This is a genomic window from Streptomyces sp. NPDC001914, assembly GCF_042891215.1.
Classification (GTDB): Bacteria; Actinomycetota; Actinomycetes; order Streptomycetales; family Streptomycetaceae; genus Streptomyces.
Genome location: NZ_JBIASW010000003.1, coordinates 484824 through 541393, shown reverse-complemented (window position 1 = coordinate 541393; position 56570 = coordinate 484824). Strand labels below are relative to the sequence as shown.

Below are 56570 nucleotides of genomic sequence, written 5' to 3'. Positions count from 1 at the left end.
GCGCTCGACACCACCGCCGGTCCCGCCCGCCTTCGCTGCGCACTGTGGTGGGACACCGAGCCCGGGTCGGACGTCCTGTTCCTGGAGGCCTCCGCCGACGGCGGCACGACCTGGGAGCCGGTCCCCTTCACGACCCGGCGGCGGTCCGAGGACCCGCAGGACCATCCGGCGGGCACGGCCACCGGCTGGTCGGGGCGCGCCTGGCACCGACTCACCGCCGACCTCCCGGACGCGGCGACGCTCACACTGCGCTGGCGATACACGACCGACCGCCTGTACGTCGGCCGCGGCGCATACGTCGACACGCTCCGGGTCGCGTCCGGTGACACCGTCCTCTTCGACGACTCACACCCCGCGGACACCGACCGGATCACGGCCGCGGGGTGGGCGCCGTCCGAGAACTGATACAGGAGCCGCAATCCACGTCAGACCATAAAGACCTCACCCAATTCGGGATTCCCTGGTCGAGATTGACTCATGCCTTCAGAAGGGTCCTTGACGGAAAGCGACTCGGGAGTGGCTTCTTGATCATCACGGTGATAGATTGCGGCGTCGACTTCAATTGAGATGGAGTGGAATTGAACATCCGACGAGCTATTTCAGCGTCCGTGGTCCCGATGGCGGCCGCGATCGCGATGGTCATCCCGACAGCGGGTTCCGCATCGGCGACCGCCAGCACCGGCTGCAATGCCAGCGGTCCTCATGACGGCTGCATTCGCCTGTTCTACAACAGCGACCGGGCGGGTTCGAGCACCTACTTCGACGCCAATGTCTCGGATCTGGCAGGCTACACGTTCCTCACCTCGGGAACCGGCAAGGGCGGCGCGGTGAAGAACAACGCCGCGAGCGCCCTGAACGACAGCCCCCACATTGTCACCATCTATTACAACAGCGGCTACGTCGGGGCCTGTGACACCCTGTCGGAATATGCAATATCGGACAAGCTGCACTACACGTACAACCAGGACGCCTCCTTCCGTTGGGACTACACCAGAAGCGACTGCTACGACTTCTGACGGAAAGCCCTGGCCGGCTTCGGCCAGGGCTTTTTTCTGCAAGGAGACACATGAAAAGAGCTCACGCTCTCATCGGTGCGGCGCTGTCGGCCATGCTGCTTGTCAGCGCATGCTCCGCGAGAGGGGAGGTCGCCACGAGTGATCCGCACGGCACTCCCGCATCCCGTGAGGCGAAGGCGGAGCAGCGTAGCGGGAACTTCGAGGATTTCACTCACGCCCTCCCTATCGCGCAATATGAATACACCGCCGCCCAGGAGCGTCTGATAGCGGGGGCGAAGGATGCCCTTACTCGCGACTGCATGCGGCGATTCGACCTCGACTATCGCCCGGCGGATGCCGCCACCCCGGAATCCTCGGCTTCATCCGATCGCCGTTACGGGATTTCCGACCTCCAGGAAGCGAAGAGATACGGCTATCATCTGGCTCCCTCCCGTCAGACCATACCTGTTCCATCCACCGACCCGTCCTACCCCGTCCTCTACGGTGCCATATCGACTTTTGACGGGAAAGACGTGCCGAAGGGAGGATGCCGCGCCGAGGCGGTCCGCACCTGGGAGAAGAAACGGCCCACCACCAAGGCGGCGGATGTTGCGCGCGAAATCGCGGTCACTGGATACCACGAGTCGTTGTCCGACCCGTCGGTTCTGAAAGTCACGAAGCAGTGGGCCTCCTGCATGAGTGCGGCGGGCTTCTCCTTCTCGTCACCTCTGGCAGCCCCGCAAGACTTCGACCTGGATACACCTGCCGTGTCGGAAAAAGAGCGAAAAGCCGCCGTGGCGGACGTTTCGTGCAAGATACGAACGAAGCTGCTGGAAACCTGGCTGAACGCCGAATCAAGCATTCAGCGAGCGGATATCAAGGCGAACAAGGGACGCCTGACCCAGCTTTCCGCGGAACATGCCGAAGTAGCGGAGTTCGCACGGTCGACCGGTTCGGCACTGCCGAAAACACCGGCGTCCAACGGCGGTTGACGCGCCACCGCGAACAGCGGGGCGAACCGACGCGGGGTCGGATCGGCCCGCCGACCGGGGACCGCGATTGCTGAGCTCGTCTCAGCGTTCCTGGGCCAGTGACTCCAGTACGGCCTTCGCCGCGTTGTGGCCCGGTACTCCGCTCACGCCGCCGCCGCGCACCGCGCCCGCGCCGCACAGCATCACGTTGGCGTGCCGGGTCTCCACGCCCCAACGGCCCGTGTCCTCCTGGGCGTAGGGGAAGGCGAGGTCGCGGTGGAAGATGTTGCCGCCCGGCAGCCGCAGGTCGCGCTCCAGGTCGAGCGGGGTCTTGGCCTCGATGCACGGCCGGCCGTCCGCGTCGGTGGCCAGGCAGTCGGCGAGCGGTTCGGCGAGGTGCGCGTCGAGCTGCGCCAGCGTCGACTTCAGCAACTCCTCGCGCACGGCGTCGTTGTCGCGCTCGAAGAGCCGGGCGGGCGTGTGCAGGCCGAAGAGCGTGAGCGTCTGATACCCCTGCTCCACCAGGTCCTTGCCGAGGATGCTGGGATCGGTGAGCGAGTGGCAGTAGATCTCCGAGGGCGGGGCGGTGGGCAGCTCACCGGCGGCGGCCTGCGCGTGGGCGGCCGCCAGTTGCTCGTACCCCTCCGCGATGTGGAAGGTCCCGGAGAACGCCTCGCGCGGGTCGACGGCGGTGTCCCGGAGCCTCGGGAGCCGCTTGAGCAGCATGTTCACCTTGAGCTGGGCGCCCTCCGCCGGGGTCGGCGGCTCGTCTCCCGTGAGGTGGGCGAGCTCCTGCGGCGAGGCGTTCACGAGGACGTGACGGGCGGCGACGACGCCCTCGCCGTCGGCCGTGCGGTAGGTGATCTCGGCGGACCGACCGTCGGTGTCGATCCGCAGCACCTCGTGGCCGGTCTCGATCACGGCACCGGCCGCGCGCGCCGCGCCGGTGATCGCGTCGGTGAGGGCGCCCATCCCGCCGACGGGCACGTCCCAGGCCCCGGTGCCGCCGCCGATCACGTGGTAGAGGAAGCAACGGTTCTGCCGCAGCGACGGGTCGTGCGCGTCGGCGAAGGTGCCGATGAGCGCGTCGGTGAGCACGACACCACGGACGAGGTCGTCGGCGAAGTACTCCTCCACGGCCGTGCCGACCGGCTCCTCGAACAGAATCCGCCACGCGTCCTCGTCGTCGACGCGCGCCCTCAGCTCCTCCCGCGTGGGCAGCGGTTCGGTGAGCGTGGGGAACACCCGCTGGGCGACACGGCCGGTCATCCCGTAGAAACGCTGCCACGCCTCGTACTCGCGCTCTGACCCGGTCAGTTTGGCGAACGCCTCGCGGGTGCGCCGCTCACCGCCGCCGACGAGCAGCCCGGTGGGCCGTCCGTCCCGCTCGACGGGCGTGTACGAGGAGACCGTCCGGCCCCGGACCCGGAAGTCGAGGCCGAGGTCCCGCACGATCTTCCGGGGCAGCAGACTCACCAGGTACGAGTAGCGCGACAGCCGCGCGTCGACCCCGGCGAACGGCCGGGTGGACACGGCGGCTCCCCCGGTGTTCCCCAGGCGCTCCAGCACCAGCACGGACCGCCCGGCCCGCGCCAGATAGGCGGCGGCGACCAGTCCGTTGTGGCCCCCGCCGACGATCACGGCGTCGTATTGCTCGTGTACAGGCATGCCTCTTGGTAGCACGTGATGATCTACGGCGGCCAGGGGTGCGCGGCAAGCGGCGGCACCGTCGCGGATTGGTCCGTCAGCGTCCCCGGCGGGTGTTGAGGCGGGCCGCCTGGCGGGTCAGATGGTCGCGTTCGGCCAGGTCGGGCGCCTTGCGGGCGGCCTCCGCGTACAGCCGTGCCGCCTTCGTCAGGTCGCCGTCGCGCTCGTGGAGGTACGCGGCCACCGCGGTGTGGCGGGGCAGCGAGTCGTCCAGCTCCGCGAGCGCGGCGAGGCCGGCGCGCGGTCCGTCGGCCTCACCGACGGCCACCGCGCGGTTGAGCCGGACGACGGGACTGTCGGTCAGCCGCGCGAGTTCGTCGTACCACTCGACGATCTGCGGCCAGTCGGTCTCCTCGGCGGTCGGGGCGTCGGCGTGGAGCGCGGCGATGGCGGCCTGGGCCTGGAACTCGCCGAGCCGGTCGCGGGCGAGGGCCGCCTGGAGGATGACGACCCCCTCGGCGATGACCGTCGTGTCCCACAGGCCCCGGTCCTGCTCGGCCAGCGGCACCAGGCTGCCGTCGGGTGCGGTCCGGGCGGCGCGCCGCGCGTGGTGGAGCAGCATGAGCGCGAGCAGGCCGGTCACCTCGGGGTGGTCGACCTGGACGGCGAGCTGCCGGGTGAGCCGGATGGCCTCGGCGACCAGGTCGACGTCACCGGAGTAGCCCTCGTTGAAGACCAGGTAGAGGACGCGCAGCACGGTGGCGACGTCGCCGTGCCGGTCGAGCCGCACACCGGACACGGTGCGCTTGGCCCGGCTGATGCGCTGTGCCATGGTCGCCTCGGGCACCAGGTAGGCCCGGGCGATCTGGCGGGTGGTGAGCCCGCCGACGGCGCGCAGGGTCAGCGCGACCGCGGACGAGGGCGTCAGCGACGGATGGGCGCACAGGAAGTAGAGCTGGAGCGTGTCGTCCACCCCGGGCGCGGGTCCCGCCGCCGGCTCCTCGTCGACCAGGTCCTCGCGCCGGCGGCGGGCGGCGTCCGCCCGGGTCGCGTCGAGGAACCGGCGCCAGGCCACGGTGACCAGCCAGCCCTTGGGGTCACGCGGCCGGTCGGTCGGCCAGACGCGGACGGCCTCGACGAGGGCGTCCTGGACGGCGTCCTCGGCCGCCGCGAAGTCGGCTCCGCGGCGGACGAGGACGGCGAGGACGCTCGGAGTGAGGCTCCGGAGCAGGGCCTCGTCCATGGGTGGGGTCACTCCGTGACGGTGGGGTGGGCGGTCAGGAACGGGCGCACCTCCAGCCACTCGTGGATCGGCTCGCCGCCCGCGCCGGGGGCCGCCGACAGTTCCCCGGCCAGCTCGACGGCGCGTTCGCGACTGTCGACGTCGATCACCATCCAGCCGGCAATGAGATCCTTGGTCTCGGCGAACGGGCCGTCGGTGACCGGCGGGCGGCCCTCGCCGTCGTACCGGACCCACTGGCCCTCGGGGGCGAGCGCCTGGCCGTCGACGAACTCGCCGGTCTTCTCCAGCCGGGCCGCGAAGTCGTTCATGTACTGGATGTGGGCCGTGATCTCCTCCGGCTTCCACTGGTCCATGGGTACGTCGTTGACCGCGGCCGGTGCGCCCCGGTAGTGCTTGAGCAGCAGGTACTTGGCCATGGTGATCTCCTCGGTACGGGTGCGACCCATTGTGGTCGCCTTCACTGCTGGGACGGAGCGGGCCACGGGTTCTCGACATCACCGGCCAAGATTTTTCCCTCTTGCGGAATCTCGTCGGGAAAATCGTGGAGAACCGCAGGTCGGGGGCCTTCCGACAGGCCGCCGCCGCGCCCGGCCCGCCCGGCCCGCCCGCCGCGCCCGGCCCGCCCGACCCGCCGGTCAGAGTCCCTGGGCCGCGCGCCGCTGCCGCAGGGCGGCCACCCTGCGGTACAGCTCCGCCGCCTCCCGTCCATGCCCCAGCTGCTCCAGGCAGTGCGCCTCGTCGGTGCGGCTCGCGAGGGTGTCGGGGTGGTCGGCCCCGAGCACCCGCTCGCGCGTGGACGCGACGCGCCGGTACTCGGTGAGGGCGTCCGCCCAGCGCCCGAGCCAGCCGAGTCCGACGGCGACCTCTCGGCGGCTGACGAGGGTGTCGGGGTGGTCGGCCCCGAGGGCACGCTCGCGGATGGCGCACACGTCACGGGACTCGGCCAGGGCCTCCTCCCAGCGGCCCAGGCGGCCGAGGTTCACGCCCAGCCCGTGCCGGGCGCGCAGGGTCTCGGGGTGGGTGGGGCCCTGTGCGCGGGCCCGGTCGCCGACGAGCGAGCGGTACAGCTCCAGCGCCTGGGCGCTGCGGCCGAGTCTGCCCAGGCAGATGCCCACCTCGTACCGGGCGGCGAGCGTGTCCGGATGGTCGGGTCCGAGCGCCCCCGTACGCGTCGCGGCCACCTCCTGATACGTGTGCAGCGCTTCGGGCCAGCGCCCCAACTGGCCCAGCACATAGGCGACTTCATAGCGGGTGACGAGGGTGTCCGGGTGTGCCGGGCCGAGCACCCGGGCGCGGGCCGCGGCGACTTCGGCCGCCATGCGGTACGAGTCCTCCAGGCGCCCGAGCCTGCTCAGGTTGAAGGCGAGGTTGTGGCCGCAGCGCAGGGTGTCCGGATGGTCGGGGCCCATCGCGCGCTGCCGCGCGGCGAGCACCGACGTGTAGGCCTGGTGTGCCTCGAAGTGGCGGCCCAACTGGCCGAGCACATAGGCCATTTCCTGGCGTGCGGCCAGGGTGTCGGGGTGGTCGACGCCGAGCACCCGCTCTCTGGCCTGGGCGACCCGCGCGTACTCGCCGAGCGCTTCGCCGGGGCGTCCGGTGCGGCTGAGGGTGAAGCCCACCTCGTACCGGCTGGCGAGCGTGTCGGGGTGGTCGGGCCCGAGCAGTCGCTCCCGCTCGGCGGCGACCGAGCGGTGGATCTCGCCCGCCTCGGTCCACCGTCCGAGCCGTCCGAGACTGAGAGCGGAGTTGTGCCGCCCCGCCAGTGCGGTGATCGCCGCCGCCGAGGCGGCGGATCGTTCGCCGCGACCGGGCAGGGGCGGGACGGCGGTCGAGGGACGGGCGGTCCACTCGCCGGTCAGACCGGCGGACGCGTCGGGCGGGGTGCCGCGCCATCCCGCACCGGTGGCCTTGTGGCCGGTGGTCATTCCCTCGGTCCAGGACGGCAGCCGGGGTTCGCGGGAGGGCGGCTGGACGGGCCGGGACGGGAACCGCGGTGCCGGTCCGTGCCCTTCGGACGGGCGGGGCGGGGCCGGGGCGACCACGGTCGGCACGTACAGCGGCGCGGTGCGTCCGGCGGATATGCGGCGGGCGAGTTCCCCGGCGTCCTGCGGGCGCTGTTCGGGCCGTTTGGCGAGCAGGTCGAGGATGATCCGCTCCAGGTACTCGGGGAGGTCGGCCCGGTGGCTGCGCGGCGGCTCGGGGGCGGTGTCGCGGTGGCCGACGAGGATGGCCCAGGCGTCGCCGTGGTCGAACGGCGGGGCTCCGGTGGTGATCTCGTAGAGCACGCACCCGAAGGAGTAGAGGTCGCTGCGCTGGTCGACCTCCGCGCCGCTGATCTGCTCGGGCGACATGTAGTGCGGGGTGCCCATCGCGACGCCGGTGCCGGTGAGCCGTGAGGTGAACCCGATGTCGTGGCCGAGGCGGGCGATGCCGAAGTCGCAGATCTTCACGGTGCCGTCCGTCAGCCGCATGATGTTCGCGGGCTTCAAGTCACGGTGCACGATGCTCTGTTGGTGGGTGTAGGCGAGCGCTGCGGTCACCTGGTCGGCGATGTCGACGACGTCGTCGACCGGGAGCGGACGAGGCCGGGTGTCCTCCAGGAGCTGGCCGAGGTTGTGCCCCTCCAGCAATTCCATCACCAGGTACAGCACCCCGTCGGACTCGCCGAAGTCGTGGACGACGGTCACTCCGCGGTGCTGAAGGGACGCGGCGACCCGCGCCTCGCGCCGGAACCGCTCGCGCAGGACACGGGCGAAGGACGGATCGTGGTGCGGGCCGAGCGGCTTGAGGCACTTGACGGCCACCTGGCGGCCCAGGGATTCGTCCCGCGCCCGCCACACCTCGCCCATGCCGCCGCGCCCGATCGGATCGAGGAGCCGGTACCGGCCCTGGATCAGCCTGCTCTCCGCCATCTCCTGTGATCGCCCCCGTCACACTCGGCCCCGAACCGCCCCCACGGCCTGGTCCAGTATGACGAGCTGTCAGCCGACTTTGTACGGTGTCGAAGGCGAGCCGGGGCTGAGCCGGGGCCGAGCCGTGACACGGCCGGGAGATTGTCTCCGGGCGGGAGTCGCCGCGCGGCCGTGCCGGGGCACAGCGCGCCGTGGTGCCCATGACACCCGGCGACGGATCGTGGCGCCGGGCGTCCTGTGCGGCCCCGCCGCACGCCGCGTGGGCGCACGACGACAGAACAGGGCGCGCGAGCCTGGCGCGCACACCCATCGACGGCGTGCGCACCGACGAGCCGGAGCTGAGCCGGGTCGGACTGCTCGGCCAGCCGGTCTGCTCGGCCAGCCGGTCTGCTCAGCCGCGCAGGGCCGACAGGAAGATGCCGGGCAGCCCGGACACGCCGCGCCTCGCGGTGTAGGCGGTGAGCCGGCGCATCGTCGTGCGTCCCGTGCGGTTGGTGACGAAGTACGGAGGGCGGGGCGAGAGGGACGGCGCCCCGGTGAGAAGGCCGCGCGGCGCGGGCGCGAAGGGCGCCCGCAGCACGGTCTTCTCCACGTCCTCCAGCATGAAGGCGTTGTGGACGAAGCCGGTGCCGCTGCCGATGTCCTGCCGCGTGTGCCCCGGGTACGCGCCCCACGGCGTGTACCCGAGCAGAAAGCCGAACGCCGACCAGCAGTTGACGCCGAGTGTGCCGTAACGCAGGGCGGAGACGGCCTCGTTCACGGCGGCCGGGTGCGCGCGCTCGGTGCGGGGGTGGACCAGCAGGGTCGCGCCGAGCGTTCCGGGGAGCCGGGTGTCGGCGAACTCCGTCGCCGCGCGCAGGAATCGGGGCGCGTCCTCGCCCGGCAGCCGGACGACGCCCAGGGCACTGGCGAACACCTCGTCGGTGAGCATCGGATCGTCCGGATCGGTGATGTCGGGCACGAGGAGACGGCAGGCTCCGTCGCCGAGCGCCTCGGCCTCCCGGTGGGCCCGGGTCACCGCGTCCAGACGGTCGGCCGCGCCGGGGTAGTAGTCGCGGCGGGGCGGCAGATCGCGCAGCAGCCGGCGGATCTCGGCGAGCAGCCGTTCGGTGCCGTCCCAGTCGCGCGGCACGATGAGGATCTGGGTGGCGACGCAGTTGTGGCCGGAGTTGTTCATCTTGCTGGTCACGATGTGTTCGGCCTGATAGCGGAAGTCGGCCGCGCTCCAGGGCCCCGGTGTGACGATGCAGGGACTCACACCGCCCAGTTCGCTCGTGAGGGGTTTGCCGATCCGGGGCGCGTTCTCGCGGCGGCGCTCGTCGGCCAGTTCGTCCGTGGCCCAGACGATGGCGTCGTGGGTGCGTTCACTGCCGGTGACGTGGATGGAGTCGACGTGGTCGTGGGCGGTGAGGTACGCGCCCGCCTCCGCTCCCCCGTCGGCGAAGCGGACCCAGCCGCGGTCCACGAACTCCTCGAAGACCTCTTCGAAGTGGGGGCGGAGGTAGGCGTTGACCGGGTTCATCTTGGCCAGGACGACCTGCCCCTCCGCGTACAGCTTGTGCAGGACGTCGAGCGGGGTGATGGCCGCTACGTTCCCGGCGCCGAGCACGAGTCCGACGGCCGGGCGGGACGCGACTCCCCGGTACGCCCCGGCGGCCCGGTCGCGTACCTGTTCCGGCGTGGTTCCCGGCCGGATCCACACCTGTGCCGAGAAGCCGTTGAGCAGGAGACGGTCGGTGGCGGTGGCCGGGAACACGTCGACCACGGTCCGGCCGTCCCGGTCGCGGACGGCACGGGCGGGGAGCGGTTCCTTCCCTGCGGCGATCCTGCGCAGGACGTGGAGGTAGGCGCCCACGGTCTGGGCGAGCGCCCAGGGCGCGGTCACCCAGTCCTCTGAGGCCCAGCCGGCCGTCGCATCGTAGCCCTTGGCGCGGGCGGCGTCGGCGACCATGGCGGGTGCGGCGGCGTCGATCCGCGGGAGCATGCGCTCCAGCAGGCCGATCCGCTCCGTCAGCGGGGTGGCGGTCCAGATGCCGGCGTTCGCGCGCAGGTCGGCGAGCGCGCGGTCGAGGGAGTGGGTGTCGAGGGCCGGAGCGGTGGTCAAGGCGCAACTCCTGCGGTTCGGGGTGAGGTTGATGTGGGAGCCGGAGCCCGCCGGAGACGGGCCCCGGCTTCGAGGATGGACCGTTCAGCCGTTCAGCCCTTCAGCCCTTGAGCCGTTCAGTCATTGAGCCGTTGAGCCGTTGAGCCGTTGGAACCGTCGGAGCCGTTGAGCCGGGTGATGTCCCGCTGCGGGTCGACCAGCAGGAAGGACGCGGCGGCGCCGAGGGCCAGGAGCAGGCCGGAGAGCAGGACGGCACTCTGGTATCCGCCGGTGCCCCGGGCGTCGACGAGCGCTCCGACGACGGCGGGGGCGGCGAGTCCGGCCGCGGTGACCACCGCGTTCATGGTGCCCAGGGCGCCGCCCCCGCGCGACGGCGGGGCGAGTTCGGCGACGGTGGTCGCGGCGACCGTCGCGTACGAGCCGCCGAGGCCGAAGCCGAGGGCGACCAGGACGGTCGTCGCCGTCCTGCCGTCGGCGAGCGGCAGGGCCAGGCAGCAGGCGGCGCCGAGGGCGAGCAGGCCGCCGCCCACCCATCCGCGGGCGCGCCGGCTGCCGGTGCCTCGGCGCATGAGCCACCCGGTGACGCCCGCCTGCCCCAGCAGCGCGAGCGCCCCGACGAGCCAGGGGGCGATCACCACGGTGCCCGCCTCGCCCGCCGAGTATCCGAGGGCGTTGCGGAGGTAGGAGGGCAGCCAGACCAGCATCAGGGCCACGGACCAGTAGCTGGTGAAGTAGGCGAGGGTGACGCCGATCCAGGTGCGGCTGGCGAAGATCTTCCGGTACGGCACGTCCGCCCGCGTCTCCACCGGCCGGACGGCCGCGCCGGTACCGGGCTCCGTACCAACGGAGTGCCCGCCGTCGGCACCGAGTGCCGCCCAGGCCACGGCCCACACAAGTCCCGCCGCGGCGAGGACCCACAGGGCCGCCCGCCATCCGTGGTGCTGGATCACCCACGACAGTCCGGGCGCGGAGACGATCACGCCGAGGGTGACGCCCAGGGTGACCAGCGCGCCGGGCAGGTTGCGCCGCTCGTCGGGGAACCACGCGAGGGTGGCCTTCTGGGCCACGGGGAAGGCGGGGCCTTCCGCCGCGCCGAGGAAGACCCGCGAGGCGACCAGGACCGCGAGACCGCCGCCGAACGCGGCGGGGACCTGGGCCACGGACCACAGGACGGCCATCACGAGGACGATCGACTTCGTGGACAGCCGGTCGGCCGCGAGTCCGACGGCCACCGCGGCAACGGAGAAGAGAAGGAAGAACGCGCTGTTCGCCAGACCGAACTGAGTGGCACTCAGATGCAGGTCGGCACGGATCTCGTCGGCGGCCAGGCCGAGGACGGACTTGTCCGCGAAGTTGACCATCATGAAGACGACGAGCAGCGCGGTCACCGTCCAGGCGCGGGTGCCGCCGCCGCTGGCCGGGGAGATCCCGGCCGACGGCCGGTGCTCGGTGGATACCGCGGTCATGGGTGCTCCTGTCGGAGAGGGACGACGGCCTTGCGCGGCAGGCCTGTCGGGGTGATGCGGGCCGGACCGGACCGGGTTCAGGACAGCGGGACGCCCGCGATGGCGATGCGCTCCATGACGCGGCGCCGCGGGTAGTAGTCGTTGATCGCGTAGTGCTGGGTCGCGATGTTGTCCCAGACGGCGATCGAGTCGGGCTCCCAGTGGAAGCGGACCTGGTACTCGGGGATGCGTGCCTGGAGCACCAGGATGTCGAGCAGTTCGCGGCTCTCCGCCTCCGTCAGGCCCTGGATGCGGGTGGTGAAGGGCTCGTTGACGTAGAGGGTCCTGCGGCCGCTGCGCGGGTGGCGCACCGCGACGGGGTGCTCGACGCGCGGCCACACCGCACGGAAGCCGGCCTTCTGCTCGTCGTTCATGAGCGCGCCCCAGCTGGGTTCCCAGTCGTGGACGGCGGTGAGGTGCTCGATCCGCTCCTTCATGTCGTCCGGCAGGTTGTCGTACGCGGCGGCCATGTCCACCCACATGGTGTCGCCGCCCGCGGCAGGGACCTCGACCGCGCGCAGCACGGAGCCGAGTGCCGGGTTGGCCATGAAGCTGTGGTCGCTGTGCCAGATGTTCTTGTTGCCGGCGGCCTTCGCGTCCTTGGCGAGGCGGGAGACGCCGGCGGTCTCCGTCTTGGGGAAGAAGGGGTTCGGTTCCGGGGAGCCCCAGACGGCGGAGAGCGCGAGCTGGTGTTCGGCGGTGAAGCCGGTCTGGTTCCGGAAGAAGATCACCTTCCACTCCAGCAGTGCCTGCCTCAGCTCCTCGGCGAGCCCGTCGTCGATCGGGCGGGTCAGGTCGACTCCGCCGAGCACGGCGCCGAAGTGCGGGGTGAGCGGGTCGATCTCCAGGCGCTCGTAGGCGGAGGGCTCGGCACCCGGGGCGAGCCGTTCCAGGACGCGGCTTCCGTAGTGCATGAGCGGCTTGTCCAGGACGGGCTTCGGGCGCTCGACAGGACTGGTCACGACAGGGTGCACGGGGTTCCTCCCGACGGTGAACCAAATACGTAACCGGCAGTATCGATATTCAGGGACGGCTGGGCAAGGGGGTGCGGAGGGTGGATTTCGGGAGCGTTCGCGGGCCGGGGACGTCCGGGGGCATGCCGGGTGGTCCCGACCGGGTGACCGGGGGCGGCGTACGCGGGGGCGGCCTACGGGCGCGGCTCGGCCTGCGGACTCGGGGCCCCGGCGGCGTCACACGGGAGCAGGACCCGGCGGGCGCATACGGGAGCAGCCGAGCGACCCCGGGCGGGGTGGGCCACAGCGGGTGCCGACCCCGGCGGGCGTACACGGCAGCCCCGGGCGGGCAGACACGGGCGCCGACCCCGTAGACGTACGAGAGAGGCCCGCTGGGGCACGTACGGAGGCGACCTCGCGGAGCGGGCACGGGAAGGACCCCAGGGGAACCGCGGAAGACGCGGGTCAGCCGTCCGGCGTCAGGGCCGTACGGCCACCGCCCGGGAGATCATGTCCACCATCGAGTCGACCAGCGCCTCGTCCGGCAGCCTCTGTTCCCCGACCATCCGGAAGACCAGCGAGGCGGCGACGAGGGTCGAGGCGTCCGCCAGATCGACGTCGGAGCGCACCTCTCCCCGGGCGACACCGCGTTCCAGCAGGTGCCGCGTCTGGCTCATCACCCGTGCCGTGTAGGCACGGTAGGCGGCGGGCTCGGCACCCGCCTCGGCGGCGGTGCCGATCACCCCGGCGAGCAGCCGGGCGACACCGGGCCGGCGGTACGCCTCCATGCGCGCCGTCAGGACGGCGCGCAGCTCGGCGCGGAAGTCGCCCATGTCCGGCACGGTCAGCGACCCGATCCGCGATTCGGCGGCGGCGATGACGAGGTCCTGCTTGGTGGGCCAGCGCCGGTACATCGCCGGCTTGCTGACCCCGGCGCGGGCCGCGACGGCGTCCATGGTGAGCGCACCCATGCCGCTCTCGGTGACCAGCGCCACGACGGCGTCCAGCACCGCGGCGGTGACGTGCTCCTGCCGCGGCCGCCCAGGACCCCGCCGTACGCCCTCCACTCCCTGTTCCGCCATGCCGCGACCCTAGTCGACGCTCCGGGAGCGGTTCCCCCGACGCCCCTCGGAGGCAGAAAGGGCTCTGACGGGAAGCTCTGAATGGTGGTTCACTTCTTTCATGCCGTACCGCAAGACGCCTTCCGAGATCCGCCGGCTGGAAGCCGCGCGCGAGCACCTGGTCACCTGCGCCACCGCGGTCGTCGCCGAGGTGGGCTGGGCTCAGGCGTCGGTGACCGCGGTCGCCGACTCGGCCGGGATCTCGGCCGGCTCGGTCTACCAGCACTTCCCGTCCAAGGCGGCACTCGCCGTGGAGGTGTTCCGGCGCGCCGCCGGCCGCGAGGTGGAGGTGCTCGGCGAGGTGCTGGACGGCGAGGGCGACCCCGTCGACCGGCTCGCGCGCGGGATCGAGGTGTTCGCACGCCGGGCCCTGGAGAACCGCGGCCTGGCCTACGCGCTGCTCGCCGCCCCCGCCGAGGCCGCGGTGGGCGCCGAACGCCTCGCATTCCGGCGCCGCTACCGCGCGTTGTTCGCCGAGGTGGTGCGCCAGGGCATGGCGGCCGGTCTGCTGCCCGCCCAGAACGGCGAGATCACCGCGGCCGCGCTCACCGGCGCGATCGGCGAGGTTCTCGTGGACCCCCTCGGCGCCCCGTCCGGCCAGACCCCCGACGAACTCCTCGCGGAACTCACGGTCATGGCCCTGCGTTGCGCGGGCGCTCCCGCAGACCGGGGCACGTCCGAGGAACCCTAGAGGCGACGCCTCCGCCGCCGGGCCCAGCCGCGACCTCCCCGCGCTCCCCTGCTCCTCACGCCCTCTGATCCACACGCTGCTCTCGCCCCCCCTCGCTCCCTTCGCTCCTCCCGCTCCGCCCCGCCGACCGCACACCGGAGGTTCCGCATGACCGCGACCACCACGGCGCACAGTCGCCCCACCGCCGTGACCCACGAAGTGACCAACCAGGCACCGCCGTTGACGGGTCACGACGCCGCGGCCGACCCCGTGCTGCTCGAAGGCGTGAACCGCGAGGGGGCCTCCTGGCACCTCGACGACCTCCACCGGTTCGGCCGGTACGTCGGCAGCGCCGAGGCGCAGACCTGGGCGGACCAGGCCAACCGCCACGAGCCGGAACTGCGGACCCACGACCGCTACGGCCATCGTGTGGACGAGGTCGAGTTCCACCCCGCCTACCACGCGCTGATGGACGCCTCGGTGAGCGCGGGCCTCGCGGGCGCCGCCTGGGCCGACGAGCGCTCCGGCGCCCATGTCGCGCGGGCCGCGGGCTTCATGCTGGCGACGACACTGGAGGCGGGCCACCTGTGCCCCGTCTCCATGACGTACGCGGTGGTCCCCGCCCTGCGCCACTCCCCCGAACTGGCCAAGGTCTACGAGCCCTTGCTCACCAGCCGGGTCTACGAACCCGGACTGCGGACCCCGGCCGACAAGCCCGGTCTGCTCGCCGGGATGGGCATGACCGAGAAGCAGGGCGGCAGCGACGTACGCGCCAACACCACCACCGCGACCGAGCGGAGCGACGGCACCTGGCGGCTGCGCGGCCACAAGTGGTTCACGAGCGCCCCGATGAACGACCTGTTCCTCGTCCTCGCGCAGGCACCCGGCGGGCTCTCCTGCTTCCTGGTCCCGCGCGTGCTGCCCGACGGCCGCCGCAACACCTTCCGCGTCCAGCGGCTCAAGGACAAGCTCGGCAACCGCTCCAACGCCAGCAGCGAGCCCGAGTTCGACGACACCGTGGCCTGGCTCGTCGGCACCGAGGGCAAGGGTGTTCGCACCATCATCGAGATGGTGACCATGACCCGCCTGGACTGCGTGCTCGGCTCCGCCGCCGGTACCCGCGCGGCCCTCGCCCAGGCCGCCCATCACGCGCGGCACCGCTCCGCGTTCGGCGCCAAGCTGATCGACCAGCCGCTGATGCGCAACGTCCTCGCCGATCTGGCGCTGGAGTCGGAGGCCGCCACCACGCTCGCCCTGCGGCTGGCCGGCGCCGCGGACCGCGCCCAGCGCGGCGACGCCGGGGAGCGCGCCTTCCTGCGCCTGGCCACGGCCGTCGGCAAGTACTGGGTGTGCAAGCGCCAGCCCGCCGCGGTCGCCGAAGCCCTCGAATGCCTCGGCGGCAACGGCTACGACGAGGCGTCCGGCATGCCCCGGCTGTACCGCGAGGCCCCGCTCAACAGCATCTGGGAGGGCTCCGGCAACGTCAGCGCCCTCGACATGCTGCGGGCCCTCACGCGGGAGCCGGACTCGCTGGAGGCGTTCCGCGCGGAGATCGAGGCGGCGACCGGGGCCGACCCCCGATTCGACGCCGCCTGGGGGGAGTTGAAGGGGGAGCTCGTCCTCACGGAGGACGCTCCGCTGCGCGCCCGCCGGGTCGCCGAACGGGCCGCGCTCGTCCTCCAGGCGTCCCTGCTCGTCCGCCACGCACCACCGGCGGTGGCCGACGCCTTCTGCGCGTCACGGCTGGCCGGAGACCGGGGCCTGGCCTTCGGCACCCTGCCGTCCGGGACGGACTTCGCGGGGGTGCTGGAACGGCTTCCGGCCTGACGGCGCCCATGCCCGGAAGCGCCGGTCGGCGCCGGACGTCATTCGTACGTGCGAGCCTCCGTCTACCCCCGACGCCTCAAGGACGGTCAGCAGCAAGGGATTTCGTCACGCCGAGCCCGAGGCGGCTGCGCAGCCCCGCCCCACAACGGTGAGGCGGGCGCAGATTTCGTCACGCCGGGAACCCGGGTGCGCAGTCCGCGCCAGGGTTCCCGGCCCGTCGCGGCCGGTCGTCACTCCGCCGGTACGGTGATCTCCCTCTTGAGGATCTTGCCGCTGGGCCCCAGCGGCAGCTGGTCCACGAACCACACCCGCCGGGGGTACTTGTAGGCCGCCACACGGTCCTTGACGTACGTGCGCAGCTCGTCGGAGGTGGCCTGCGCGGCGTCCCGGAGGACGATCGCGGCCGCGACCTCCTCACCCAGGTCGGCGTGCGGGACGCCCACCACGGCGGCCAGGGCGACGGCCGGGTGCTCGTGGAGGACCTCCTCGATCTCGCGCGGGTAGACGTTGTAGCCACCCCGGATGATCATGTCCTTCTTGCGGTCGACGATGTACAGGTAGCCGTCCTCGTCCGCGCGCGCGAGGTCCCCGCTGCGCAGCCAGCCGTCGGGTATGGCGGCCGCCGTCTCCTCGGGGCGGTTCCAGTACCCCTTCATCACGTTCGGTCCCCGGACGGCCAGTTCGCCGATCTCGCCGGGGGCCACGTCCTGCCCGAGCTCGTCCAGGAGGCGTACCTCCACGTCACGGATGGGCGTGCCGATGGAACCCGCCTTGCGCGGCCGGTCGGGGTGGTTGAAGGTGACCACCGGGCTGGTCTCGGACATGCCGAAGCCCTCCAGCACAGCGCAGCCGAAACGCCGCTCGAAGCCGTGCAGGATCTCGACCGGCAGCGAGGCGCCGCCCGAGATGCACATGCGCAGCGTCGACACGTCCGCCTCCGAGGGGTGCTGGAGCAGCGCGGCGTACATGGTCGGCACCCCCTCGAAGTAGGTGGCGCGCTCGCGGGCGATGGCGTCCAGCACGGCCCCCGGCTCGAACCGGGGGATCAGGACGAGCGACGCGCCGCTGCGGACGGCCGCGCTCATCGTGCAGATCTGCCCGAAGATGTGGAACAGCGGCAGGCAGCCCACCACCACGTCGTCCGGCGTCATCCGCTGGATCTGGACGCTGTTGACCTCGGTGTTGTGCCGCAGGCCGGCGTGGGAGAGGACGGCGCCCTTGGGGCGGCCGGTGGTGCCCGAGGTGTACAGCAGGACGGCCATGTCCTCGCCGTCCGTCTCGACGACGCCGGAGAACGGTTCGTGGCCTGCGAGGGTCGTGGCGAACGCCGCCGGTTCGACGGCCGTGTGCCGCACCCCCGCCGCCTTCGCCCCCTGGGCGCCCTCGCCCGGCGCCTGATGCCACTCGAAGAGCCACACCGCGCCGGAATCGGTGAGGTGGTACTCCGTCTCCCTGGTCTTCAGAAGCGGGTTCATCGGCACCACGACCGCTCCGGCGCGCAGGACTCCGTAGTACAGGACGACGAACTCGGGCACGTTCGGCAGCATCAGGGCGACCCGGTCACCCGGCCGCACGCCCTCGGACCTGAGCAGGGCCGCGGCGCGCGCGGTCCGTTCGTCCAGCTCCGCATACGTGATGACCCGCTCCCCCAGGCGCAGCGCGGGACGCCCGGGCTGCCGCTGCGCCGTCTCCACGAGGAACCCTGCCAGATTGGCCATGCCCTGCCTCCATCACACGGAACATCGGATGTTTACATCGCCGACATCTTGCAGTCATACAAGGTCGTCATCTATGGGGCGCAGGACAGCGCTCGCGGCCCTGGATTGTTCCTGGGAACAATTCGTCGGCACTAAGCTGCGGAGATGGAGCTTTCGGGCGTGGCGGCAGCGCTTCAGGCCGGACTGCCGGAACTGGGCGAGCGGATGGCTCTGCGCATCCGCGCGGACGTCACGGCCTACCAGGACGAGTCCCTGATCCCGCTGGACTCGCTGCGCCATTCCTGCGAGGCCAACGCGGGCCTCATCCTCACCCACGTCCGCCTCGGCGGCACTCCGGACGCGAGTTCGGCGCACGAGACCGGCCGGCTCCGCGCGGAGCAGGGCGTCCCGCTGACGGACACACTCCACGCGTACCGGATCGGCTCGGAGCTGCTGTGGACGGAGATCCTCGCCGAGGCACGGAGGCACCCCGAGGTCACCGACGATCTGCTGGTGTCACAGTCCACCATGTTCTGGTCGCTGTCCGGCCTGTTCGCCGAGGCGGTGGCGGTGGCCTACCGGGAGACCGCGGCGGAACTGACCTCGCGGGGACAGGCGCGGCGCTCCGCCCTGGTGGAGGCGTTGTTCACGGGCATCATCACCGACCGCACGCTGTGGGAGGCCGCCCGCGAGCTGGGTCTGCCCGAGCACGGCCCGTACGCGGTCGCCGTCGCGGCGACGGGCACTCCGGGCGAGGAGCCGCTGGCGGGAGCCGAGGCGGCACTGCGCCAGGCCCATCTGCCCTCCGCCTGGCGCCTGTTGCCCGACGAACAACTTGCCCTGATCGCTCTGCCCACCGAGACGGCGGAGCGTACGTGCCTGCGCATCCTGCGCGACGCCCGCGCGCGCGTGGGGTTCAGCCCCGCCTTCCGTTCCCTGCGGGACACTCCGCGGGCCCTGCGCTTCGCCCGGCTGGCCCTGGCCGGACTGGAGGGCACCGCCCCGGGCGTGGCCCGCTTCGACGACAACCCGCTGGCCATGGTCGTGGCAGCGGCTCCCGCCGAGGCCGCTCACCTCGCGGAGGTGGTGCTCCGGCCCGTACTCGACCTGCCGGCCGGGGAGCGGACCCGCCTGCTGCGGACTCTGGAGCACTGGTTCGCAGCCACCGGCTCGGCCGCCGCCACGGCGCGGAACCTGTTCGTCCACCCCAACACCGTCCGCTACCGCCTGCGACGCGTCGAGGAACTGACGGGCCGCTCCCTCTCCGATCCGCGCGCACTTGCGGACATGGGGGCGGCACTCCTGGCCGTGCGCAGCCCGGGGGCGGGGACGACCTCCCGCGAGTAGATCCGGACGGGTGCCCTCGACAGCAACTACCGCCCCGCAAGGGCGCGTTCCACAGCGGCCCGTGGCCAGGTCGAGCGCACGCACTCCGCTCGGGAACGTCACCCAGGGACCTCACTCCATTGTTGACGGTGCTCACTGCGACATCGACTTCTACACCGAGGCGGCCGTCGGCATCGCCGTGAAGCCCGCACGGCATGGCGGGCTCGGCTTCCTCGACCTCGTGAGCGGCCTCAAGAACGAGCAGTTGGACTCCTACGTGCTGTCCCTGCCGGTGAGCACGGAGATCGCCCGGGTACGCGGCCACGACGGCTACGGCTTCCCCAAGTGGGTCACCGAGGTGGACGTGGACATCAACTCCGGCCGCACGACCGCGCGCGTCGCCAACGACGCCAACGACGCCGGAGGAGTCGATCTGTCGCTCCGGGCGAGAACGCCGAAGCAGACCGCCCGCCCGAGCGGCGAGCGCGTCAGCTCACTCACCTCGTACACGACGATCAACGGCGCGTGGCACTCCACCCTGAGCCAGACCAACGTACTGAACGCCGGTACGACGCGCGTCCCGCGTGACGTCACCCTCCAGGTCGGTAAGGGCCGCTTGGCGGACGACCTGCGCTCGCTCAAGCCGATCAGAACCATCCAGTTCGACGTCATGACCGAAGGCCAGCTCGCCCTGCACATGCCGGTCCCCATCTCGGTCCCGAACCGGATCGAGGGCGCAGGGCACCTTGCGGTCCCGGTCTCCTGGGCACGAGGGCGGGCTCACCCGACCGGGATGCCGCGCTCCTCGGCCAGCCAGGCACGGTAGCCGCGCAGGGCGACGCGCTGCCTGCGCAGTTCCGAGATCAGGGCGAACGCCGGATGAGTACCGGGCCGGGGTGCGGCACCGCGGGCGAGACGTCGCATCTGGTAGCGGACCCGAGCCATTCCGGCGGCCGAGGCGAGGGCCTTGTCGGACCAGGTCACCGGCTCCATCGCGCGGTCGGCCTCGCGGTGTTCCCTCCACCGGTCGGGGAGGTCGGGGGTGACGGCGAGCGCGGTGCCCATGCCGACGACCGCCACTCCGCTGTCGAGGACCCTCTCGGCGGTGGCGCGGCGCGTGATGCCGCCGGTGAGCATCAACGGCAGCGGGCTGGTCCTGACGAGGTCCTCGGCGAGGTCGAGGAAGTACGCCTCGCGGGCCTGCGTACGGTCGTCGGCGGGGCGGCCGGTCATCGCGGGGCTCTCGTAGCTGCCGCCGGACAGCTCCACCAGGTCGACTCCGAGCGGTTCGAGCATCCCGATGACCTGACGCGCGTCGTCAGCGTCGAATCCTCCGCGCTGGAAGTCGGCGGAGTTCAGCTTCACGGCAACGGCGAAGGAGGGGGACACGGCGGCGCGGACCGCGCGCACGACGTCGAGCAGCATCCGGGCACGGTTCTCCAGCGAGCCTCCCCACTGGTCGGTGCGCTTGTTGACCAGGGGAGAGAGGAACTGCGACAGGAGGTAGCCGTGCGCGGCATGGATCTCGACGCCGTCGAATCCGGCCTCCTCCGCCCGGTGGGCGGTGACGGCGAACCGGGTCACGGTGTCCGCGATCTGGCGCGCGGTCATGGCGGTCGGGCTGCCGAAGCGGCCGCTGTGCCTGCCCAGGGAGACACCGACGTCGGAGGGACCCCACACGACGCCGGGCATGTCGGACGTCACCTGACGGCCCGGGTGATTGATCTGCATCCACAGCGCGCCGCCGCCGGACTTGCCGGCCCGGGCCCACTCGACGAACGGCTCCAGCGGCGCGCGCTCGTCGAGCACGACTCCGGCGGGTCCGGTCAGCGCCTCGGCGTGCACCATGACGTTCCCGGTGATCAGCAGTCCGGTGCCGCCGGCGGCCCAGCGCCGGTACAGCGTGAACAACTGCTCGTCGGGAAGCTGGCCGGCTCCGGCCATGTTCTCCTCCATGGCCGCCTTGGCGATCCGGTTGCCGAGCACCTGCCCGGAACGCAGAGCCAGGGGCGAGAACAGTTCGCTGATCATCCGGTTTCCTCCTCCATGCCCATCCCTTACGATGTATGCACCATTCACATTAAGTCACGATGTGAGCGCTGCAAACATGAGAGAGTGTGACCTATGTCACAAACCGGCACGTACCACCACGGCGACCTGCGCGCTGCCTGCCTGCGTGCCGCGCGGGAACTGCTCGAGGAGGACGGGAGCGCCGGTCTGTCGCTGCGCGCGGTCGCCCGCCGCGCGGGGGTGTCGGCGACGGCTCCGTACCGCCACTACGCGGACCGGGACGCGCTCGTCTCCGCGGTCGCCGCCGAGGGGTACCGCGAGCTCGCCGAGCACTTGGCCGCGGTCCACCCCGCGCCCTCGACGCCCGACGACCTGGCCGCGGTCGCGGTCGTCTACGTGCGCTTCGCGCTCGATCACCCGGCCCTGTTCCGGGCGATGTTCGCCGAGCCCTGCGATCCGGCCAGCGAGGAACGGGTGGCCGCGACGGCGGTCATCCGCGAGTACGTCCAGGGCATCGTCCGCGACGCCTTCCCGGGCACGGACGACGCGGGCGCGCTGGCGACCACCGTCTGGGCCCTGGTCCACGGCCTGGCGTTCCTGCACCTCGACGGCAAGCTGGACAGCTCCACACCCGAGCTGGTCGCCCAGCAGGTCCGCGCTTCCGTACACGCCCTGTTCAGCGTGTCCACGGCACTGCCCCGGACCGCGGCGCCGACGGGAAAGTGACCGGACGCTTCGGCGGGAGCGAGCGTACGGCCGACGGACGACGGGAGGGGAGGCCACCGGACAGTGGCCTCCCGAGGTTCACTTGGTGACGGAGTAGGAGTGCGCGCCGGTTCCGGCCAACCCCCCGCCATCGGAGATCAGGTACTCGTCCCGGATCGGCCGGCCCGCGAACCAGGCCTCCAGGATCTCGCGGGTACCGGCCGCGTACCGGGCCTGCGCGGACAGCGACGAGCCCGAGATGTGCGGGGTCATGCCCTGGTGTGGCATGGTCCGCCAGGGGTGGTCGGCAGGTGCCGGCTGGGGGTACCAGACGTCGCCGGCGTAGCCCGCCAACTGCCCGCCACGCAGGGCGCGTTCCACTGCGTCCCGGTCGACGATCCTCGCCCGGGCGGTGTTGATGAGGTAGGCGCCGCGTTTCATCGTCGCCAGCAGGTCGTCGCCGAAGAGGCCTTCGGTCTCGGGGTGCAGGGGAGCGTTGATCGTGACGACGTCGCAGTGCGGGACCATCTCGGCGGCCGAGGCGTGGAAGACGAGCCCCAGTTCGCGCTCGACCTCCTCCGGCAGCCGGTGCCGGTCGGTGTAGTGCAGCATCACGTCGAAGGGGGCGAGACGGCGCAGGACCGCGAGACCGATCCGCCCGGCGGCCACCGTTCCGACGTGCATACCCTCCAAGTCGTACGAACGGGCCACGCAGTCGGCGATGTTCCAGCCGCCGTCGAGGACGACCTGATGGGACGGCAGGTAGTTGCGGACCAGGGACAGGGTCGTCATCACCACGTGTTCGGCGACGCTGATGCTGTTGCAGTACGTCACTTCGGCGACCGTCACCCCGTGCGCGATCGCCGCGTCGAGGTCGACGTGGTCGGAGCCGATGCCCGCGGTGACGGCCAGCTTCAGGTTCTTCGCGGCGGCGATCCGCTCCGCGGTCAGGTAGGCCGGCCAGAACGGCTGCGAGATCACCACGTCCGCGTCGGGCAGCTCGCGGTCGAAGACCGAGCCGTCGCCGTCCTTGTCGGAGGTGACGACGAGCGTGTGCCCGGCCTTCTCCAGGTAGGCGCGCAGGCCGAGTTCGCCCGAGACGCTGCCGAGCAGATGGCCGGGCGTGAAGTCGATCGCCTCGGGGGTGGGGGTGGTCTGGCCGACGGGGTAGTGGCCGACGGCGGGGAGGTCGTCGCGGGCGTACGTCGTCGGATATCCGTCGGTGGGGTCGTCGTACAGGACGCAGAGCACCTTGGCCATGTCGCGGCTCCTCAACTGGCGTTGCGGGAAGGTGCCGTTCACGATCCCCGGAGCCGTTCGCGCCGGTCAAAGCGAACCTCGCTATGCGCTCATAGCCGGCTCCTATGAGTCGCGCTCGCGCAGGAAGGAGCGCAGCAGCGTGTCGAGCGCGTCGCGGACGCCGGCCTCGCGCGCCACGGCGACGAGGGCTCCGGCGAGGACCGATTCGGGTTCGCTGCGCGCGACCACGAGCCCGACACAGGGTCCGTGGGCCGGTCCGGTCAGGGGCACGACGCGCATCCCCTCGGGCACCCCGAACATGTGGAGCCACGCGTGCGAGATCACGCTGAACCAACGGCCGCCGGGGAGATGGGCGTAGAGGCCGGCCACGCTGTCCGTCTCGATCGCGGGCGTGGCGGTGGCGCCGTCGGCGGCGAAGCACTCGTCGATGATCCGCCGGTTGCGCATCCGGGGCGAGAGCAGGCACAGCGGCAGGGTCGCGGCCTGCGCCCAGCGCACCGTGTCCGAGACGGCCAGTGGACCGTCGGCGGGGGTGAGGAGCATGTACCGCTCCTCGTAGAGCGGGAAGCGGCGGACGCGGCGCAGGGTGTCGTCGTCCAGGTACGTCATCGCCGCGTCCAGTCCGAACTCCGCCAGACCGTGGGTGATCTCCGCCGACGACAGCGATTCCAGGCTCACGCCAGCGCGCGGGTGGCGCTCGCAGAACGGGGTGGTCAGCAGGGAGGCGACCGGCAGCGCCGTCGGCACCACCCCCAGCCGCAGCGTGCCGGTCAGGCCGCCGCGCAGCGCCGACAACTCCTGGCGGAGCGCGTCCTGTTCGGCCAGGATCCGGTGCGCCCAGGCCAGCACCACCTCACCCTCGGGGGTCAGGCCCTCGTATTTCCTCCTCCCCCGCCGCACGATCGGCACTTCAAGGTCGTGTTCCAGGCGCCGTATCGCGGCGGACGGCGACGGCTGGGAGACGTAACAGAGCGCCGCCGCGCGGGCGAAGTGGCGCTCACGGGCGAGGGCGACGAGATACTCGAGCTGGCGCAGCAGCATGATCGTCCTCCACGACGGCAGTCTGCCTCCGGGCTCCGTGCTCCGTGCTCCGTGCTCCGTGCTCCGTGCTCCGTGCTCCGGGTGTACCGACGTACAGCATGGGCCGGAGTGAGGTCGCGCGGGACCGCGTACGCGGGTCGTCACGTCTCGTACTGGTAGAAGCCCCGGCCGCTCTTGCGTCCCCGCCAGCCCGCACCGACCATGCGCCGCAGCAGCGCGGGAGGGGCGTAGGTGGGCTCCTTGTACTCCTCGTACATCGACTCGGCGATCGCCTGCGCGGTGTCCAGGCCGATCAGGTCGAGCAGACGCAGCGGTCCCATGGGATGGGCGCGGCCCAGTTCCATGCCCCGGTCGATGTCCTCGGCGTCCGCCACTCCGCTCTCCAGCATGCGGACGGCCGCGAGGAGATAGGGGACGAGCAACGCGTTCACCACGAAGCCCGCGCGGTCGGGTGACCGCACCGTCTCCTTGCCCAGCCGTTCCCGGACGAACCCGCGAGCCCGGTCCAGGGTGTCCTTCCCGGTGGTCAGCGCCGGGATGAGTTCGACGAGTCTCTGGACCGGTACGGGGTTGAAGAAGTGGACGCCGAGCACCTGGGCGGGCCGACCGGTGGCGATGGCCAGGTCGATGACCGGGATCGAGGAGGTGTTCGTCGCGAGGATGGCCTCGGGATCGGCGACCGTCTTGTCGAGGGTCTTCATGATCTCGGTCTTGAGTTCGCGGTTCTCGGCGACGGCCTCGATCACGATCTGACGGTCGCTCATGTCACCGAGGTCGTCGGTGAAGGTGAGCCGGGCCAGGGCCTCGTCACGCGCCTGCTCGGAGAGCTTGCCGCGGCGCAGGCCGCGGTCGAGGGAGGCGAGGACACGTCCGCGGCCCGCCCGGACCGCGTCCGGTCCGGCCTCGGAGACCACGACGTCGAGACTGCTCAGCGCGGCGACTTCGGCGATGCCGGAACCCATGAGGCCGCAGCCGACGACGCCGACTCGGGAGATGGGCATGGCTGATTCCACAGGTGGTCCTTCGGCTCGGGTGGAGACGACGGCCGGCGGCGCGTGGCCGCCGGCCGCCGTGGGTCAGACGTTGCGTCGGTACTGGCCGCCGACCTCGAAGAAGGCCTCGGTGATCTGCTGGAGGGTGCACACCCGGGCGGCGTCCATCAGGACCTCGAACACGTTGTGCCCGCCGGTGGCCGCCTCCTTGAGGGCGGCGATCGCGGCCTGCGCGGGGTCGTGGTGCCGTCCCTGGAAGTCGACGACGCGCTCCAGCTGGGACTGCTTCTCCGCCTCCGTCGCCCGCGCGAGTTCGAGCGTGGTGGCGGCCTCACCCGAGGCGTGCGGGTTGCGGAAGGTGTTCACACCGATCAGGGGCAGCGTGCCGTCGTGCTTGCGCTGCTCGTACAGCATGGACTCGTCCTGGATGCGTCCGCGCTGGTATCCGGTCTCCATCGCGCCGAGCACACCGCCGCGTTCGCTGATCCGCTCGAACTCGGCGAGGACCGCCTCCTCGACCAGGTCGGTGAGCTCGTCGGTGACGAACGAACCCTGCAGGGGGTTCTCGTTCATGGCGAGGCCCCACTCGCGGTTGATGATGAGCTGGATGGCCAGCGCCCGGCGGACCGACTCCTCGGACGGCGTGGTCACGGCCTCGTCGTAGGCGTTGGTGTGGAGGCTGTTGCAGTTGTCGTAGATCGCGGTCAGCGCCTGGAGCGTGGTGCGGATGTCGTTGAAGTCCATCTCCTGGGCGTGCAGGGAGCGGCCCGAGGTCTGGACGTGGTACTTGAGCTTCTGGCTGCGCTCGTTCGCGCCGTAGCGCTCGCGCATCGCGACCGCCCAGATGCGACGGGCCACCCGGCCCAGCACCGTGTACTCCGGGTCCATCCCGTTGGAGAAGAAGAAGGACAGGTTGGGGGCGAAGTCGTCGATGTCCATGCCGCGGGCCAGGTAGGCCTCGACGTAGGTGAAGCCGTTGGCCAGGGTGAAGGCCAGCTGGCTGATGGGGTTCGCCCCCGCCTCGGCGATGTGGTAGCCGGAGATGGACACCGAGTAGAAGTTGCGGACCTGGTTCCGGATGAACCACTCCTGGATGTCGGCCATCATCCGCAGGCTGAACTCGGTGGAGAACAGGCAGGTGTTCTGGCCCTGGTCCTCCTTGAGGATGTCCGCCTGGACGGTGCCGCGCACGGTCGCCAGGGCGTGGGCACGCAGTCCGGCCGTCTCCTCGGCGGAGGGGTCGCGGCCCTCGGCGGCACGGAAGGACTCGATCTGCTGGTCGATCGCGGTGTTGAGGAAGAACGCCAGGATGGTCGGCGCGGGCCCGTTGATGGTCATCGAGACCGAGGTGGTGGGGGCGACCAGGTCGAAGCCGTCGTAGAGGGCCTTCATGTCGTCCAGGGTGGCGACCGAGACTCCGGAGGTGCCGACCTTGCCGTAGATGTCGGGGCGCTCGCCGGGGTCGCGGCCGTAGAGGGTGACGGAGTCGAAGGCCGTGGACAGCCGGGTGGCGGGCTGGCCCTCGGAGAGCAGCTTGAAGCGGCGGTTGGTGCGCTGCGGGTCGCCCTCGCCGGCGAACATCCGTGCCGGGTCCTCGCCTTCACGCTTGAACGGGAAGACGCCCGCGGTGAACGGGAAGTACCCGGGCAGGTTCTCCCGGCGCAGGAAGCCCAGCAGGTCGCCGGCGTCGGAGTAGCGCGGCAGGGCCACGCGGCGGACCTGGTTGCCGGACAGCGATTCCCGTGTCAGCGCGGTGCGCAGCTCGCGGTCGCGCACGCTGACCACCAACTCGTCGCCGGAGTATGCCTCCTTGGTCAGCGGCCACTGCTCCAGCAGCATCCGCGCCTCCGGCGCCAGGCGGTGCTCGGCCTGTTCCAGCAGCCCCTGCACGTCCGCGACCGGCAGTTCGGCGGCGGCCAACTGGGCGCAGACGGCCTCGAGTTGCTGGACGCGCCGCGCCTGCTGGGCCCAGCTCTCCGTCTCGGCGTGGTAGCGGCGCACGGTCTCGGCCGTCTCGGCCAGGTAGCGCACCCGGCTCGCCGGTACGATCTGCGCCGCGCCGCTGGAGTGACGTACCGTCACCTCGGGCAGGGCGCCCTCGCCCACCGCGAGGCCGTGACCGGCCAGCACATCGCGGAGCTTCTGGTAGAGAGCGGTCACGCCGTCGTCGTTGAAGGTGGCGGCGCTGGTGCCGAAGACCGGCATGTCCTCGGGACGGGAACCGAACGCCTCGCGGTTGCGCACCAGTTGACGGCCCACGTCGCGCAGGGCGTCGGCGGCGCCGCGCCGTTCGAACTTGTTGATCGCGACGACGTCGGCGAAGTCCAGCATGTCGATCTTCTCGAGCTGGGATGCGGCGCCGAACTCGGGCGTCATCACGTACAGCGACACGTCGACGTACGGGACGATCGCCGCGTCGCCCTGCCCGATGCCCGGCGTCTCCACGATCACCAGGTCGTACCCGGCGGCCTTGCACGCGCCGATGACGTCCGTCAGCGCCTGGGGCACCTCGCGGTCGCCACGGGTGGCGAGCGACCGGAAGTAGACCCGGTCGCCGTCCAGGCTGTTCATCCGGATCCGGTCGCCCAGCAGGGCGCCGCCACCGCGACGCCGGCTCGGGTCCACGGCGAGCACCGCCACCTTGAGCCGGTCCTTCTGGTCGGTGCGCAGCCGGCGGACCAGTTCGTCCGTCAGGGAGGACTTACCCGAGCCGCCGGTTCCCGTGATGCCCAGCACCGGCACGTTGCGTGCCAGCGCGGCCTCGCGCAGCACCGCGAGATCCGGCTCCTGAACGTACCCGGTCTCCAGACCGCTGATCGTGCGCGCCAGCGCGTGCCGGTCACCGGCCATCACCGCGGACGGCTCGCTCGGTGCCTGCCGCCACAGCGAGAGGTCGCACTCCTCGATCATCGAGTTGATCATTCCGGCCAGCCCGAGGCGCTGGCCGTCCTCCGGGGAGAAGATCTTGACGCCGGAACGGGCGAGCCGGTCGATCTCCTCCGGGACGATGACACCCCCGCCGCCGCCGAACACCTTCACATGCCCGGCGCCCGCCTCGCCGAGCAGCTTCACCAGGTACTCGAAGTACTCGATGTGGCCGCCCTGGTAGGAGGAGATGGCCACGCCGTGCGCGTCCTCCTCCAGCGCCGCGTCGACCACTTCCTGCACGGACCGGTTGTGCCCCAGGTGGATGACCTCGGCACCCTGCGCCTGGAGAATGCGGCGCATGATGTTGATGGCCGCGTCATGGCCGTCGAACAGCGCCGAGGCGGTGACGAAGCGGACGGGATGCTTGGCCCGGTACAGCGGGGTCGGGGCGGCGGTGGCCACGGACATGAGTCCTCCTGACGGAACTACGCGTCTGGGTACGGCGTCCCGGACCTTTCGGGTACACAGGTATCCCCAGTGTCACCATGCGTATAACTACTAGGACGTCCAAGTAAATGCCGCTCCCGCTCCGGGAACAAGTCCAGCCGGGCCCATGTGGCGCAGATCACCGCGACCTGAGACCGGCATCAGGGTCGCCGGCCGACCGGAACCGGCGACGCCGAATCCGGAACCCGGGCGCACGAAATCCAGACACACGGAATCCAGAGCGCACGGAATCCAGAGCGCACCCACGGCAGAATCCGGAACGCGGCCGCGCCGAAATCGAGTGCCGAGGACACCGTCGCCTTGTGATACTGCTCCGATGATCAACCTGCCTGCCGCCGCGCTGGACTCGCTCTCCGGGCTCGCCTTCGGTGACGCCTTCGGTGACCGCTGGTTCGGCATCCTGCGTCGCGAGGGCCCGGCGGCCCTGGAGGCGCGGACCCTGCCCCCGGAGCCGCTGTGGCGGTGGAGCGACGACACCGCCCAGGCGCTCGTCCTCGTCCGGGAGCTCGCCGCGGGCGGCGGCACCGTCGACCAGGACCGCCTCGCCCTGCGCCTGGCCGAGGCGTACGCCGACGACACGCACCGCGGCTACGGAGCCTCGATGCACGACGTGCTCCGCCGGATCGGCGCGGGCGAGCCCTGGCGGGAGGTGGTCGCCGGCCAGTTCGGCGGCCAGGGCTCCTGGGGCAACGGCGCGGCCATGCGCGTCGCCCCGCTGGGCGCCTGGCACGCCGCCGACCTCGACGCCGTCGCCGAGCAGGCCGCGCTCCAGAGCGCGGTCTCTCATCACCACCCGGAGGCCATCGCGGGGGCGGTGGCGGTAGCCCTCGCCGCGGCGCTGGCGACGCGGAGCCGGGGCGGGCCCGCGCCGTCGCGCCCGGACTTCCTCCAGGCCGTCGCCGCACACCTCCCCGACAGCGACGTCCGGTCCGGAATCCGGATCGCGGCCCGGATGTCGGCGGGCGCCTCAATCCGGCACGCGGCGGAGGTCCTGGGCTCCGGCTATCGCATGTCCGGCCCCGACACCGTCCCCTACGCCCTCTGGTGCGCGGCGGGACACCTCGACGACCTGCACGAGGGCCTGTGGTTCACGGTCGCCGGGCGCGGCGACATCGACACGACGTGCGCCATCGCGGGCGGGGTGATCGCCGCTCGTACGGGCGTCGCCGCACTCCCGGCGGCCTGGCACACGGCGCGTGAACCGCTGCCGCCGACCGCTGACTAGGTGGCACTGTGGTACGCCGCAGGTCACACCGCGTGCCGCCGTGGCCGGGCGCCACGGCGATCAGCCGGCCTTCTCCCCCGAGGCACGATGTAGCTCTCAAGGTCGAAGTAGCTCCCGAGGCTGATGTGGCCCCCGAGCCCGACGTGGTCCCCGAGGGTGACCGGGCGCGCCGGTGAAGAGGGCTGGGGGTGCCCTTCCTGGGGAACGGCTCAGCGGCTCGCGGGTCGCGGGCGTCCGAGCGCGAACCGGCTGGGCCCGGGCTCCCCTCGTACCAGCGCGGCCGCCAGCTCGCCGATGACCGACGCGAACTTGAAGCCGTGCCCGGAGAACCCTCCCAGCACGGTCACCGGGCCCTGCCGGTCGATGACGAAGTCGTGGTCGGGGGTGGTGGTGTACAGGCAGGTCACGGCCTCGGGCGCGGTGTGGTCCACGCCGGGGAGCCAGCGCTCGGCGTACGCCGAAAGCTCCCGAAGGATCGCGGCGTCCGGGGTGCGGTCGCGCCGGTCGGGGTCGACGACCGGGCCGACGCCGTGGAAGCCCGCCTTGACGCCGTCGGTGCTGCCGAGTCCGTACACCCCGTCCGCGGTGAGGCCGTCCACGGGCAGCGCGGCGCCCGGGTGGTGGATGTAGCTGGGCCAGTTGAGCGCGTCCGCCGCGGGGAAGTGGGCGGGCTGCTCCTGCGTGACACGCAGCACCGGTACGCCGCCGACCAGCGGAGCGGTACCGCCGCCCAGCATGCCGGGCGCCCAGCCGCCGACCGCGACCACGACCGCGTCGGCGCGCAGTTCCTCCTCCGTGTCCGTGACCACCCGGACCTCGGCGTCGCCGTGCACCGACAGCCCGGCCACCCGGACGCCGTGCCGGACCTCCGCGCCGTGTGCCCGCGCCGCCTGCTGGAAGGCGGTGACCGCATCGTCGGCGTGCAGGCGTCCGGCGTCCGGGTGGAAGACCGCGCCGGTGTCGGCGCGCAGCCCCGGCCAGCGCTCGGCGACCTCCTCCGGGACCAGCCGCTCGGCGGAGTGTCCGGCTGCGGTCAGCACCTCGTACAGGGCCTCGGTCGTGGCGGCCGGGCCGTGGTCGACGGCTCCGGTGAGGGTGAGCACCTGCCGTCCCGTCTCCTCCTCCAGCCGCCGCCACAGCGGAAGCGACCGCGCGGCGAGACCGACGTAGAAGGGGTCCGTGTAGGCCAGCCGGAAGATCCGCGAGGTGCCGTGCGAGCTGCCCCGGTCGTGGCCGGGCGGGAAGCGCTCCAGCAGGGTGACGCGGTCACCCCGGGCGGCAAGCCGCCACGCGGCGGACGAGCCCATGACCCCGCCACCGATGACGACGACTCGACGAGAAGACACGATGCGCGATCCTTTGGTGAACGACCCAGGCCGACCGCCCGGGCGCCCGGACCGACCGGGCGACATCGCGCCCGGACCGACCGGACACCCCGGACGCCCCGAAGTTTCCGGTGTGACCTGCAACTTTCTATCAGCCGTCAACCCAGGGCGAACCGACTGGGTCACCGCCGCCCGCTCGCGTCCCCTCCAGGGCAGCGAGAGGCGCAACCCCAACTGGGCCGTCACCGAAGGCGATGGGTTCTTCAAGCGGCGCCAGGGGGAATCGGGACGGCCTGCTAGGTCAACCGGCTCTTTGCCTCGCGCATCTTGAGATGCTGAAGCGGCTTCGTCGCAGGGACCGCTAGCGTCGCACCCGGGGCATTCCCAACCCGATCCACGAGATGATCTCCCGTTGGATCTCGTTGTTGCCGCCGCCGAAGGTGAAGATCACGGCCGAACGGTAGCCGCGTTCGAGTTCGCCGTGCAGGACGGCGCCGGCGGAGCCCTCCTTGAGGACGCCGGGGGCGGCGACGATCTCCATCAGCCAGGCGTACGCGTCCCGGCGGGCCTCGGAGCCGTACACCTTGACCGCGGAGGCGTCCTGCGGGGTGAGCGTGCCCTCCTGGACGGCGTTCACCATGCGCCAGTTGAGGAGTTTCATCGCGTCCAGCCGGGTGTGCGTGCGCGCGAGGTGGCGGCGTACCCAGGGGAGGTCGACAACGCGGCGGCCGTCGGCGAGCTTGGTCTCCATCGCCCAGCGCTGGACGTCGTACAGGGCGCGGATCGCCATGGTGCCGTGCGCGGCGAGGGTGACGCGCTCGTGGTTGAGCTGATTGGTGATCAGCCGCCAGCCCTTGTTCTCTTCGCCGACCCGGCGCGTGGCGGGAACACGGATGTTCTCGTAGTAGCTGGCGGTGGTGTCGTGCGAGGCGAGCGTGTTGATGATCGTGCACGAATAGCCGGGGTCGGAGGTCGGTACGAGGAGCATGGTGATGCCCTTGTGCGGCGGGGCGTCCGGATCGGTGCGCACCGCGAGCCACACCCAGTCGGCCGTGTCGCCGTTGGTCGTCCAGATCTTCTGCCCGTCGACCGTGTAGTGGCCGCTCTCCTCGTCGCCTTCCCGTACGGCCCTGGTACGGAGCGCGGCGAGGTCGGTCCCGGCGCCGGGTTCGCTGTAGCCGATCGCGAAGTCGATCTCGCCGGAGAGGATCTTCGGCAGGAAGTACGACTTCTGCTCCTCCGTACCGAACCGCATGATCGTCGGCCCCACGGTGTTGAGCGCCATCAGCGGCAACGGCACCCCGGCCTGGGCCGCCTCGTCGAAGAAGATGAACTGCTCCATCGGGCTCAGGCCCCGCCCGCCGTACTCCTTGGGCCAGCCGACCCCGAGCCAGCCGTCCGCGCCGAGGCGGCGGATCGTCTCGCGGTAGAAGCGCTTCTGCGCCGCGGGGTCGCCGTAGCGCGCGTAGGCGTTGTCCGGCACCAACTCGGCGAAGTAGAGACGAAGTTCGGTCCGCAACCGCTGCTGCTCCGGCGTGTATTCGAGATGCACGGCGCCTCCTGCCTCCCGGGCCCGACCTGACGGCGCACACCGTAGAACGTGTTCCAGAAATTGGGAATGCCGATGACAAGCAAATGCGCCGGTTCGGATGCCTCTGCGTTCGCACACGGACGAGGGGCGGGGCACGGTCACCCGTGCACCGCCCCTCATGCGGGCCGGGTTTCCCCGGCCGTCGCGGAATGCGTCGCTCGTACGTCCCCCGCGGCCGTCAGTGGCAGGGGAACCCGAGCAGGTGCCGGGCATCGTGGACCCATTCGTGAACGTTCTCGCCGGAGACGAGGGAGGTGGCGCCCTGTTCGGCGCCGACGAAGTAGAGCAGGACCAGCATCAGGATGCCGAAGAACGCCGCCCAGGGGACGATCGCGCCGATCGGCAGCTTGGCGGGAACGGCGGTGGGCGTGGCGGCGGGCTGAACGGCGGACTGCGCCATGGGGCAGAACCTCCTGGGGAACTCGCGTCCCATCTCGGTGGTGCACAGGACGACAGCCACGGGTCTGACTTGCCCGTGTCCGTCACCCCTGGCAGGAGTGGCATGTGCCGGGCTTACAGTGGCGCGACCGTGCCGGATTTCCACCGGGCTTCCGCCGAACCGTCGTCAATATCCATGTGACCGTACCGCGAAGCCGTCGGCCCGGCCAAGGGCGCATACCCCCGCACCGCGTGCGCCCCACCGTTCGGGGAGCATGGAAGCGGACGGCAAACTCCCTGGCCGGCCGGGGGGTTAGTCGGTCACCGTCCACGACGCACAAGCCCGGACCATGAAACTCGGTCCGGATCCACGACACATGAGAGCGATGGCATGACCAGCCGAGTGATCTTGATCTCCGCGGCGATCAGCGAGGCGCTGCGCGAGGCCCGCTTCGACGACGGGAGCCCGGTGGACGCCTCCGGTCTGCGGGCCGCTCGGGCCGCGGCCGACGCGGGCATCGTTCCCGCGGGCGGGCACCTGTGGGTGTCCCCCACCGTGCGGTGCCGGCAGACCGCCGAGGCCCTGGGGCTCGAAGGCGCGGTCGAGGCGCCGGAGTTGGCCCCTCTCGACGTGGGCCGCTGGCGCGGGGCGACGCTGGCCGAGGTGAGCGCGAAGGAGCCCGAGGCGGTGGCGCGCTGGCTCGCCGATCCGACGTCGGTACCGCACGACGGCGAGTCGGTGCGGACGTTCTGCGACCGGGTGGCGGAATACCTGGACGCGGCGGCCGGTCAGGACGGCCGAACCGTGGCCGTGGTGGAGCCAGAGGTCGTACGGGCCCTGGTGGTACGGGTGTTGGGGGCGCCGGAGACGGCGTTCTGGCGCGTGGACGTGCCACCGCTCACTGTCACGGAGTTGAGCGGGCGTGCGGGACGCTGGAACGTCCGCGCCGGACGCCCGCTTGTCGGGCCGGCTTGATCCGGGTGCCGATCGTCGGACCGGCGTGACCTTTTGGTGCCTTTCGTCGAGCCGCCCCAGCCGGGGCGGTCCGGGTTCTGTTCGCCGGACCGGTCTGGCGGGGGCGGCGGCTCGCGGCTTGAGGCGGGCATTGCGGTCATCCTGAGCGCCCCGGGGCCCGCCCCCGGACCAGCCGCCCCGGAGCTTGCCTCCGGGCTAACCAACCCGGACCCTCACTGCTCACAGCTCACAGCTCACTGCTCACAGCTCACAGCAGCGTGGCGATGAACTCCGCGCAGACCCGGGCACATTCACGGCACTTCCGCGCGGCGGCTTCTGACCCGGGGCAGGCGTCAAAAGCCTCGGCGCACTCCAGGCAGACGTCCCGGCACCACTCCAGCCGGGCGCGAAGCTCCCTGTCGCTCAGCCCCGGATGACGGGACAGCGCCTGACAGGTCGCCTCGCACACCTCCGCGCACAGAATGCCCGACCGCCGCGCGGCCTCCTGCTTCTTCGGTCCGTCGGGATCCATGAGGCTCGCACGCAGCATGGAGGTCTTCGCGCATTCGGCACACACCCGGGCGCACTCGAAGCGGTCCTCCAAGTACCGGAAGAGCTCCTGCTGTGAAGGCGTCGTCGTCACAACAGGCGGGTAGCCGGAGGGAGTCGGTTCAAACAGCGCGTAGCCGGGCCTCAGGCGCCGGCCGCCTCCCGGGAGATCTGCTCGAACTGCGCTCCCATGGCCTCCGAGAGCGCCTGCGCCGCCGACAACGGGCGCACCATCACCATGAGTTCGTCGATGCGACCGTCCTCGTCGAAGTGCAGGAAGTCGCAGCCGTTGATCTCCTTGTCGCCCACCTTGGCCGTGAAGACGAGCGCGTGGTCGCGGCCGTCGGCCCCGGCGATCTCACGGACGTAGCGGAAGTCGCTGAAGACGCGCCAGACGCCACGCAGGATGGCGGCGGTGATCGGCTTGCCCGGGTACGGCTTGAAGGCGACGGGGCTGGTGAACACGACGCCGTCGGCCAGCAGTTCCTCGACCGCGTCGAGGTCTCCGGCCTCCACGGCCTTGCGGAAGGAGTTCATTGCGCTTCCCGTCTCTCTTAGTCAATTAATTGATTAGGTGCGGATAAGATTAGTCCTGTGGGTGCGAGGCGTCTAGCCTTGCGGGATGGCATTGCGCAACGCGGTACTGGCCTCGCTCCTGGAGGGCGAGGCGTCGGGGTACGACCTGGCCAAGGGGTTCGACGCCTCGGTGGCCAACTTCTGGATGGCGACCCCGCAGCAGCTCTACCGGGAACTCGACCGGATGGAGTCCGAGGGGCTGATCGAGGCACGGGTCGTGCAGCAGGAGCGCCGGCCCAACAAGCGGCTCTTCCAGCTGACCGCGGCGGGGCTCGAAGCGCTGGCCTCGTTCACTGCGCTGCCCGCGAAGCCCACCGCGATCCGCGACGAGCTGATGGTCAAGGTGTACGCCCTCGACATGGGGGACGCAGACGCCGTCCGGGTGGCGATCGCCGAGCGACTGGAGTGGTCGCGGGCCAAGCTGGCGCACTACGACCGGATCGGTGCCCGCCTGCTCGACGGCCGCACCGAGGACGAGTACCTGGCCGGGGCGGAGCGCGTGGGCCCGTATCTCACGCTGTTGGGAGGACGCGCCTTCGAGCAGGCGATCATCGAGTGGGCGGAGCGGGCGCTGAGGGTGCTGGAGCAGCGGGCGTCGGTCGCTCGCTGAACGCGGCCTGATCGCATGGGCCCGATTCGGCTGGACCCGGTTTGAACGGATACAGCCGGGTGGATCCAGTACAGGTGGATCAGGCGCAGCTGGATCCCGTACAGGCAGATCCGGCGCAGGTGGATCCCGTACAGATGGATCCGGCACAGCTGGATCCGGTCCGGTGCTGAGGAGGGCGATCGTGGTGCGTGAGCTCGGTGTCGCTGTCGTGGGGTTCGGCTGGATGGGGCGGGTGCACACGCAGGCGTACGCTCGCGTTCTCCACCACTTCCCGGAACTCACCCTGCGTCCGGAGCTGATCACCGTCGCCGACGAGGTGCCCGGCCGGGCCGAGGAGGCCGCCGCGCGGTACGGCTTCGCGACCGCCGTCCGTGACTGGCGGGAGATCGCGGCCGATCCTCGGGTCGAGGCCGTGAGCATCACCGCGCCGAACTTCCTGCACCGCGAGATCGGCGTGGCCATGGCCACGGCCGGCAAGCACATCTGGATCGAGAAGCCGGTGGGGCTGACCGCCGACGACGCCCGTGCGGTGTCGGGCGCGGTGGCGGAGGGCGGGGTCCGGGGCACGGTCGGCTTCAACTACCGCGGCACTCCCGCCGTGGCGGCGGCCCGCGAGCTGATCGCCTCCGGGGACATCGGTGAGGTGACGCACGTACGCATCCGCCTCTTCAGCGACTACGCGGCCCATCCGGAGGGCGCGCTGACCTGGCGGTACGAGCGGGAGCGGGGCGGCAGCGGCGTCCTCGGCGACCTGGCCTCGCACGGCGTCGACCTGGCCCGCTTCCTGCTGGGTGAGATCGAGGCACTGGCGGCGGACACCGCGGTCTTCGTGCCGCTGCGGGCCCGGCCGGACGGAGCGACGGCGGGCCACACGCGCGCGTCGGGCGGCGAGCCGGCACCCGTGGAGAACGAGGACTACGTCAACTGCCTGCTGCGGTTCGTCTCGGGTGCGCGCGGCGTCCTGGAGGCGTGCCGGGTCTCGGTGGGCGAGCAGAACAGCTACGGGTTCGAGATCCACGGCACCAAGGGAGCGGTGTTCTGGGACTTCCGCCGCATGGGCGAACTCGGCGTCAGCCGGGGCACGACGTACCAGGACCAGCCGGTCGGCACCGTGTACGTCGGTCCGGGTGCCGGGGACTACGCGGCCTTCCAGCCCGGAGCGGCGAACAGCATGGGCTACGACGACCTCAAGGTCATCGAGGCCCACACCTTCCTGCGCTCCATCGCCGACAACAGGCCGTACGGGGCCACACTGGCCGACGCGGTCCGCAGCGCGACGGCACTGGACGCGATGGCGCACTCTGCGGCGTCGGGGACGTGGGTGACGCTGGAGTCGCAGGCGTCGTCGTAGCCCTCCGGGCCGTCGCCGGTGGAACCTCGGCGCGAAGGGCGGCCCGCGGCCTTTCCGGCACGTCTACCGGTCCTGGCACACGAAACTCCAGACCCCTGAGCTCAGAGGTCTGGAGCACCCATGCCCTTCCAGCATGCGCCGCGCCACGCTCCTGGCGCATGCTGGAAGGGCGGCGACGAACCTGGCTGCGGCGCAGGGATCCTGTGACACCGCTTGGCGTACGGCCGCGACACATCACAAAGTTCCTGGTGGCCCTGGGGCGCCGGCGCCGAGCGGGCGCCCGCATGACCTCGCGCCCAAGTGTTCCCCGAACCCAGGCTCACCGTGATCGTGACCACGAGGAGCGCGATGTCGAATCAGTTGAACGCCGCACTTTCCGGACAGGCTCCGGCAGCGCTTGCCGAAGACGTCTCTCTGGCGACTCCACTGGCCGCACCCCGCATCACCGGTCGCGACGCCGTCTCCGCAGCTCTCGGTACGTACCAGCAGGCGCTCGTCGCGCCCGAAGCGACCGTCCGGCTCAAGGGGGACGAGGTGGAGGGGGTCGTGTTCAGCGCGAGCCCCGGCGGACGCCCGACGGAGATCGTGGCGCTGGCCCGGCACGACGCCGCGGGCCTGATTGCCACCATCGACGTCTACGGTCGGCCGTGGCCGTTCATGGCCGCTCTGCGCGAAGTGATCGCGAAGACCGACCCCGCCCTCGCGGACCCGAGCCTCGGATCCGGACCGTATGTCCCGGAGGGGCCGACGCCGGTTTGGGTTGACCATCCAGCAGTCCCCCCGCTGGCGGAGGGTGTCACCCTGTACTCCCCGATCTTGAGCGAAGAGCCGACGGGGAAGTCAGTGGTCGGGCCGGTCCTCAAGGCAGCGGCGCAGAGTTTCAGCGACCTCAAGGTTCGTAACGTCCTCGACGTCGAGGGCCGATCGGCATTCGCGGTGGCGATCGACGAATACGTGGACGGCCACGTGCAGCAACTCGTCGAGATATTCGCCCTCGACGATGCGGGCGACGTCGAGGAGATCCGCATCTTCACCCGCCCATGGCTCGTGACCGCCCACTTCCGAAAGAAGATGTACGCCCTACTGAAAGAGACACTCGGCCCCGATTACTGGGAGGGCCCCGACCCGGAAGGCCCGTTGCCCACGGCATGAATGCGGCTCCACCGGGACGCCGAGGCTGGTTCGCCGGGAATCCTTTCCGTGACGGTTTCAGTGGCTGGTGCTCCGACCAGGCAGGTTCGCCCGGTTCAGTACGTTCAGCCTGACTGCGGTGGACCAGGAGGACGTACGTGGCGCGGAGATTGTCGACCGGCGACGCCGCGGGGCTGCTTGAGGGCGAGTTGGGGTCCGAGGGGCGGGCGCCTTCCGATCTGGTGACGGAGGATGTCTGGCTTGCCTTCCTCCGATTCGGCCGACGGCGGTTCGCCGTCGCGGACGCACCCGACGCCGACGGTCTGCTGTTCCAGTACGGGACCTACGCGTTCGACGGTCCTCCGACGTTCACGCTGGACCTCACCCGGCAGTTCGAGATCTGCGACGGCGACGGTGATCACGACCATTACGTGCAGGTCCACTGTGAGCTCGGATACGGAATCGTCCCTGCCCTGGAGGCCCTCGGAAGCTTCGACTCGTGGTTCTTCCATGACGCCGGAGACGATCTCGACGAGTGGGCGCGAGGACTGACCGAGCGGGCTGACTGGAGGAGGATCCGAGGACTCAGGCCGGCCGGGATCAGGGTGTATCAGGAGCAGGTGTAGTCGGTCGGGCCGCCGTGCATGCAGCCGTGCGGGCGAGGCGTTCGCCCCAAGAGGTGGCCTGCTCGATGCGTCGGGACGCATGCGGAGCCGTCTGGTTCGCGCGGCCTCAAAGGCTCACATCCGGGATCTCAGCACGTCGACCTCGCAGCCCGGCGCGAAGGGGTCGAAACCGTGCTCGGCCAGCCAGCGGACGATCAACAGGCTTCGCAACGACCACCACCCGTGGATCGCGTCGAGGTCTACGTCGGCCCCGTAGCCGGCGATGACGTCGTCGAGGTGCTCCTCGTGTCCGAGGGTGAAGGTGGCGAGGTCGTACAGGGCATCACCCTGGCCCGCTTCGGACCAGTCGATGATGCCGGTGACCTCGTCGCCGTCGACGAAGACGTGCGCGATCTGCAGGTCGCCGTGCGTGAACGCCGGAGTCCACGGCCTGAGCGCGGCCGCCGCGACCTCGCGGTTGCGGGTGACCAGGTCGGCGGGCAGGACACCGTTCGTCACGAGCGAAGCGCACTCGTCGTCGAGTTCCGCCGCCAACTCGTCGATGCTCCGGCCGGCCCGACCGTGCCGGGCCGGCAGCGGTGCGTCGTGCAGCTTCCGGATGGCGGCGCCCGCCGCGGCCCACGCCGCCGGCGATCCGGTCGACGGCCCGCCTAGGCGCCCGAGCGTCGTCCCCGGGAGCGCGGCGATCGCGAGCACGGGCGGCTTGCGCCACAGGATCTCCGGGGTCGGGACCGGCGCGAGGGCCATCACCTCGACCTCGACGTCGATGCGCGCCTGATCGGCGTCGACCTTCAGGAACACGTCGCCGACGCGCAGAGTCGCGCGCTCGGAATGGGCGACGACGACTTCGACCTCATCCATGGGCGCCCAGTATCCCGGGGACGACCGCCGGCGTCGCCGGGATTATCGCGTGCCATCACGCGGCGGAACGCGTCCGCCACCCGGCCGCCCCGCGCCCGACGCCAACCTCCAACCTCCGACCGCCAACCGCCAACCAGGTGCTAGCACTTCTCCTTCAGCGCGTCGTAGAAGTCGTCGGCGAACTCGTCCTCCGACATCGCTGAGGCGAACGTGGGCACGTGGACAGGGCGGCGCTGCGGGTCGTGAGCCCGGTACGCGGCGCAGTACTCCTTGCGCTGCTCCTTCGAGCTCTCGTACCAGGCCGCCTCGCCGGGCGACCTCGTGGCATGCAGCGGCTTGGGGTCCTCCTCCGCACACCCCGCGAGCAGGGCGGTCAGTGACAGGGCCAGGGCGGCCATCGCAACGCGTCTCACACGGTCTCCCGGTGCTGAAAGCAAAGGTCGGTCGATCGGCTTGTGCTGGGGCTGCTTTGGGGCGGGCGATCACGGCCGCTGAGCTTCAGCGAGCAAGGCAGTCCGTGAACCCGTCTGGCAGAAAACGCAGTTGGGGCCGTGATCTCAGGGGCTGCCGCACCCTGTCCATGGCCCCAAGCAAGGAGTCCCCACGCTTGTCGTGTCCATGAATAACGATCTTAGCGGCGACCGCCCCGCCGGATCCGGGACACCGACCAACTGCCCTGTCCCGACGGATACCTGAGGTCGCGACCTCGCCTGACGCTCGACACCACTGGCCATGGCTTGCAACCGCACGGCTTGCCACGGCTTGGCCATGCGCGTCCGCCCTGGATACCCAGCGGACAACGGGGGCACGATCGCGGATGGGGCCGGTGGTGTCCCTCACCGGCCCGCACCCTTCATCACCCTCGTGCACTCATGACGTCCGCCGTACGGTTCAGAACTGCTGGACGAAGTACGGCTCGACAGTCATCCAGCCGTTGCCGCGAGCGCCGTAGCGGGTGCCGTTGTCGCTGCTGGCCAGGGTGTACCAGGAGTCGACGTAGTCGGGATCGTCCGTCCACCAGTCGTTCGGGATGGCGTCCAGGATCGCGTTCACCAGGGGGATGTAGGTTCCCTGGTCGGTGATGGTGAGCAGGACGGTGGCGATGGCCTTGGCGAGGTCGCGGTAGTTCGTGCTCCCGTCCTCTTCCATCATCACGGCATCGGCCAGGTTGTACTTGTAGTTCGACCAGTTGACCAGGATCTGGCCGGGCCGGTAGACCGTGCCGTCATTGTCGAGGTACGGCATGTCGACGGGGTCGACACGTACGTTGCCGTCCTGCCCGAAGCCGGTGACCAGGGTGTAGATCTCGGCGTCGCCCTTGACCCAGGGCTCCTCGTCGTCCGAGAGCTCGACCGCGCTGATGCGGGTGGTCCAGAAGCCGCCGGCCGCCGCCTGGGCCTGCGGCTTCCCGGTGGTGCTCGCCTGTGGTGCCGGTGCCGGTGCGGCGGAGTGCACTCCGTAGCCGCGCAGTTGCCTGTTCAGGACGTCCAGGCCGGCGGCCAGCGCCTTGGAGCCGTCGATGTCGACGACGTACACGGGACGGGCGGGTGCGTGGCGGGCGTCTAGCGTGTGAGCCCTGCCCTGGACGTCGTAGGCGACGATCGTGCTCGCGTGATCATCGGTGGTGGTGGGGGCCACCCAGGGCACCTTGCCCGCGGACAGCGCGCCACGCATCGCGTGGTCCCCGAGGCGCAGCCGGAGCAGGGAACCGGTGTCCGCGTCGAGCCCCTTGGCGGCGGCGATCCGGCGATCCGCCGTGGCCAGCGTGGACTTCAGACCGTTGCCGGCGCGGCCGGCCAGAGCGGTGACGGGCACCTCGTCCGCGGTCAGGGCGGCATGCCGGACGCGGGCACGCCAGGCGGAGTCGGACAGGGAACGGGCCAGGGCACGCGCGGCCTGGTCCTGCGCCGCGGCGACCGTGGAGCCGGGAGCAGGAGCGGCGGCCGCGGGCAGGGCTGCCACGGTCTGGCCGACAGAAAGGGCGAGTAAGGACAGCATGACGGCGACAGCGCCATGACGGCGCGGTTGACGGGGTCTCACTGGGCGATCCTCCGGGGGAGAGTGCGGACGGACGCGCTGTCAGGTGGAACGTCAAAGCGTGAATCTATGCGAGTAGATTCATCGAAAGAATGACGGGCTCATGACAGTTAGGCAAGAGGTGCGCGCCCCGGAGACCAGGTGGCTCGAATCGGTCTCTCCCCCGGTTCCCCGGAGCATCCTCGCGAGTGCGAAGCCCCGCCTCCAGCGCGAAGCCCCACCTCAGGTCGGAGGCGGGGACGGTCGCGGGCGGCTCAGGGCGACGGGGCGGCCGCCGGGGTGAACACCGCGGCGCCCCGGCCCCGCGGCTCGACAAGGAGGGCACGGTCGCGGCTCCGGGCAGGTGCCGAAATCATCGACGTACGAACGTCAGGCACCCGCTTCCCCAGGTGAACGAGACATCCGGCCGGAGGAGGGAGTGAGGTGCGGGGCCGGGTAGGTGGTGGCGCCCAGGGTGGCCAGGAACGACAGGCTGAGCGTCGCGACCAGGTAGAGCGGTGCGAGGCTGCTCGCCGACGACCACTACTGCCGCCTCGGCCGCGGTCGCCCGGCCGTCCGGCTTGTGTTCCCTTACGGGACGCACGCGTTCGGGCCGCCCAAGGCATCCGTACGGGACGGACGCGTTCGGCCGCCCGCAGCGCCCGCACGAGACGCACGCGTTCGGCCCGCCCGCGGCACCCGTGCCGAACGCGAGCGCCGAGAAACAGCCCAAGTCGAGCCCAATGCAAGGGCGTTGCCCGTCGGTCGGTCGACATTCCCATGCGTGATGCGCCTGTTGCTGGGGATGTACGGGAGGAGACACCCAGGTCCCGGTCGCACAGTGAGGTGCTGCAGTGATGGATCGCATGTTCCACCCCCGTTCACGGAGAATCGCCCCGCTCGTCGCCCTGACCGCCGCGGCCTTACTGCTCTCCGCGGGCTGTTCCAGCGGCTCGGGCGGCAAGAAGGCCGAGGAGAGCGGGGACGGCGGAGCCGCGGGCAAGGCGAACACGCCGCAGATGACGGTCGCCCTGGTGACCCACCAGGCGCCCGGCGACACGTTCTGGGACATCGTCCGCAAGGGCGCCGAGGCCGCGGCCGCCAAGGACAACATCCGGCTCGTCTACGCGCACGACCCGAACGCGGGCACCCAGGCCAACCTGGTACAGAACGCGATCGACCAAAAGGTCGACGGCATCGCCATCACCCTGGCCAAGCCCGGCGCCATGAAGGACGTGGTGGGCAGGGCGACTTCGGCCGGCATACCCGTCGTGGGTCTCAACTCCGGTCTCAGCGACTGGAGGAAGCTGGGCCTGATGGAGTTCTTCGGCCAGGACGAGACCGTCGCGGGCGAGGCTCTGGGGAAGAAGCTGAACGCCGAAGGGGCCAAGAAGACCGTCTGCGTCATCCAGGAACAGGGCAACATCGGCCTCACCCAGCGGTGCGACGGCGTGAAGAAGACGTTCAGCGGCACCACGGAGAACCTGTACGTCAACGGCACCGACATGCCGTCCGTGAAGTCGACGATCACCGCCAAACTCAAGCAGGACCCCGCGATCGACTACGTCGTCGCTCTGGGCGCCCCGTACGCGCTGACCGCGGTGCAGTCGGTCGGCGACGCCGGCAGCAAGGCGAAGATCGCCACCTTCGACCTCAACAAGGAACTCACAGGCGCGATCAGCAAGGGCACCATCCAGTTCGCCGTCGACCAACAGCCTTACCTCCAGGGCTACTTGGCGATCGACTCGCTGTGGCTCTACAAGAACAACGGCAACTACAGCGGCGGTGGCGAGCAGCCGGTGCTCACCGGTCCGGCGTTCGTGGACAAGAGCAACGTCGACACCGTCGCCCGGTTCGCCACGAAGGGCACTCGCTGATGAGCGCGGCCGGGCCGACGGCGACCGCGCCGCCGGCCCCCGGCCCCCGAGCCATGGCTGGGCGGACGGCCCGGCGCCCCCTGGCACTCAGGCTGCTCGCCCGGCCCGAGGTCGGGGTGTTCCTGGGCGCAGCCGCCGTGTTCGTCTTCTTCCTGATCGCGGCGCCGTCCGTACGCTCCGGCAGTTCGATGGCGACCGTCCTCTACCAGTCGTCGACGATCGGCCTCATGGCCCTGCCCGTCGCCCTGCTGATGATCGGCGGCGAGTTCGACCTGTCCGCCGGTGTCGCGGTGATCACCTCGGCGCTGACCGCGAGCATGCTCAGCTACCAGCTCACCGTGAACGTGTGGGCGGGTGTCGTGATCGCGCTGGTCCTCTCGCTCGCGATCGGCGCGTTCAACGGCTGGATGATGGTCCGCACCGGGCTGCCGAGCTTTCTGGTCACGCTCGGGACCTTCCTGATCCTGCAAGGCGTGAACCTCGCCGTCACCAAACTGGTCACCGACAACGTCGCCACCGACGACATCAGCGACATGGACGGTTTCGGCCAGGCGAAGAAGATCTTCGCCTCGTCGTTCGACGTCGGCGGCGTCCAGGTGAAAATCACGGTCGTGTGGTGGCTCGTCTTCGCGGCGCTCGCCACCTGGGTACTGCTGCGCACCAAGTACGGCAACTGGGTCTTCGCCGTCGGCGGCGACCAGGACAGCGCCCGCGCGGTCGGCGTGCCGGTGACCTTCACCAAGATCACGCTGTTCATGACGGTCGGCTTCGGCGCCTGGTTCGTCGGCATGCACCAGCTGTTCTCGTTCAACACGGTGCAGTCGGGCGAGGGCGTCGGCCAGGAACTCATCTACATCGCCGCGGCGGTGATCGGCGGTTGTCTGCTCACCGGCGGCTACGGCTCGGCGATCGGGCCGGTCTTCGGCGCCTTCATGTTCGGCATGGTGAACCAGGGCATCGTGTACGCCGGCTGGAACCCCGACTGGTTCAAGGCCTTCCTCGGCGTGATGCTGCTCGGCGCCACGCTCGTCAATCTGTGGGTCCGCCGCACGGCGACCCGGAGGTGAACCGACCCATGGCAGACAAAGGATCCGGAACCGTGAGCGCCGTCCGCCCGGGCCCCCCGTCCGGGGACGGTGGCGCCGCGATCGTCGAGCTGCGCGGCGCGGGGAAGTCGTACGGCAACATCCGTGCCCTGCACGACGTCTCCCTCGCCGTCCGTCCCGGCCGGGTGACCTGTGTCCTCGGCGACAACGGCGCCGGGAAGTCCACGCTCATCAAAATCATCTCGGGGCTGCACCAGCACAGCGAGGGCGAGTTCCTCGTGGACGGCACGGCGGTGCGCTTCAACACGCCGCGCGAAGCCCTCGCGCGCGGCATCGCCACCGTGTACCAGGACCTCGCGACGGTGCCGTTGATGCCCGTGTGGCGGAACTTCTTCCTAGGCTCCGAGATGACGCGGGGGCCCTGGCCCGTACGACGGCTCGACATCGCCCGGATGAAGCGGACGGCCGATGAGGAACTGCGCAACATGGGCATCGTCCTCGACGACCTCGACCGGCCCGTCGGCACGCTCTCCGGCGGGCAGCGTCAGTCCGTGGCCATCGCCCGCGCCGTGTACTTCGGTGCCCGCGTCCTCATCCTCGACGAGCCGACCGCCGCGCTCGGCGTCAAGCAGTCGGGTGTCGTCCTCAAGTACATCGCCGCCGCCCGAGACCGCGGTCTCGGCGTCATCTTCATCACGCACAACCCGCACCACGCGTACATGGTCGGCGACCACTTCAGCGTGCTGCGGCTCGGCACCCTCGAACTCAGCGCCGACCGGGGCGAGGTCGGACTGGAGGAGCTGACCGACCACATGGCCGGCGGCGCCGAACTCGCCGCGCTCAAGCACGAGTTGGCGCAGGTGCGCGGAGTCGACGTGGAGAGCCTGCCGGAGGCGGACGACCTCGGGGCGCCCGCACCGGACGTCTCCGGCGAGTCCTCCTGACGGTCACCCGCCGGACCTCGGGGTCCGATGTGCCGGGTGCGGCGGACGGACCGGCGCCCTGTCACGCGCCCCGGCGGGCCGACGGGGACGAGACCTGCGACCAAGGCCGAGTCCTCCGCCGGGCCATTCCCCCGGGCTGCCCGGCCTCGTCAGCCGAGTGGCAGGAGGAAAGGCCGGGTGGGAGGAGGGACACCCCTGAGCGGGAGGAGCGACCCCCCGAGCGGGAGGAGCGACCCCCTGAGCGGGAGGAGCGACCCCCTGAGCGGGAGGAGCGACCCCCTGAGCGGGAGCAGGGACTCCCAGGCGAAAAGGTGGCGGGGCGGCCGGGCAGGCGGGCGGCCGGCTCCGGCCCTCCCCTCCCCTCCCCTCGGCGTCGGCGTCGGCGTCGGCGTCGGCGTCGGCGTCGGCGTCGGCGTCGGCGCAGTACAGCGGCCCCAGCGGTCCTGATCACACCCCCGGAGGGGTGACGGTCACGGTAATGGAGGAACGGTTACGCTGAGATCATGCCGTCCACACGTCGTACCGCGCGCCAGACCGACCTGCTCCAGCGGCTGGTCGCGTTGCTGGTCGCGGAGGGCTTCGCGGCGTTCACCCTGGACGAGCTGACCGAGCGGCTGCACTGCTCGAAGACGACGCTGTACCAACTGGCGGGAAGCAAGCAGGAGTTGGTCCGTGAGGCGGTGAAGCACTACTTCCGGGAGGCCGCTCAGGCCGTCGAGAAGCGGGTGGCCGACACCTCCGCACCCTCCGAGCGCGTCGTGGTCTACCTGGACACGGTCGCCGAGCAGCTGCGGCCGCTCTCCCGGCAGTTCCTCGACGACATGGCCCAGTTCGAGCCGGCGCGCGAGGTGTACGAGGCCAACACGCGCCTCGCCGCCGGACGGATCCGGCAGTTGATCGCCGACGGCGTGACCGCCGGGGCGTTCCGTGACGTCCACGCGGCGTTCGTGGGCGAGGTCGTGGCCGCGACCATGCAGGAGATCCAGCGCGGCGAGGTCGCCGCACGCACCGGGCTGAACGACGCCGAGGCCTACGCCGAGCTGGCGTCCCTCATCGTGCACGCCGTCTCTCCCTGACGCCCGTCACCTCGACGTCCCCGTCGAGCGGCAGCCTGCGGCGCCGCGAGGACCCGCCGCGCCCGCCATCTCCCCGCACTCGCCGATACCGGGGCACTCAGCACCGCGCCCACCCGCCCACGGCACCCGGCACCGCGCCCCCTCGTGTCACGGCACCCAGCACCGTGCCCGCCGGTGCCACGGCACCCGGCACCGTGCCCGCCCGCGCCACGGCACCCGGGCCCACGTCCACGCGTGCCGCCGCACCCAGCACCGTGTCCGCCCGTGCCACGGCACCCATCATCGTGCTCGCGCCCACGCCCACGCCCGCCCTTGACCTGACCTGATCCGGCCCACGGGCCCGGTCGGCCACGGCCAGGACCGTCACGTACAGGACATCGCGCCCAGGACGCACCGTCCGACCGCCGCACGGGCGAATCCGTCGACGGTTCGCATGGCCTGGCGGTACCAAAAACGATACTGTTGTATCGCCTGGCGTATCAATATCGTCCGGCGAACCGCCACCACCGAGGACATGCCATGCCCGCGACCCGCACGCTCCCCACGCCGGAAGCCGTCGACCTGATCGCTCTGACCCGCGAGCTCGCCGAGAAGGAGCTCGCCCCGCGCGTCGCCGAGGCGGAGGCCGAGGGGCGCTTCCCCCGCGAGGTCTTCCGCACGCTCGGCCGGGCCGGGCTGCTCAGCCTGCCCTACCCGGAGGCGTTCGGCGGTGGCGAGCAGCCGTACGAGGTCTACCTCCAGGCCGTCGAGGAGATCGCCGCCGTGTGGGCGAGCGTGGCGGTGGGCGTCTCGGTGCACGCGCTGTCCTGCTTCGCCCTCGCCGAGTTCGGCACCGAGGAGCAGAAGAAGGAGTGGCTTCCGGGCATGCTCGGCGGCGAGCTGCTGGGCGCCTACTGTCTCTCCGAGGCGCACGCCGGTTCCGACCCGGGCGCGATGCGCACCCGGGCGGTGCGGGACGGCGACGACTACGTACTGAACGGCGCCAAGGCCTGGACCACCCACGGCGGGCACGCGGACTTCTACACGGTCATGGCCCGTACGTCCGACGAGGGCTCGCACGCCATCTCCTGCTTCCTCGTCCCGGCCGACACACCCGGCCTGGTGGCCGATCCGCCGGAGCAGAAGATGGGCCTGACCGGGTCCGCCACCGCGACCGTGCGCCTGGAGAACGTGCGGGTCCCCGCGAGCCGCCGGATCGGCGAGGAGGGCGCGGGGCTCAGGATCGCGTTCGCCGGACTGAACTGCGGACGGCTCGGTATCGCGGCGGTGGCCACGGGCCTCGCCCAGGGGGCGCTGGACCACGCGCTGCGCTACTCGCGGGAGCGGGAGACGTTCGGCCGGCCGATCATCGAGCATCAGGGACTGGCCTTCGTCCTCGCGGACATGGCGGCGGCTGTGCAGGTCTCGCGGGCCACCACGCTCGCCGCCGCCCGGCTCAAGGACGAGGGACTTCCGTTCCAGTCCGAGGCGTCGATCGCCAAGCTGATCTCCACCGACAACGCCATGAAGGTCACCACGGACGCGGTCCAGGTGCTGGGCGGCGCCGGCTACACCCGCGACTTCCCGGTCGAGCGGTACATGCGCGAGGCCAAGGTCATGCAGATCTTCGAGGGCACCAACCAGATCCAGCGCCTGATCATCGGCCGGGGCCTGAAGGAGAGCGACCGCGGCAGCCTCCGGGTGAGCCACGCCGGGCAGTAGCGGGAAGGGGACCGACCCGCCGGACGGACCCCGGTCAGTGCGCCGTCCGCACTCACCGGGAAGGCCCGGCGGGCGAGCCCGGACGCGGTGGCCGTACCGCTCCCGATCCAAGATCGATTGTCAGTGCTGGGTGACACAGTAGAGGCATCGAGTCGGATCGAGGGGGAGCTGTCATGGCCGGAAGTCAGAACTACATCAATCACGTCGCTCTCGTGCTGGATGCCAGTTCGTCCATGTCGCACCTGAGCGGCAAGGTCGTCGAGGTCGCCGACCAGCAGATCGCGTATCTCGCCCGCCGGTCGAGGGAGCTGGACCAGGAGACCCGTGTCACGGTGTACGTCTTCGCCGACAAGGTGGAGTGCGTCATCTATGACAAGGACGTGCTCCGGATGCCGTCGCTGAAGCAGTTGTACCGCGTCGGCGGGATGACGGCCCTGCTGGCGGCCGCGCTGAAGTCGCAGCACGAACTGGCGCAGACGGCCCAACTGTACGGCGACCACAGCTTCCTGACGTTCGTGCTCACGGACGGGCAGGAGAACGCGAGTCATCGCTGTCCGGACGCCCCCGTCCGCGACGCGCGTGAACTGGTCAGGTCCGTGTCCGAGATGATCGCGACGCAGGAGGACAACTGGACGCTGGCCGTCCTCGTGCCGGACCAGATGGGTAAGCGTGAGGCCATGCAGTGCGGTTTCCCGAAGGACAACATCGCCGTCTGGGACGCCACCAGCACGCAGGGACTGGAAGAGGCCGGGCAGGTCATCAGGGAGGCCACCGAGAAGTTCATGGTGGGCCGCGCGCAGGGCATCCGGGGATCGCGGGCGGTGTTCTCGGTGGGCGCGGAGGCGGTCAACAAGGACACCATCGAGGCCGCCGGACTGGCCGCGGTGGACCCGTCGGGGTATCACCTGATCCCGGTGACCCGGGACGTGGCGATACGGGACTGGGTCGTCGAATGCGGGCACGCCTACCGCACCGGCGGCGCCTTCTACCAGCTGAGCAAGTCCGAGAAGATCCAGGCGCGGAAGCAGATCGCGGTGCTGGAGAAGAAGACGGACCGGGTGTATTCGGGCCCCCAGGCCCGGGCCCTGCTCGGCCTGCCGGGCACGGAGGTGCGCGTGAAGCCCGACCACAACGACGACTTCACGATCTTCGTCCAGAGCACCAGCGTGAACCGCAAGCTCGTACCGAACACGCGACTGCTGCTCATGCTCTGACCCGCCGCCCGCCAGGACGGCACTCCCGCGGCCGGAGACCGTGACCGGCCATGTCGACGAGCACGGCCCCTCCGGGCAGAACCGGCGGCCGCCCGGACTGGGCAAGAAGTCGGTGATGTATACGCTGGAGCGGCGAGGAAAGCGCTTCGGCTCCGACAAGCGGCCAGGAGGTTTCCATGAAGATGCTCATCAACGTGGCGGAGACGGTGGTGGCGGACGCGCTGCGGGGCATGGCGGCGGCCCATCCGGAGCTGACGGTGGACGTCGACAACCGCGTGATCGTCCGCAGGGACGCCCCGGTCGCGGGAAGGGTCGGCCTCGTCTCCGGCGGCGGGTCCGGACACGAGCCGCTGCACGGCGGATTCGTGGGCCCCGGGATGCTGTCGGCGGCCTGCCCCGGCGAGGTGTTCACGTCTCCGGTCCCCGACCAGATGGTGCGGGCCGCGGCGGCCGTGGACAGCGGCGCGGGTGTGCTGTTCATCGTGAAGAACTACACCGGCGACGTCCTCAACTTCGACATGGCGGCGGAGCTGGCCGAGGACGAGGGCATCCAGATCGCCAAGGTCCTCGTCAACGACGACGTGGCCGTCACCGACAGTCTGTACACGGCCGGGCGGCGCGGAACGGGCGCGACGCTGTTCGTGGAGAAGATCGCGGGGGCCGCGGCCGAGGAGGGCGCGCCCCTGGAGGTGGTCGAGGCGCTGGCCCGGCGGGTCAACGAGAGGTCCCGCAGTTTCGGCGTCGCGCTCAGCGCCTGTACGACACCGGCCAAGGGCAGCCCGACCTTCGATCTGCCGGCCGGGGAGCTCGAGCTCGGTGTCGGCATCCACGGCGAGCCGGGCCGGGAACGGCGGGCGATGATGACGGCACGCGAGATCGCCGACTTCTCGGTGCACGCCGTGCTGGACGACCTCGCACCGCGCAATCCGGTGCTGCTCCTCGTCAACGGCATGGGCGCCACCCCCTTGCTGGAGCTCTACGGTTTCAACGCGGAGGTCCAGCGGGTGCTGACCGAGCGGGGCATCCCGGTGGCACGCACCCTCGTCGGCAACTACGTCACCTCGCTCGACATGGCGGGCGCCTCGGTGACCCTGTGCGAGGTGGACGAGGACCTGCTGCGCCTGTGGGACGCGCCCGTCAAGACTCCGGGGCTGCGCTGGGGAGTCTGAACGCCGCCGACGAACCGGGAACGGTCGCGGGCCCAAGGGCCCTTGACCGGTGGCCAGGTCAAGTTCCGTACGACGCAAGGAGATTCCGTGCTCGACGCCGATTTCTTCCGCCGTTGGATGGCGGTGACCGCAGCCTCGGTGGACCGTGAGGCGGACCGGCTCACCGAGCTGGACTCCCCCATCGGCGACGCCGACCACGGCAGCAATCTGCAGCGCGGATTCGCCGCCGTGACCGCCACGCTGGAGAAGGAGTCCCCGGACACCCCCGGTGCCGTCCTCGCGCTCGCCGGGAGGCAGTTGATCTCGACGGTCGGCGGCGCGTCGGGACCGCTCTACGGCACTTTGCTGCGCCGGACCGGCAAGGCGCTCGGCGACGCCGCCGAGGTCACCGACGAACAGTTCGCGGACGCGCTGCGCACGGGCGTCGACGCGGTCCGGGCGCTGGGCGGAGCCGCGCCCGGCGACAAGACCATGATCGACGCGTTGGTACCCGCGGTCGACGCGCTCGCCGAGTCGTTCGCCGCGGCGAGGTCCGCCGCGGAGGAGGGCGCCGTGGCGACCACGCCTCTGCAGGCCCGCAAGGGCCGGGCGAGCTATCTGGGCGAGCGCAGCATCGGACACCAGGATCCGGGCGCCACGTCCTCGGCACTGCTGATCGCGGCACTCGTGGAGGCGGCCGGTGAGTGACATCGAGGAACCACGGGTCGGCATAGTGCTGGTCTCGCACAGCGCCGCGGTCGCCGCGTCCGTCGCCGAACTGGCCACGGGCCTGGCCGGTGGCGGCACGGTCGCTCCGGTCGCGCCGGCGGGCGGCACCCTGGACGGGGGGCTCGGCACCAGCGCCGACGTCATCGCCGCCGCCGCGGCCTCCGTGGACCGCGGGGCCGGGGTCGCGGTGCTCACCGATCTGGGCAGTGCCGTGCTCACGGTCAAGGCGTTGCTCGCCGAGGGCGACGAACTCCCGGACGGCACACGGCTGGTGGACGCCCCCTTCGTCGAGGGGGCGGTGGCCGCCGTCGTCACGGCCTCGGCGGGCGCCGACCTCGCGGCGGTGGAGGCGGCCGCGGCGGAGGCGTACACCTACCGGAAGGTGTGAGGACCGGGCGGGGCGAAGGCCCGTCTCAGGTGATTCCGTTCGCCGCGAAGGTCAGGGCCGAACGGATGGTCGCCGCCAGTTCCGCGCGGGCCGTCGCGGGGTCGGGATCCTCTTCGTCGGTGCGCCACGCGTAGTGCTCGACTGCGGCGCGCAGTGCGGCGTTGAGCATCGCGGCCTGGATCTGCGAGCGCAGATCGACGGCGTCGAGACCGGCGCGGTCGGCGAGTGCGCGGGCGAACACGGGCTCGGCCTCGTCGTGCGCCTGGAGCCAGACGGCGCGGAGTCCCGGTTCGGTACGCGTGAGCCTGAGCAGCGTACGGACCCTCGGCGGCTCCGGCTTCGCCATCAGCACCTCGCCGTTCGTGGACGCCCGCTCCAGGGCGTCCTCCAGGGGAACGCCCGCCGGCCAGGCCCGCAGCGCCGCGGCGATCGCGTCGATCCCGGCCGCGAACAGCGGGCTCACGCAGCTCTCCTTGCCCGGGAAGTAGCGCCACAGGGTTCGCGTGGACAGGCCGACGGCCTGGGCGATCTGGTCCCCGGTGGTGGCGGCGACGCCCTGGTCCACGAACAGTTCGACGGCGGCGCGGGCGATCTCCAGCCGGATCTCGGCCTTGCGCTCGTCGGTGAGCGGCGGCCGCCCGGTACGGCCGCGGCCTCTGCCGGGGTGTTCGCCGATCGCGCCGTCCGGCACCACTCGTGACTCCTCGGTTCTGGTTTCCGTCCGCGGATGCCGCCCGGGACCGCGGCTGCGGCGAGTCTAGCGATCTCCGATCCCTTCCCGGACGATCCCTTCCGGGACTTTCTGTCATTCAGCGACAATAAGTCGTACTGTTGCGGCGCGGGACGTCACCCGCACTCGTACGCACCTCTGGGAGAACGTCATGAGCACCACGGGACCGGACGGCCGCAGCGTCATCGTCACCGGCGCCGGATCGGGCATCGGCCGCGCCACCGCCCTCGCCTTCGCGGCCGGGGGCGCGCGGGTGGTCGTGGCCGATCTCAACGCCGAGGGCGCCGCGGCCGTCGTCGCCGAGATCGAGGCGGCGGGCGGCAGCGCCGTGGCCGTGACGGGCGACCTCGGCGAGCAGGCGGTCGTCGACCGGGTGACCGCGACCGCGGTGGAGCGGTTCGGCGGGGTGGACGTGCTGGTGAACAACGCCGGGATCATGGACCGCATGTCGGCGGTGGCCGAGGTCAGCGACGCGGAGTGGGAGCGGGTGATCCGGGTCAACCTCACGGCCCCCTTCCTGCTCACCCGGGCCGTCCTGCCGCACATGCTCGCCGCCGGCAAGGGGGTCGTGGTGAACACCGCGTCGGAGGCGGGCCTGCGCGGCAGCGCCGCCGGAGCCGCGTACACCGCGTCGAAGCACGGCGTCGTGGGACTCACCAAGTCCCTCGCCGTGATGTACCGGGACAAGGGCATCCGCGCGAACGCCATCGCCCCGGGCGGCACCAGCACCGGCATCACCGTGGACATCGAGCCGGGCGCCCACGGTCCGGCAGCCCTCGGCGCGTACATGGGCAACGTCGGCCGGCTCGCCGAGGCCGAGGAGCAGGCTTCGGCGATCGTGTTCCTCGCCTCGGACGCGGCGAGCAACATCAACGGTGTGATCCTGCCCGTCGACAACGGGTGGGCGGCCGTCTGACGGCGGACGGCCCTCGGTTCAGCCGTCGCCCAGGAGCGCCCGGGCCAGCCTCTCCCCCGTCGCCACCGCGGCGGCGTGGTCCTGGATGGGTGACACCCGGGCGTTCTTGAACACGAGGTACGTGACCCCGGACGGCGTGCCTCCGCCGCGGGGGTCGGGACGGATCCCGAGTCCCGCGGCCGTCGCGTACGACGCCTCGCCGATGATGTCCTGCGGGCCGGTGTCACCGACGACGGCGTACTGGACGCGGTCCCGGTAGATCACGACCGCCACCGAGCCGGGTCCGATGCCGTGCTCCCGGAAGTTCCAGATGTCGCTCGGCGCCGGTACGACGATGTAGGGCAGGGTCTCGGCACTCAGATATCGGCCGTCGGACTGCGTGAAGGCCGTGGACTCGGAGAACAGCGGGTCGGTGCGGCTGTTGCACAGGGGGCCCGCCCTGCCGTCGCAGTCGATGTCCATGTCGGCCGTCCAGTGGACCGCGCCCGGAATGCCGCAGACCGGAATCTCGGCACGGGTGCCGTCGTCGCTGCGGTATCTCCCGTGCGAGACGGGGTCGCAGCCTTGGAGTTTCGCCAGCAGGTCGGCGGCCTGGACGGAGCCCTCCCGCGCGGGTGCGGCAGCGCTTCCGGGGCTGCCCGTGGTGGAGGACCTGGACAGCACCACCGGGGCCGTGGCGAGCAGGGCGGCCGCGGCGGCCGCGGCCAGCGTCAGCGACTGGACACGCACGATGGGAGACCCTCTCCTGGGGGACGTGGACGCTCATTTGCCCAAATCTGGTGGGCCTTTGACAGCGCGTCCACCGGGAGGGGGCCGGACGGTGCACGGCCGCGTACGCGGGCGCCGCACGGCCGAGGGCCCGAGCCGAACCCGGCTCCGGCCGCTCGGCCGCACGCGTCGGCGCGGGATCAGCGACGACAGCGTTCCGCGCCGAGGGCAGGAACTCCCCTGAAAATGGGGCGAGTTCACACCGCGTCGGGGATCAGCATACGTACCCCCGCGACGCTCCGGTCAACGACGTCCGCCCTCTTGATGTGGCCGCGTCACCCGTGTCTTATAGGTACAGACCAATCCCGTCGAGGGAGGGCAGACCCGTGCGACGCGTTCCCCCCACCGTCCGGCGCACCCTGGCATGCGCGGCGCTGCTCGCGCTCACCTCCTGCGGATGGGGCGCCCCCGCGTCCGGCCGGGGCGAACGGGTGCCCGCGGCGGCGACGGGCGTGACCGCCGCCGCGGGCAGCTCGACCAGCGTGCACGTCATGTGGAACCTGGCCACCGAGGACCCGGGGATCACCCGCTACGAGGTGTATCGCGGCACCACCAAGGTCAAGGAGGTGCCGGGTTCGGAGCACATGGTGGACGTCACGCGACTCGAACCGTCCACCTCGTACGTCTTCAGGGTCCGCGCCCGGAACGCGGACGGGGTTCCGGGGCCGCTGAGCCGGCCCGTGCGGGCCACCACTCCGGCGGCGGCCGCGGCAGACCGCACCGCGCCTACCCGCCCCGGCGGCCCGAAGGGAAGGGCCCTCGGCGGCCGGGCGGTCCAGCTCTCCTGGACGGCGGCGTCCGACGCGCGGGGCGTGGCCTCGTACGACATCTATCAGGGCTCGTCGAAGATCCACAGTGTCGGGGGCGCGCAGACGGCCGCCGTCGTCACGGGGCTGCGGCCGGGCACGGACTACGTGTTCACCGTGCGGGCCCGTGACACCGCGGACAACGTCTCGTCGCCGAGCGGCCCCGTGAGGATCAGTACGGCGCCGGGGGCTGCGGACGACCGGAGCACGGCACCGGCCGGCTTCCGGGCCACGACCCACCGGAGCGACGGGGCGTACTACATCGACCTGGCGTGGACCGCGCCCGAGGTCGACGGGGTGATCACGGAGTACCGGATCCAGCTCGACGGGCGTGCGGTGACCTCGCTGGTCTGGGGCGGCAGCCCGCCCGAGGGCACGTGCACCCACAGCTTCTACGTCGGCCGGGAGGCGAACGTGACGCACCGGGTCCGGCTCCGGGCGAAGCTGCCCGACGGCACCTGGGGCGCGCTGTCACCGGAGCGCTCCGTGACGACCGGCGGCTGACCACCGGGCCCTGGGGCGGTCACCGCTGAGCCCCGCCCGCCCGGCGCCACCCGGCACGCCTCGTGCCACGCCCGCGAAGTCCCACCCGCCCGGCGAAGCCCGGGCCCAGCTCCGGCCTGGCTCCGGCCCGACTCCGGCCCGGCCCGGCGCGCCCTGACGCAGCCCCCGCACGCGCACGCCACGGCGCCACGCGCTCCCGCCGCGAACGGGCCGTCATCGGCGTCGGCAGTCCGCCGGACGATGGAATCCGTCACCTGCCCGGTCCCCGTCCGCATGCGGGCCCCGGCCAGGGCGCATTGGCTCGCACTGAGGCGCACGGGCCTTTCCAATCCTCGGCGGCGCATGGGATGTACCGCCAACCGTGCCGCTGGAGGGCAGTTCCTATGCGTACCACTCAGAGACTTCTCCGCTCCGGCCTGACCGTGGCCGCCACCGCTGCGCTTCCGCTCACCCTCGCCGCCCCGGCGGCCGTCGCATGGGGTTCCGGGATCTCCGTGAGCACCAGCGGCACCTCGGTCTCGGTCACCACCAGCGCCTGCCCGAGCAACGGGAGCAGCTTCGGCAACGCCTCGCTGCTCTCCAGCGGGCAGACGAACTTCGCTCAAGGCCGCCAGATGCCGCTCACCGGGACGAGCAGCAACCAGTCGGCGGCCTGGACGGGCGTGAGCCCCGGGACGTTCACGGTCATCGTCGTCTGCCAGGACGGCACGACGGCGGGCACCCAGGCGATCGTCGTCGCGGCCGGCTCGACCCCCTCGGCCTCCGCGACGCCCACGATCTCGACGACGGTCTCCCCGTCGCCGTCGCGTGGTGTCATGGGCGGGCTCGGCGGAGCCGTGAAGGACTACGGCACGGCGACCGTCATCGGCGGCGGCGCGCTCGTCGTGGCCGGCACGGTGGCGGCGGGATGGTTCCTGCGCCGCCGTTCCAAGCCCCACCGGCTCTGATCCGGGTCCGTCCCGACGGGCGGCCGTTCCGCCGACTCCGGTCACGGACGGCCGCCTCGCACCGGGTCCGGCCGGGTGTGCGGCGCTCAGTCGCCCGCGCGCATGCTCTCGAACTCGGCCAGGGCGTGGGCGATCCACTGGGTCCAGAAGGTCTCCAGGTCGATGCCGGCGCGCAGGACGAGGTGGCGCAGCCGGTCCTCCGGCGTGCTCTTCTCCGGTGGGAAGTCC

At 71.4% G+C, this 56570-nt stretch carries 51 protein-coding genes, 1 pseudogene and 1 riboswitch (2 of these 53 cut by a window edge); of the genes and pseudogenes, 26 read left to right on the top strand and 26 right to left on the bottom strand.

Annotated elements, in window-relative coordinates:
- The 3 genes from ACFYYF_RS11680 to ACFYYF_RS11670 all read left to right on the top strand — a co-directional run.
- A protein-coding gene (locus tag ACFYYF_RS11680) for a serine hydrolase (RefSeq protein ID WP_388773982.1) crosses the window boundary here: on the top strand, positions 1–405 show its final stretch. Its footprint begins 1401 nt before the window's first position; the window shows 405 of its 1806 coding nt (coding positions 1402–1806); its start codon lies beyond the left edge, outside the window; it ends in the stop codon at positions 403–405.
- 167 nt (positions 406–572) lie between these two features.
- On the top strand, positions 573–1016 hold the full coding sequence (locus ACFYYF_RS11675; RefSeq protein WP_388773980.1) for a peptidase inhibitor family I36 protein: 444 nt from the start codon (positions 573–575) through the stop codon (positions 1014–1016).
- 50 nt (positions 1017–1066) lie between these two features.
- Positions 1067–1987, top strand: a complete 921-nt coding sequence (locus ACFYYF_RS11670; RefSeq protein ID WP_388773977.1) for a hypothetical protein — start codon at positions 1067–1069, stop codon at positions 1985–1987.
- Positions 1988–2068: 81 nt separating this feature from the next.
- On the opposite strand, the gene ACFYYF_RS11665 is transcribed toward ACFYYF_RS11670, so the two are convergent.
- From ACFYYF_RS11665 to ACFYYF_RS11630, 8 genes are all read right to left on the bottom strand, one after another.
- Positions 2069–3634 carry a phytoene desaturase family protein gene (locus ACFYYF_RS11665; RefSeq protein WP_388773975.1) on the bottom strand — a complete coding sequence of 522 codons (1566 nt, stop codon included), beginning with the start codon at positions 3632–3634 and terminating at the stop codon, positions 2069–2071.
- 76 nt (positions 3635–3710) lie between these two features.
- The gene (locus ACFYYF_RS11660; RefSeq protein ID WP_388774376.1) at positions 3711–4856 is read right to left on the bottom strand and encodes an RNA polymerase sigma factor; all 1146 of its coding nucleotides are present in this window, start codon (positions 4854–4856) and stop codon (positions 3711–3713) included.
- An 8-nt stretch (positions 4857–4864) separates the two neighbouring features.
- Positions 4865–5272: a YciI family protein gene (locus tag ACFYYF_RS11655; RefSeq protein WP_388774374.1), complete on the bottom strand. Its 408-nt coding sequence runs from the start codon at positions 5270–5272 to the stop codon at positions 4865–4867.
- Between the two features lie 219 nt (positions 5273–5491).
- Positions 5492–7768, bottom strand: a complete 2277-nt coding sequence (locus tag ACFYYF_RS11650) for a tetratricopeptide repeat protein (protein ID WP_388773973.1) — start codon at positions 7766–7768, stop codon at positions 5492–5494.
- A gap of 391 nt (positions 7769–8159) precedes the next feature.
- Positions 8160–9872: an aldehyde dehydrogenase family protein gene (locus tag ACFYYF_RS11645; RefSeq protein WP_388773970.1), complete on the bottom strand. Its 1713-nt coding sequence runs from the start codon at positions 9870–9872 to the stop codon at positions 8160–8162.
- Positions 9873–9988: 116 nt separating this feature from the next.
- Complete coding sequence (locus tag ACFYYF_RS11640) at positions 9989–11338, bottom strand: MFS transporter (RefSeq protein ID WP_388773968.1); 1350 nt, start codon at positions 11336–11338, stop codon at positions 9989–9991.
- A 77-nt stretch (positions 11339–11415) separates the two neighbouring features.
- Positions 11416–12291: a TauD/TfdA dioxygenase family protein gene (locus ACFYYF_RS11635; RefSeq protein WP_388774372.1), complete on the bottom strand. Its 876-nt coding sequence runs from the start codon at positions 12289–12291 to the stop codon at positions 11416–11418.
- A gap of 518 nt (positions 12292–12809) precedes the next feature.
- Entirely contained in the window at positions 12810–13412 is a 603-nt protein-coding gene (locus tag ACFYYF_RS11630; protein ID WP_388773966.1) for a TetR/AcrR family transcriptional regulator, read from the bottom strand.
- A gap of 100 nt (positions 13413–13512) precedes the next feature.
- Here ACFYYF_RS11630 and ACFYYF_RS11625 point away from each other — a divergent pair, with 100 nt between their 5' ends.
- Together ACFYYF_RS11625 and ACFYYF_RS11620 are read left to right on the top strand one after the other, a co-directional pair.
- A complete protein-coding gene (locus ACFYYF_RS11625) occupies positions 13513–14142 on the top strand; it encodes a TetR/AcrR family transcriptional regulator (RefSeq protein WP_388773965.1) in 630 nt (209 codons plus the stop codon).
- A gap of 147 nt (positions 14143–14289) precedes the next feature.
- Positions 14290–15948, top strand: coding sequence for an acyl-CoA dehydrogenase family protein (locus tag ACFYYF_RS11620; protein ID WP_388773961.1), 1659 nt, complete (start codon positions 14290–14292; stop codon positions 15946–15948).
- Between the two features lie 230 nt (positions 15949–16178).
- On the opposite strand, the gene ACFYYF_RS11615 is transcribed toward ACFYYF_RS11620, so the two are convergent.
- On the bottom strand, positions 16179–17666 hold the full coding sequence (locus ACFYYF_RS11615; RefSeq protein WP_388773959.1) for a long-chain fatty acid--CoA ligase: 1488 nt from the start codon (positions 17664–17666) through the stop codon (positions 16179–16181).
- A gap of 159 nt (positions 17667–17825) precedes the next feature.
- On the opposite strand from ACFYYF_RS11615, the gene ACFYYF_RS11610 reads away from it, so the two are divergent.
- Positions 17826–18992 (top strand): PucR family transcriptional regulator, encoded by a 1167-nt coding sequence (locus ACFYYF_RS11610; RefSeq protein WP_388773957.1) that lies wholly within the window; start codon positions 17826–17828, stop codon positions 18990–18992.
- Between the two features lie 136 nt (positions 18993–19128).
- Positions 19129–19698, top strand: a pseudogene (locus tag ACFYYF_RS11605) (acetoacetate decarboxylase); the annotation flags it as partial.
- Between the two features lie 53 nt (positions 19699–19751).
- On the opposite strand, the gene ACFYYF_RS11600 reads toward ACFYYF_RS11605, so the two are convergent.
- On the bottom strand, positions 19752–21002 hold the full coding sequence (locus ACFYYF_RS11600; RefSeq protein ID WP_388773953.1) for an NADH:flavin oxidoreductase/NADH oxidase family protein: 1251 nt from the start codon (positions 21000–21002) through the stop codon (positions 19752–19754).
- A 93-nt stretch (positions 21003–21095) separates the two neighbouring features.
- Between ACFYYF_RS11600 and ACFYYF_RS11595 the strand changes: the two genes are divergently transcribed.
- Positions 21096–21707: a TetR/AcrR family transcriptional regulator gene (locus ACFYYF_RS11595; protein WP_388773951.1), complete on the top strand. Its 612-nt coding sequence runs from the start codon at positions 21096–21098 to the stop codon at positions 21705–21707.
- Positions 21708–21785: 78 nt separating this feature from the next.
- Here the strand turns inward: ACFYYF_RS11595 and ACFYYF_RS11590 are convergent, their stop codons facing one another.
- From ACFYYF_RS11590 to icmF, 4 genes are all read right to left on the bottom strand, one after another.
- A complete protein-coding gene (locus tag ACFYYF_RS11590) occupies positions 21786–22946 on the bottom strand; it encodes an NAD-dependent formate dehydrogenase (protein ID WP_388773948.1) in 1161 nt (386 codons plus the stop codon).
- 102 nt (positions 22947–23048) lie between these two features.
- Positions 23049–23987, bottom strand: a complete 939-nt coding sequence (locus tag ACFYYF_RS11585; protein WP_388773946.1) for a LysR substrate-binding domain-containing protein — start codon at positions 23985–23987, stop codon at positions 23049–23051.
- Positions 23988–24127: 140 nt separating this feature from the next.
- On the bottom strand, positions 24128–24988 hold the full coding sequence (locus ACFYYF_RS11580) for a 3-hydroxybutyryl-CoA dehydrogenase (protein ID WP_388773944.1): 861 nt from the start codon (positions 24986–24988) through the stop codon (positions 24128–24130).
- 75 nt (positions 24989–25063) lie between these two features.
- On the bottom strand, positions 25064–28315 hold the full coding sequence (gene icmF, locus ACFYYF_RS11575) for a fused isobutyryl-CoA mutase/GTPase IcmF (RefSeq protein WP_388773942.1): 3252 nt from the start codon (positions 28313–28315) through the stop codon (positions 25064–25066).
- Between the two features lie 355 nt (positions 28316–28670).
- Between icmF and ACFYYF_RS11570 the strand changes: the two genes are divergently transcribed.
- Complete coding sequence (locus ACFYYF_RS11570) at positions 28671–29579, top strand: ADP-ribosylglycohydrolase family protein (RefSeq protein WP_388773940.1); 909 nt, start codon at positions 28671–28673, stop codon at positions 29577–29579.
- 209 nt (positions 29580–29788) lie between these two features.
- On the opposite strand, the gene ACFYYF_RS11565 is transcribed toward ACFYYF_RS11570, so the two are convergent.
- The 3 genes from ACFYYF_RS11565 to ACFYYF_RS11555 all read right to left on the bottom strand — a co-directional run bounded on the left by ACFYYF_RS11565 (position 29789) and on the right by ACFYYF_RS11555 (position 32895).
- Entirely contained in the window at positions 29789–30925 is a 1137-nt protein-coding gene (locus tag ACFYYF_RS11565; protein WP_388773938.1) for an FAD-dependent oxidoreductase, read from the bottom strand.
- A gap of 340 nt (positions 30926–31265) precedes the next feature.
- Positions 31266–32456, bottom strand: coding sequence for an acyl-CoA dehydrogenase family protein (locus ACFYYF_RS11560; RefSeq protein WP_388773936.1), 1191 nt, complete (start codon positions 32454–32456; stop codon positions 31266–31268).
- Between the two features lie 217 nt (positions 32457–32673).
- On the bottom strand, positions 32674–32895 hold the full coding sequence (locus ACFYYF_RS11555) for a CbtB-domain containing protein (RefSeq protein WP_361688033.1): 222 nt from the start codon (positions 32893–32895) through the stop codon (positions 32674–32676).
- 62 nt (positions 32896–32957) lie between these two features.
- Positions 32958–33048: riboswitch (cobalamin riboswitch) on the bottom strand.
- A 216-nt stretch (positions 33049–33264) separates the two neighbouring features.
- On the opposite strand from ACFYYF_RS11555, the gene ACFYYF_RS11550 reads away from it, so the two are divergent.
- Positions 33265–33849: a histidine phosphatase family protein gene (locus ACFYYF_RS11550; RefSeq protein WP_388773932.1), complete on the top strand. Its 585-nt coding sequence runs from the start codon at positions 33265–33267 to the stop codon at positions 33847–33849.
- Positions 33850–34096: 247 nt separating this feature from the next.
- Here the strand turns inward: ACFYYF_RS11550 and ACFYYF_RS11545 are convergent, their stop codons facing one another.
- Entirely contained in the window at positions 34097–34471 is a 375-nt protein-coding gene (locus tag ACFYYF_RS11545) for a ferredoxin (protein ID WP_388773930.1), read from the bottom strand.
- Positions 34472–34521: 50 nt separating this feature from the next.
- A complete protein-coding gene (locus ACFYYF_RS11540; RefSeq protein WP_388773927.1) occupies positions 34522–34914 on the bottom strand; it encodes a nuclear transport factor 2 family protein in 393 nt (130 codons plus the stop codon).
- 85 nt (positions 34915–34999) lie between these two features.
- Between ACFYYF_RS11540 and ACFYYF_RS11535 the strand changes: the two genes are divergently transcribed.
- The 4 genes from ACFYYF_RS11535 (at position 35000) to ACFYYF_RS11520 (ending at position 38671) form a co-directional block, all read left to right on the top strand.
- The gene (locus ACFYYF_RS11535; RefSeq protein ID WP_388773924.1) at positions 35000–35563 is read left to right on the top strand and encodes a PadR family transcriptional regulator; all 564 of its coding nucleotides are present in this window, start codon (positions 35000–35002) and stop codon (positions 35561–35563) included.
- A 181-nt stretch (positions 35564–35744) separates the two neighbouring features.
- Complete coding sequence (locus tag ACFYYF_RS11530; RefSeq protein ID WP_388773921.1) at positions 35745–36914, top strand: Gfo/Idh/MocA family protein; 1170 nt, start codon at positions 35745–35747, stop codon at positions 36912–36914.
- Positions 36915–37262: 348 nt separating this feature from the next.
- Complete coding sequence (locus ACFYYF_RS11525; protein ID WP_388773918.1) at positions 37263–38066, top strand: hypothetical protein; 804 nt, start codon at positions 37263–37265, stop codon at positions 38064–38066.
- Between the two features lie 149 nt (positions 38067–38215).
- Entirely contained in the window at positions 38216–38671 is a 456-nt protein-coding gene (locus tag ACFYYF_RS11520) for a hypothetical protein (protein WP_388773916.1), read from the top strand.
- A gap of 114 nt (positions 38672–38785) precedes the next feature.
- Here the strand turns inward: ACFYYF_RS11520 and ACFYYF_RS11515 are convergent, their stop codons facing one another.
- The 3 genes from ACFYYF_RS11515 to ACFYYF_RS11505 form a co-directional block, all read right to left on the bottom strand.
- Positions 38786–39532, bottom strand: coding sequence for a phosphotransferase family protein (locus ACFYYF_RS11515; RefSeq protein ID WP_388773913.1), 747 nt, complete (start codon positions 39530–39532; stop codon positions 38786–38788).
- Between the two features lie 140 nt (positions 39533–39672).
- Positions 39673–39945 (bottom strand): hypothetical protein, encoded by a 273-nt coding sequence (locus ACFYYF_RS11510; protein ID WP_388773910.1) that lies wholly within the window; start codon positions 39943–39945, stop codon positions 39673–39675.
- Positions 39946–40423: 478 nt separating this feature from the next.
- Positions 40424–41530, bottom strand: coding sequence for a DUF3103 family protein (locus ACFYYF_RS11505; protein ID WP_388773907.1), 1107 nt, complete (start codon positions 41528–41530; stop codon positions 40424–40426).
- An 875-nt stretch (positions 41531–42405) separates the two neighbouring features.
- Here ACFYYF_RS11505 and ACFYYF_RS11500 point away from each other — a divergent pair.
- From ACFYYF_RS11500 to ACFYYF_RS11485, 4 genes are all read left to right on the top strand, one after another.
- Entirely contained in the window at positions 42406–43425 is a 1020-nt protein-coding gene (locus ACFYYF_RS11500) for a sugar ABC transporter substrate-binding protein (RefSeq protein WP_388773905.1), read from the top strand.
- Positions 43425–44492 (top strand): ABC transporter permease, encoded by a 1068-nt coding sequence (locus tag ACFYYF_RS11495; RefSeq protein ID WP_388773902.1) that lies wholly within the window; start codon positions 43425–43427, stop codon positions 44490–44492. Before ACFYYF_RS11500 ends, ACFYYF_RS11495 begins: the two co-directional genes overlap by 1 nt.
- Positions 44493–44500: 8 nt before the next feature.
- The gene (locus ACFYYF_RS11490) at positions 44501–45415 is read left to right on the top strand and encodes an ATP-binding cassette domain-containing protein (protein WP_388773899.1); all 915 of its coding nucleotides are present in this window, start codon (positions 44501–44503) and stop codon (positions 45413–45415) included.
- Between the two features lie 503 nt (positions 45416–45918).
- Positions 45919–46491 carry a TetR/AcrR family transcriptional regulator gene (locus tag ACFYYF_RS11485; RefSeq protein WP_361687971.1) on the top strand — a complete coding sequence of 191 codons (573 nt, stop codon included), beginning with the start codon at positions 45919–45921 and terminating at the stop codon, positions 46489–46491.
- A 97-nt stretch (positions 46492–46588) separates the two neighbouring features.
- On the opposite strand, the gene ACFYYF_RS11480 is transcribed toward ACFYYF_RS11485, so the two are convergent.
- A complete protein-coding gene (locus ACFYYF_RS11480; protein WP_388773896.1) occupies positions 46589–46762 on the bottom strand; it encodes a hypothetical protein in 174 nt (57 codons plus the stop codon).
- Between the two features lie 248 nt (positions 46763–47010).
- Between ACFYYF_RS11480 and ACFYYF_RS11475 the strand changes: the two genes are divergently transcribed.
- The 5 genes from ACFYYF_RS11475 to ACFYYF_RS11455 all read left to right on the top strand — a co-directional run bounded on the left by ACFYYF_RS11475 (position 47011) and on the right by ACFYYF_RS11455 (position 51671).
- A complete protein-coding gene (locus ACFYYF_RS11475; protein ID WP_361687965.1) occupies positions 47011–48192 on the top strand; it encodes an acyl-CoA dehydrogenase family protein in 1182 nt (393 codons plus the stop codon).
- A 173-nt stretch (positions 48193–48365) separates the two neighbouring features.
- Positions 48366–49406, top strand: a complete 1041-nt coding sequence (locus ACFYYF_RS11470; RefSeq protein WP_388773893.1) for a vWA domain-containing protein — start codon at positions 48366–48368, stop codon at positions 49404–49406.
- A gap of 176 nt (positions 49407–49582) precedes the next feature.
- Positions 49583–50575 (top strand): dihydroxyacetone kinase subunit DhaK, encoded by a 993-nt coding sequence (gene dhaK, locus ACFYYF_RS11465; RefSeq protein WP_388773890.1) that lies wholly within the window; start codon positions 49583–49585, stop codon positions 50573–50575.
- Positions 50576–50662: 87 nt separating this feature from the next.
- Positions 50663–51262 carry a dihydroxyacetone kinase subunit DhaL gene (gene dhaL / locus ACFYYF_RS11460; protein ID WP_388773889.1) on the top strand — a complete coding sequence of 200 codons (600 nt, stop codon included), beginning with the start codon at positions 50663–50665 and terminating at the stop codon, positions 51260–51262.
- Positions 51255–51671: a PTS fructose transporter subunit IIA gene (locus tag ACFYYF_RS11455; RefSeq protein WP_365487056.1), complete on the top strand. Its 417-nt coding sequence runs from the start codon at positions 51255–51257 to the stop codon at positions 51669–51671. The genes dhaL and ACFYYF_RS11455 overlap by 8 nt, the downstream gene beginning before the upstream one ends.
- A 25-nt stretch (positions 51672–51696) precedes the next feature.
- On the opposite strand, the gene ACFYYF_RS11450 is transcribed toward ACFYYF_RS11455, so the two are convergent.
- The gene (locus ACFYYF_RS11450) at positions 51697–52362 is read right to left on the bottom strand and encodes a helix-turn-helix domain-containing protein (protein ID WP_361687950.1); all 666 of its coding nucleotides are present in this window, start codon (positions 52360–52362) and stop codon (positions 51697–51699) included.
- A gap of 190 nt (positions 52363–52552) precedes the next feature.
- Here ACFYYF_RS11450 and ACFYYF_RS11445 point away from each other — a divergent pair, with 190 nt between their 5' ends.
- Positions 52553–53317 carry an SDR family NAD(P)-dependent oxidoreductase gene (locus ACFYYF_RS11445; RefSeq protein WP_388773884.1) on the top strand — a complete coding sequence of 255 codons (765 nt, stop codon included), beginning with the start codon at positions 52553–52555 and terminating at the stop codon, positions 53315–53317.
- Between the two features lie 18 nt (positions 53318–53335).
- On the opposite strand, the gene ACFYYF_RS11440 is transcribed toward ACFYYF_RS11445, so the two are convergent.
- Positions 53336–54046, bottom strand: a complete 711-nt coding sequence (locus ACFYYF_RS11440; RefSeq protein ID WP_388773881.1) for a glycoside hydrolase family 75 protein — start codon at positions 54044–54046, stop codon at positions 53336–53338.
- 365 nt (positions 54047–54411) lie between these two features.
- Here ACFYYF_RS11440 and ACFYYF_RS11435 point away from each other — a divergent pair, with 365 nt between their 5' ends.
- Positions 54412–55395: a fibronectin type III domain-containing protein gene (locus tag ACFYYF_RS11435; RefSeq protein WP_388773879.1), complete on the top strand. Its 984-nt coding sequence runs from the start codon at positions 54412–54414 to the stop codon at positions 55393–55395.
- Between the two features lie 383 nt (positions 55396–55778).
- A complete protein-coding gene (locus ACFYYF_RS11430) occupies positions 55779–56342 on the top strand; it encodes a hypothetical protein (RefSeq protein WP_365487046.1) in 564 nt (187 codons plus the stop codon).
- Between the two features lie 86 nt (positions 56343–56428).
- Here ACFYYF_RS11430 and ACFYYF_RS11425 read toward each other — a convergent pair whose 3' ends face one another.
- Positions 56429–56570, bottom strand: partial view of a PadR family transcriptional regulator gene (locus ACFYYF_RS11425; RefSeq protein ID WP_388773876.1) — the final stretch only. The gene runs 404 nt beyond the window's last position; 142 of the gene's 546 nt are visible here — the last part of the coding sequence; its start codon lies beyond the right edge, outside the window; it ends in the stop codon at positions 56429–56431.

Excerpts from the sequence above, each read along its gene's own strand:
- ACFYYF_RS11475 (WP_361687965.1), top strand. The coding sequence starts at position 47,011 with ATGCCCGCGACCCGCACGCTCCCCACGCCGGAAGCCGTCGACCTGATC.
- ACFYYF_RS11555 (WP_361688033.1), bottom strand. The coding sequence starts at position 32,895 with ATGGCGCAGTCCGCCGTTCAGCCCGCCGCCACGCCCACCGCCGTTCCC.
- ACFYYF_RS11660 (WP_388774376.1), bottom strand. The coding sequence starts at position 4,856 with ATGGACGAGGCCCTGCTCCGGAGCCTCACTCCGAGCGTCCTCGCCGTC.
- ACFYYF_RS11540 (WP_388773927.1), bottom strand. The coding sequence starts at position 34,914 with ATGAACTCCTTCCGCAAGGCCGTGGAGGCCGGAGACCTCGACGCGGTC.
- ACFYYF_RS11570 (WP_388773940.1), top strand. The coding sequence starts at position 28,671 with ATGATCAACCTGCCTGCCGCCGCGCTGGACTCGCTCTCCGGGCTCGCC.
- ACFYYF_RS11640 (WP_388773968.1), bottom strand. The coding sequence starts at position 11,338 with ATGACCGCGGTATCCACCGAGCACCGGCCGTCGGCCGGGATCTCCCCG.
- ACFYYF_RS11525 (WP_388773918.1), top strand. The coding sequence starts at position 37,263 with ATGTCGAATCAGTTGAACGCCGCACTTTCCGGACAGGCTCCGGCAGCG.
- ACFYYF_RS11485 (WP_361687971.1), top strand. The coding sequence starts at position 45,919 with ATGCCGTCCACACGTCGTACCGCGCGCCAGACCGACCTGCTCCAGCGG.
- icmF (WP_388773942.1), bottom strand. The coding sequence starts at position 28,315 with ATGTCCGTGGCCACCGCCGCCCCGACCCCGCTGTACCGGGCCAAGCAT.
- dhaK (WP_388773890.1), top strand. The coding sequence starts at position 49,583 with ATGAAGATGCTCATCAACGTGGCGGAGACGGTGGTGGCGGACGCGCTG.
- ACFYYF_RS11500 (WP_388773905.1), top strand. The coding sequence starts at position 42,406 with ATGGATCGCATGTTCCACCCCCGTTCACGGAGAATCGCCCCGCTCGTC.
- ACFYYF_RS11585 (WP_388773946.1), bottom strand. The coding sequence starts at position 23,987 with ATGCTGCTGCGCCAGCTCGAGTATCTCGTCGCCCTCGCCCGTGAGCGC.
- ACFYYF_RS11650 (WP_388773973.1), bottom strand. The coding sequence starts at position 7,768 with ATGGCGGAGAGCAGGCTGATCCAGGGCCGGTACCGGCTCCTCGATCCG.
- ACFYYF_RS11590 (WP_388773948.1), bottom strand. The coding sequence starts at position 22,946 with ATGGCCAAGGTGCTCTGCGTCCTGTACGACGACCCCACCGACGGATAT.
- ACFYYF_RS11665 (WP_388773975.1), bottom strand. The coding sequence starts at position 3,634 with ATGCCTGTACACGAGCAATACGACGCCGTGATCGTCGGCGGGGGCCAC.
- ACFYYF_RS11580 (WP_388773944.1), bottom strand. The coding sequence starts at position 24,988 with ATGCCCATCTCCCGAGTCGGCGTCGTCGGCTGCGGCCTCATGGGTTCC.
- ACFYYF_RS11630 (WP_388773966.1), bottom strand. The coding sequence starts at position 13,412 with ATGGCGGAACAGGGAGTGGAGGGCGTACGGCGGGGTCCTGGGCGGCCG.
- ACFYYF_RS11625 (WP_388773965.1), top strand. The coding sequence starts at position 13,513 with ATGCCGTACCGCAAGACGCCTTCCGAGATCCGCCGGCTGGAAGCCGCG.
- ACFYYF_RS11620 (WP_388773961.1), top strand. The coding sequence starts at position 14,290 with ATGACCGCGACCACCACGGCGCACAGTCGCCCCACCGCCGTGACCCAC.
- ACFYYF_RS11600 (WP_388773953.1), bottom strand. The coding sequence starts at position 21,002 with ATGATCAGCGAACTGTTCTCGCCCCTGGCTCTGCGTTCCGGGCAGGTG.
- ACFYYF_RS11470 (WP_388773893.1), top strand. The coding sequence starts at position 48,366 with ATGGCCGGAAGTCAGAACTACATCAATCACGTCGCTCTCGTGCTGGAT.
- ACFYYF_RS11615 (WP_388773959.1), bottom strand. The coding sequence starts at position 17,666 with ATGGCCAATCTGGCAGGGTTCCTCGTGGAGACGGCGCAGCGGCAGCCC.
- ACFYYF_RS11495 (WP_388773902.1), top strand. The coding sequence starts at position 43,425 with ATGAGCGCGGCCGGGCCGACGGCGACCGCGCCGCCGGCCCCCGGCCCC.
- ACFYYF_RS11490 (WP_388773899.1), top strand. The coding sequence starts at position 44,501 with ATGGCAGACAAAGGATCCGGAACCGTGAGCGCCGTCCGCCCGGGCCCC.
- ACFYYF_RS11430 (WP_365487046.1), top strand. The coding sequence starts at position 55,779 with ATGCGTACCACTCAGAGACTTCTCCGCTCCGGCCTGACCGTGGCCGCC.
- ACFYYF_RS11635 (WP_388774372.1), bottom strand. The coding sequence starts at position 12,291 with ATGCACTACGGAAGCCGCGTCCTGGAACGGCTCGCCCCGGGTGCCGAG.
- ACFYYF_RS11550 (WP_388773932.1), top strand. The coding sequence starts at position 33,265 with ATGACCAGCCGAGTGATCTTGATCTCCGCGGCGATCAGCGAGGCGCTG.
- ACFYYF_RS11670 (WP_388773977.1), top strand. The coding sequence starts at position 1,067 with ATGAAAAGAGCTCACGCTCTCATCGGTGCGGCGCTGTCGGCCATGCTG.
- ACFYYF_RS11505 (WP_388773907.1), bottom strand. The coding sequence starts at position 41,530 with ATGCTGTCCTTACTCGCCCTTTCTGTCGGCCAGACCGTGGCAGCCCTG.
- ACFYYF_RS11655 (WP_388774374.1), bottom strand. The coding sequence starts at position 5,272 with ATGGCCAAGTACCTGCTGCTCAAGCACTACCGGGGCGCACCGGCCGCG.
- ACFYYF_RS11445 (WP_388773884.1), top strand. The coding sequence starts at position 52,553 with ATGAGCACCACGGGACCGGACGGCCGCAGCGTCATCGTCACCGGCGCC.
- ACFYYF_RS11595 (WP_388773951.1), top strand. The coding sequence starts at position 21,096 with ATGTCACAAACCGGCACGTACCACCACGGCGACCTGCGCGCTGCCTGC.
- ACFYYF_RS11515 (WP_388773913.1), bottom strand. The coding sequence starts at position 39,532 with ATGGATGAGGTCGAAGTCGTCGTCGCCCATTCCGAGCGCGCGACTCTG.
- ACFYYF_RS11535 (WP_388773924.1), top strand. The coding sequence starts at position 35,000 with ATGGCATTGCGCAACGCGGTACTGGCCTCGCTCCTGGAGGGCGAGGCG.